The sequence below is a fragment of the Propionivibrio sp. genome, assembly GCF_041441355.1.
In the GTDB taxonomy this organism is placed as follows: domain Bacteria; phylum Pseudomonadota; class Gammaproteobacteria; order Burkholderiales; family Rhodocyclaceae; genus Propionivibrio.
Genome location: NZ_JASDTF010000043.1, coordinates 56,508 through 114,178, shown reverse-complemented (window position 1 = coordinate 114,178; position 57,671 = coordinate 56,508). Strand labels below are relative to the sequence as shown.

General features: G+C 66.5%; 42 protein-coding genes (2 of these 42 cut by a window edge). 25 read left to right on the top strand and 17 right to left on the bottom strand.

Features of this window, described 5'->3' with window-relative positions; translation table 11 throughout:
• From QMB55_RS14800 to QMB55_RS14790, 3 genes are all read left to right on the top strand, one after another.
• A protein-coding gene (locus QMB55_RS14800; RefSeq protein WP_497589506.1) for an ABC transporter permease crosses the window boundary here: on the top strand, positions 1–2,193 show its 3' portion. Its footprint begins 15 nt before the window's first position; 2,193 of the gene's 2,208 nt are visible here — the last part of the coding sequence; its start codon lies off the left edge, out of view; it ends in the stop codon at positions 2,191–2,193.
• 45 nt (positions 2,194–2,238) lie between these two features.
• Positions 2,239–3,285, top strand: a complete 1,047-nt coding sequence (locus tag QMB55_RS14795; protein ID WP_497589505.1) for an ABC transporter ATP-binding protein — start codon at positions 2,239–2,241, stop codon at positions 3,283–3,285.
• A gap of 77 nt (positions 3,286–3,362) precedes the next feature.
• Positions 3,363–4,187 (top strand): histidinol-phosphatase HisJ family protein, encoded by an 825-nt coding sequence (locus QMB55_RS14790; RefSeq protein WP_497589504.1) that lies wholly within the window; start codon positions 3,363–3,365, stop codon positions 4,185–4,187.
• Positions 4,188–4,319: 132 nt separating this feature from the next.
• Here QMB55_RS14790 and QMB55_RS14785 read toward each other — a convergent pair whose 3' ends face one another.
• The gene (locus tag QMB55_RS14785; protein WP_497589503.1) at positions 4,320–4,526 is read right to left on the bottom strand and encodes a cold-shock protein; all 207 of its coding nucleotides are present in this window, start codon (positions 4,524–4,526) and stop codon (positions 4,320–4,322) included.
• A 318-nt stretch (positions 4,527–4,844) separates the two neighbouring features.
• On the opposite strand from QMB55_RS14785, the gene QMB55_RS14780 reads away from it, so the two are divergent.
• The 8 genes from QMB55_RS14780 (at position 4,845) to QMB55_RS14745 (ending at position 14,483) form a co-directional block, all read left to right on the top strand.
• Positions 4,845–5,474, top strand: a complete 630-nt coding sequence (locus QMB55_RS14780) for a helix-turn-helix transcriptional regulator (RefSeq protein ID WP_497589502.1) — start codon at positions 4,845–4,847, stop codon at positions 5,472–5,474.
• Positions 5,464–6,435, top strand: coding sequence for an ornithine cyclodeaminase family protein (locus QMB55_RS14775; RefSeq protein ID WP_497589501.1), 972 nt, complete (start codon positions 5,464–5,466; stop codon positions 6,433–6,435). Before QMB55_RS14780 ends, QMB55_RS14775 begins: the two co-directional genes overlap by 11 nt.
• 30 nt (positions 6,436–6,465) lie before the next feature.
• Positions 6,466–7,449 (top strand): threo-3-hydroxy-L-aspartate ammonia-lyase, encoded by a 984-nt coding sequence (locus QMB55_RS14770; RefSeq protein ID WP_497589500.1) that lies wholly within the window; start codon positions 6,466–6,468, stop codon positions 7,447–7,449.
• A gap of 2 nt (positions 7,450–7,451) precedes the next feature.
• Positions 7,452–8,594 (top strand): DSD1 family PLP-dependent enzyme, encoded by a 1,143-nt coding sequence (locus QMB55_RS14765; RefSeq protein WP_497589499.1) that lies wholly within the window; start codon positions 7,452–7,454, stop codon positions 8,592–8,594.
• Between the two features lie 137 nt (positions 8,595–8,731).
• Positions 8,732–10,312 (top strand): sensor histidine kinase, encoded by a 1,581-nt coding sequence (locus QMB55_RS14760; RefSeq protein ID WP_497589498.1) that lies wholly within the window; start codon positions 8,732–8,734, stop codon positions 10,310–10,312.
• Positions 10,313–10,315: 3 nt separating this feature from the next.
• The gene (locus QMB55_RS14755; RefSeq protein WP_497589497.1) at positions 10,316–11,917 is read left to right on the top strand and encodes a DUF3369 domain-containing protein; all 1,602 of its coding nucleotides are present in this window, start codon (positions 10,316–10,318) and stop codon (positions 11,915–11,917) included.
• A gap of 444 nt (positions 11,918–12,361) precedes the next feature.
• On the top strand, positions 12,362–13,840 hold the full coding sequence (locus QMB55_RS14750; RefSeq protein WP_497589496.1) for a hypothetical protein: 1,479 nt from the start codon (positions 12,362–12,364) through the stop codon (positions 13,838–13,840).
• A gap of 22 nt (positions 13,841–13,862) precedes the next feature.
• The gene (locus tag QMB55_RS14745) at positions 13,863–14,483 is read left to right on the top strand and encodes an SRPBCC family protein (RefSeq protein ID WP_497589495.1); all 621 of its coding nucleotides are present in this window, start codon (positions 13,863–13,865) and stop codon (positions 14,481–14,483) included.
• Positions 14,484–14,570: 87 nt separating this feature from the next.
• On the opposite strand, the gene QMB55_RS14740 is transcribed toward QMB55_RS14745, so the two are convergent.
• From QMB55_RS14740 to QMB55_RS14720, 5 genes are all read right to left on the bottom strand, one after another.
• Positions 14,571–15,581: an L-threonylcarbamoyladenylate synthase gene (locus tag QMB55_RS14740; protein ID WP_497589494.1), complete on the bottom strand. Its 1,011-nt coding sequence runs from the start codon at positions 15,579–15,581 to the stop codon at positions 14,571–14,573.
• Positions 15,582–15,701: 120 nt separating this feature from the next.
• On the bottom strand, positions 15,702–16,202 hold the full coding sequence (gene purE / locus QMB55_RS14735; protein ID WP_497589493.1) for a 5-(carboxyamino)imidazole ribonucleotide mutase: 501 nt from the start codon (positions 16,200–16,202) through the stop codon (positions 15,702–15,704).
• An 11-nt stretch (positions 16,203–16,213) separates the two neighbouring features.
• Positions 16,214–17,080: a bifunctional methylenetetrahydrofolate dehydrogenase/methenyltetrahydrofolate cyclohydrolase FolD gene (gene folD / locus QMB55_RS14730; RefSeq protein WP_497589492.1), complete on the bottom strand. Its 867-nt coding sequence runs from the start codon at positions 17,078–17,080 to the stop codon at positions 16,214–16,216.
• 89 nt (positions 17,081–17,169) lie between these two features.
• A complete protein-coding gene (locus QMB55_RS14725) occupies positions 17,170–17,787 on the bottom strand; it encodes an indolepyruvate oxidoreductase subunit beta (protein ID WP_497589491.1) in 618 nt (205 codons plus the stop codon).
• Positions 17,788–17,825: 38 nt separating this feature from the next.
• Entirely contained in the window at positions 17,826–19,709 is a 1,884-nt protein-coding gene (locus QMB55_RS14720) for a thiamine pyrophosphate-dependent enzyme (protein WP_497589490.1), read from the bottom strand.
• 303 nt (positions 19,710–20,012) lie between these two features.
• Between QMB55_RS14720 and aceE the strand changes: the two genes are divergently transcribed.
• The 5 genes from aceE (at position 20,013) to QMB55_RS14695 (ending at position 30,278) form a co-directional block, all read left to right on the top strand.
• Positions 20,013–22,694 (top strand): pyruvate dehydrogenase (acetyl-transferring), homodimeric type, encoded by a 2,682-nt coding sequence (gene aceE, locus QMB55_RS14715; protein ID WP_497589489.1) that lies wholly within the window; start codon positions 20,013–20,015, stop codon positions 22,692–22,694.
• Positions 22,695–22,707: 13 nt separating this feature from the next.
• Positions 22,708–24,030 (top strand): dihydrolipoyllysine-residue acetyltransferase, encoded by a 1,323-nt coding sequence (gene aceF, locus QMB55_RS14710; RefSeq protein WP_497589488.1) that lies wholly within the window; start codon positions 22,708–22,710, stop codon positions 24,028–24,030.
• Between the two features lie 13 nt (positions 24,031–24,043).
• Positions 24,044–25,885, top strand: a complete 1,842-nt coding sequence (gene lpdA, locus QMB55_RS14705; protein WP_497589487.1) for a dihydrolipoyl dehydrogenase — start codon at positions 24,044–24,046, stop codon at positions 25,883–25,885.
• A 639-nt stretch (positions 25,886–26,524) separates the two neighbouring features.
• The gene (locus QMB55_RS14700; RefSeq protein ID WP_497589486.1) at positions 26,525–28,558 is read left to right on the top strand and encodes a diguanylate cyclase domain-containing protein; all 2,034 of its coding nucleotides are present in this window, start codon (positions 26,525–26,527) and stop codon (positions 28,556–28,558) included.
• A 79-nt stretch (positions 28,559–28,637) separates the two neighbouring features.
• Complete coding sequence (locus QMB55_RS14695) at positions 28,638–30,278, top strand: diguanylate cyclase domain-containing protein (RefSeq protein WP_497589485.1); 1,641 nt, start codon at positions 28,638–28,640, stop codon at positions 30,276–30,278.
• Between the two features lie 31 nt (positions 30,279–30,309).
• Here the strand turns inward: QMB55_RS14695 and QMB55_RS14690 are convergent, their stop codons facing one another.
• The gene (locus tag QMB55_RS14690) at positions 30,310–30,687 is read right to left on the bottom strand and encodes a diacylglycerol kinase (protein ID WP_497589484.1); all 378 of its coding nucleotides are present in this window, start codon (positions 30,685–30,687) and stop codon (positions 30,310–30,312) included.
• Positions 30,688–30,838: 151 nt separating this feature from the next.
• On the opposite strand from QMB55_RS14690, the gene rpiA reads away from it, so the two are divergent.
• Both rpiA and phoU read left to right on the top strand, forming a co-directional pair.
• Positions 30,839–31,501, top strand: a complete 663-nt coding sequence (rpiA, locus tag QMB55_RS14685) for a ribose-5-phosphate isomerase RpiA (protein WP_497589483.1) — start codon at positions 30,839–30,841, stop codon at positions 31,499–31,501.
• A 183-nt stretch (positions 31,502–31,684) separates the two neighbouring features.
• Complete coding sequence (gene phoU, locus QMB55_RS14680) at positions 31,685–32,383, top strand: phosphate signaling complex protein PhoU (RefSeq protein ID WP_497589482.1); 699 nt, start codon at positions 31,685–31,687, stop codon at positions 32,381–32,383.
• 131 nt (positions 32,384–32,514) lie between these two features.
• On the opposite strand, the gene QMB55_RS14675 is transcribed toward phoU, so the two are convergent.
• The 4 genes from QMB55_RS14675 to QMB55_RS14660 are packed head-to-tail and all read right to left on the bottom strand — an operon-like array spanning position 32,515 to position 36,480.
• Entirely contained in the window at positions 32,515–32,787 is a 273-nt protein-coding gene (locus tag QMB55_RS14675) for an oxidative damage protection protein (protein ID WP_497589481.1), read from the bottom strand.
• Between the two features lie 60 nt (positions 32,788–32,847).
• On the bottom strand, positions 32,848–34,167 hold the full coding sequence (gene argA, locus QMB55_RS14670; protein ID WP_497589480.1) for an amino-acid N-acetyltransferase: 1,320 nt from the start codon (positions 34,165–34,167) through the stop codon (positions 32,848–32,850).
• A gap of 3 nt (positions 34,168–34,170) precedes the next feature.
• Positions 34,171–35,730 carry a polyphosphate:AMP phosphotransferase gene (gene pap, locus QMB55_RS14665; RefSeq protein ID WP_497589479.1) on the bottom strand — a complete coding sequence of 520 codons (1,560 nt, stop codon included), beginning with the start codon at positions 35,728–35,730 and terminating at the stop codon, positions 34,171–34,173.
• A 12-nt stretch (positions 35,731–35,742) separates the two neighbouring features.
• On the bottom strand, positions 35,743–36,480 hold the full coding sequence (locus tag QMB55_RS14660) for a 16S rRNA (uracil(1498)-N(3))-methyltransferase (protein ID WP_497589478.1): 738 nt from the start codon (positions 36,478–36,480) through the stop codon (positions 35,743–35,745).
• 58 nt (positions 36,481–36,538) lie between these two features.
• Here QMB55_RS14660 and QMB55_RS14655 point away from each other — a divergent pair, with 58 nt between their 5' ends.
• Positions 36,539–37,090: a thioredoxin family protein gene (locus tag QMB55_RS14655; RefSeq protein WP_497589477.1), complete on the top strand. Its 552-nt coding sequence runs from the start codon at positions 36,539–36,541 to the stop codon at positions 37,088–37,090.
• 39 nt (positions 37,091–37,129) lie between these two features.
• Here QMB55_RS14655 and QMB55_RS14650 read toward each other — a convergent pair whose 3' ends face one another.
• On the bottom strand, positions 37,130–39,340 hold the full coding sequence (locus QMB55_RS14650) for a SulP family inorganic anion transporter (RefSeq protein ID WP_497589476.1): 2,211 nt from the start codon (positions 39,338–39,340) through the stop codon (positions 37,130–37,132).
• Positions 39,341–39,748: 408 nt separating this feature from the next.
• Between QMB55_RS14650 and QMB55_RS14645 the strand changes: the two genes are divergently transcribed.
• The 5 genes from QMB55_RS14645 to QMB55_RS14625 all read left to right on the top strand — a co-directional run bounded on the left by QMB55_RS14645 (position 39,749) and on the right by QMB55_RS14625 (position 48,593).
• On the top strand, positions 39,749–42,205 hold the full coding sequence (locus QMB55_RS14645; RefSeq protein ID WP_497589475.1) for a glycogen/starch/alpha-glucan phosphorylase: 2,457 nt from the start codon (positions 39,749–39,751) through the stop codon (positions 42,203–42,205).
• Position 42,206: 1 nt separating this feature from the next.
• Complete coding sequence (glgB, locus tag QMB55_RS14640; RefSeq protein ID WP_497589474.1) at positions 42,207–44,399, top strand: 1,4-alpha-glucan branching protein GlgB; 2,193 nt, start codon at positions 42,207–42,209, stop codon at positions 44,397–44,399.
• Positions 44,387–46,489 (top strand): glycogen debranching protein GlgX, encoded by a 2,103-nt coding sequence (gene glgX / locus QMB55_RS14635; protein ID WP_497589473.1) that lies wholly within the window; start codon positions 44,387–44,389, stop codon positions 46,487–46,489. The genes glgB and glgX overlap by 13 nt, the downstream gene beginning before the upstream one ends.
• A 13-nt stretch (positions 46,490–46,502) precedes the next feature.
• Positions 46,503–48,047, top strand: a complete 1,545-nt coding sequence (gene malQ, locus QMB55_RS14630) for a 4-alpha-glucanotransferase (protein ID WP_497589472.1) — start codon at positions 46,503–46,505, stop codon at positions 48,045–48,047.
• A 165-nt stretch (positions 48,048–48,212) separates the two neighbouring features.
• Complete coding sequence (locus tag QMB55_RS14625) at positions 48,213–48,593, top strand: DUF2934 domain-containing protein (RefSeq protein WP_497589471.1); 381 nt, start codon at positions 48,213–48,215, stop codon at positions 48,591–48,593.
• A gap of 64 nt (positions 48,594–48,657) precedes the next feature.
• Here QMB55_RS14625 and glgA read toward each other — a convergent pair whose 3' ends face one another.
• The 5 genes from glgA to QMB55_RS14600 all read right to left on the bottom strand — a co-directional run bounded on the left by glgA (position 48,658) and on the right by QMB55_RS14600 (position 56,854).
• Positions 48,658–50,106, bottom strand: a complete 1,449-nt coding sequence (glgA, locus tag QMB55_RS14620; RefSeq protein ID WP_497589470.1) for a glycogen synthase GlgA — start codon at positions 50,104–50,106, stop codon at positions 48,658–48,660.
• 29 nt (positions 50,107–50,135) lie between these two features.
• Positions 50,136–51,407 carry a glucose-1-phosphate adenylyltransferase gene (gene glgC / locus QMB55_RS14615; protein ID WP_497589469.1) on the bottom strand — a complete coding sequence of 424 codons (1,272 nt, stop codon included), beginning with the start codon at positions 51,405–51,407 and terminating at the stop codon, positions 50,136–50,138.
• A 44-nt stretch (positions 51,408–51,451) separates the two neighbouring features.
• The gene (locus QMB55_RS14610; protein ID WP_497589468.1) at positions 51,452–53,089 is read right to left on the bottom strand and encodes an alpha-D-glucose phosphate-specific phosphoglucomutase; all 1,638 of its coding nucleotides are present in this window, start codon (positions 53,087–53,089) and stop codon (positions 51,452–51,454) included.
• 68 nt (positions 53,090–53,157) lie between these two features.
• Positions 53,158–54,792: a glucose-6-phosphate isomerase gene (gene pgi, locus QMB55_RS14605; RefSeq protein ID WP_497589467.1), complete on the bottom strand. Its 1,635-nt coding sequence runs from the start codon at positions 54,790–54,792 to the stop codon at positions 53,158–53,160.
• A gap of 31 nt (positions 54,793–54,823) precedes the next feature.
• On the bottom strand, positions 54,824–56,854 hold the full coding sequence (locus QMB55_RS14600) for a BCCT family transporter (RefSeq protein ID WP_497589466.1): 2,031 nt from the start codon (positions 56,852–56,854) through the stop codon (positions 54,824–54,826).
• 320 nt (positions 56,855–57,174) lie between these two features.
• Here QMB55_RS14600 and gap point away from each other — a divergent pair, with 320 nt between their 5' ends.
• On the top strand, positions 57,175–57,671 hold the 5' end (the start) of the coding sequence (gene gap, locus QMB55_RS14595; RefSeq protein ID WP_497589465.1) for a type I glyceraldehyde-3-phosphate dehydrogenase. It continues 505 nt past the right edge of the window; only the first 497 of its 1,002 coding nucleotides appear in the window; its start codon is at positions 57,175–57,177; the stop codon falls past the right edge of the window.

Below are 57,671 nucleotides of genomic sequence, written 5' to 3'. Positions count from 1 at the left end.
AACACCGCCATCATCGCCTGGTTGAGCGCCGGACTGCTGGGGTTTCTCCTGTTGCCCTGGTACACCATCCACGACACCGCCTGGTATCAGGTACTCGGGCAGATTTTCGCCGGCCCCGAAACCGCCAACGGCCTCGTCCAGGCCCTTGAGCACCAGCGCCCCTGGCTGCTCTTCGGCCTCATCGGACTGGGCATCGCGGGCCTCGGGCTGTGCGTTCGCCCGGGGCGTACGCAAGGTGCCTGGCTGCTCGCAGGCGGCGTACTCGGCCTCGCCGGCCTGCTGTTCAGCGGCTTTGCCATCGGCGCCCGCGGCTGGTCCTACGCGCCCCTCGCGGCTGCATTCGGCGAACTGGCCAGCAACCAGTTCGGCATGGGCGCCGGGGCCTTCGTGGTCCTGCTCGCCCTGCTCGTCCTGACCGCCTTCGGCCTGGCCCGCGTCGGCTATTTCAAGGGCGACCTGTTCATCGCCGCCTCGGTCCTGACCTGCTCGGCCTTGCTGGCGCTGTTCATCGCCTTCCCGGTCGCCAAGGCGCTGTCCAGCGCCTTCATCGACGAAACGGGGCAGTGGTCGCTGCTGGCCATCTTCGCCCGGGTCGGCGACGAGCGCATCTGGAGCCTCTCCTGCCTGGCCGGAGGCCTGCGCTGTGGCGTCGCCTGGAACACGCTGTTCCTGGCCCTGGCCTGCGCCGCTGGCACCACCGTGCTCGGCACCCTGATGGCCCTGCTCGCCGAGCGCGCCGCCGGGCCGCGCGTGCAAACGCCGCTGCGCGTCGTTGCCCTGCTGCCGATCATCACCCCGCCCTTCGTCGTCGGCCTCGGCTTGATCCTGCTCTTCGGGCGCGCGGGCATCGTCAACCAGTTCCTCGAATACGCTTTCGATATTCCACCGACGCGCTGGTTTTACGGGTCTTTCGGCGTCTGGATCGCGCAGATGTTCGCCTTTACCCCGATCGCCTTCATGATCATGCGCGGCGTCGTGCAAGGCATCGCGCCGAGCATGGAAGAAGCCGCACAGACGCTGCGCGCGGACCGCAGCAAGACCTTCTTCACCATCACCCTGCCGCTGCTCAAGCCGGGCCTCGCCAAGGCCTTTCTGGTCGGCTTCGTTGAGAGCATCGCCGACTTCGGCAATCCCATCGTTGTCGGCGGCCAGTTCTCGGTGTTGTCGACCGAAGTCTTCTTCGCCATCGTCGGCGCCCAGTACGACCAAGGCCGCGCCGCCTCGCTGGCCTGGATCCTGACCCTCTTTGCCCTGGGGGTCTTCGCCTTGCAACAGGGGTTGTTGGGCAAACGCCAGTTCACCACGGTCAGCGGCAAGGGCGACTCGGGCATCCCGATGCGCCTGCCCGCCGGCGTCCGGCGCACCCTGGTCGTTTTCGTCTATCCCTGGCTCGCCTTCACGCTGATCGTCTATCTCTTCGCCTTTGCCGGCGGCTTCGTGAAAACCTGGGGCCGCGACTACACGCTCACCCTTGCGCATTTTTCCACCGCCTTCGGCCTGGAATGGGGTCAGTTCGGCTTGGTCTGGTCTGGCACGGCGTGGAACTCGATGTTCACCACGCTCAAGCTCGCCGGCATCTCGGCGCCGATCACCGCGATCATCGGACTGCTCATCGCCTACCTGCTCTCGCGCATCGAGTTCAAGGGGCGCCACGCCTTCGAATTCGTTGCCCTGCTCTCCTTCGCCATCCCCGGCACCGTCCTCGGGGTCAGTTACATCCTGGCCTTCAACGTGCCGCCGATCGAACTCACCGGCACCGGACTGATCATCGTGGTGTGCTTCCTCTTCCGCAACCTGCCGGTCGGCGTGCAGGCCGGCATGGCGGCCTTCAAGCAGCTCGACAAGTCGCTCGACGAAGCCTCGCTCACCCTGCGCGCGACGACCGCGCAGACGCTCTTCGCCGTCGCCCTGCCACTGCTCAAGCCGGCGCTCGTCGCCGCGCTGGTCTACAGCTTTGCCCGCGCCATGACCACGATCAGCGCGGTCATCTTCCTCGTCACCGCCGAGAACGAACTGGCGACCACCTACATCATCGGCCGCGTCGGCAACGGTGACTACGGCATCGCCCTGGCCTATTGCACGGCGCTGATCATCCTCATGTCGGTGATCATCGCGCTCATCCAGTACCTTGTCGGCGAACGTAAACTGGGGCGGCGACGGAGCGCCCCGGCCGTGCCGCTGACGACCGGCTGAGCGATCTTCCCGCCCCCTCCCACCTTCTGCTTCCGGACAACAACCATGAGCATCGGCGTCGAATTCAGGAACATCACCAAGCGCTACGGCACCGACCCGAACGGCCCCTACGCCGTCAAGGGCGTGAGCTTCGCCATCGAGAAAGGCACCCTGACCACCATCCTCGGCCCGTCGGGCTGCGGCAAAACCACGGTGCTACGGATGATCGCCGGCCTCGAGTCGCCGACCGCCGGCCAGATCCTGATGGAAGGCAAGGACGTCACCACGCTCGGCCCGGCCGACCGCAACGTGAGCATGATGTTCCAGAGCTACGCGCTCTTCCCGCACATGAACGTCGTCGAGAACGTCATGTACGGCCTGCGCATGTCCGGACAGGCGAAGGACGCCGCCCGCCAGCGCGCCATCGAAGCGCTGGCCAACGTCGGCCTCGTCGGCTACGACGAACGCATGCCAAGCGAACTCTCCGGCGGGCAGCAGCAACGCGTCGCCCTGGCGCGCGCGCTGGTCCTCGAACCCGGCGTGCTGCTGTTCGACGAGCCGCTCTCCAACCTCGACGCCCGCCTGCGCCGCGACATGCGCGAGGAAATCCGCGCCATCCAGCAACGGCTGGGCCTCACCGTCGCCTACGTCACGCACGACCAGAGCGAGGCGCTCGCGGTCAGCGACCTGATCATCGTCATGAACGACGGCCTCATCGCCCAGAGCGGTTCGCCGCAGGACATGTACGAGCGCCCGCAGACCGAATTCGTCGCCGGATTCATGGGCGAGGCCATGCTCTTCCCCGGCATCGCCGACGCCGCCGGCCGCGTCGCGCTCGGGCCGCTCAGCATCGAACCGAAGCAGGCGCTCGGCCCCGGTGCCGTCAAAGTCGCCGTGCGGCCCGAAGCCTGGCAGATCCAGCGCGACGGCCAAGGGCTCGCGAGCACGCTCATCAAGCGCTCCTACCTCGGCAGCTTCTACGAGTACACCTTCAAGACCGAACTCGGTAACATCTTCGTCGTCTCGCCCGAGCTTACCGACGTCCTGCCGCTGGGCAGCGAGATCGGACTGATGCTCGCCGACCACGGCGTCTCGGTGGTCAAAGCCGACTAGGCGCGCGCCGCGCCACACCACGCTCCGGGCGCTGAATCGCGGTGCCCGGTTTCCTTTTCCTTGCTCAGAAACTCCGCATGCTCGGCCTCATCGATCTGCACAACCACACCACGCGCTGCGGCCACGCCAGCGGCGAAATGACCGCCTACGTCGAGCGCGCGCTGGCCCTCGGCCTGCGCGACTTCGGCTTTTCCGATCACAGCCACTGGATGCTGCACGACAACCGGGGACGCCGCTACGCGATGCAGGCCGACGAGCTCGATGCCTACGTCGCTGATGTTCGCGCGCTGCAGGCCCGCTACGACCGGGGTGGTGCGCAGCCGTTCAACATCCGCCTGGGCATGGAGATGGATTTCATCCCCAGCCGTCTCGACGAAGCCTTCGCCGTCCAGCAGCAGTACCCGTGGGACTACATCATCGGCTCGGTGCACAACATCGGCTTCGAAAAACTGCAGGAGCCGGCGATGTACGACGAGTGGCACATCGAAGACGTCTGCGAACTCTACTTCCATCAGCTCGGCGTCATGCTGCGCGCCGGTTTCTGCGACATCGTCGGCCACCTCGACCTGCCCAAGAAGATGGGCCGCCGGCCGCGCAGCGGGATGCTCGCCTACGTCGAACCGCTGATCCCCGACCTCTTGGCCGCCGGCGTCGCGGTCGAAATCAACACCTCGGGGCGCGATGCCCCGGCCGGAGAGTCAATGCCCGGGCGCGACATCGTCGCCTGCCTCGCCGCAGCGGGCGTGCCGCTCACCCTCGGCTCCGACGCCCACGCGCCGCACAGCGTCGGGCGCCATTTCGCCGAGACGGTGGCCGAACTGCGCGACCTCGGGGTACGCGAGCTCGTCCGCTTCGAAGCGCGCCAGGAAATCGCCGTGCCACTGTCCGCAAGCGCGGCGTAGCCCGTGTCCGGCCGTAATATCGGCCGATACGGCAAAGCGAAGAGGCGAAGCACAAACAAAAAAAGCCCGCACGAAGCGGGCCTTTGTTCTGCCGTCAAGACCGGGGCAAGCCACCGGTCATGAGCACGTCGATCAGTCGATCGGGCAGATGTTCGCAGCTTGCAAGCCCTTCGGGCCGGTGCTCACGTCGAACGTGACGCGCTGGCCTTCCTTGAGCGACTTGAAGCCTTTCGACTGAATGGCCGAGAAATGGGCGAAGAGATCTTCACCGCCGCCATCCGGGCTGATAAAGCCGAAACCTTTGGAATCATTGAACCACTTAACGGTACCAGTTGCCATGTCTAAGAAATCCACAAAAAAAGTAGAAAAAAAACGGGGTGTGCCCCGATGCTATGGGGCGAATTCCAAGACGGCGGGATGATGCAGGAAGCGGTCGCGAACGCGCTCACTTGGCCAAACAGCAACGGCACTGCTTGAGAATCGCTGGCGGAACTATGCGCGTGATTGGCGCCAAAGACAAGCTTTTATTTCACCCCCAGCGGGAATTGGAGGCAAAAAACACACACTCCACGTAGAACAACCAGTTTTATTCCATAGCGCCGGAATCGTCAGCAACCGAAAATTGACACTTTGTCCAACTCTGGATATTTTGTATCAATGCCACGCCCCACCACTGAACAGCACCTGCTCCTCGAACAGGTCCAGCACATCGCCCGCGGCCTGGGCGAAACCCTGGCGCCGTTTTGCGAGGTCGTGGTGCATGACCTGCTCCACCCCGAGCACGCCATCCTGGCCATCCACAACAACCAGTCCGGCCGCGAAGTCGGGGCCCCCGCCACCGAACTCGGCCTGGCCCGGATCGCCGACCCCGAGTTTCCGCAGGTCCTGGCGAACTACGCCAACCGCTACGCCGACGGCCGCCCGGTCAAGAGCACCTCGATCGGCATTCGCGATTCGAGCGGGCGCTACATCGCCGCCCTGTGCCTCAACGCCGACCTGAGCTTCTTCCTCGGCATGCAGCAGACGGTCGCGCAATTCGTGCGCACCGGCGAGACGCCAATGCGACCCGAAACCCTCGCCCCGCTCGGCGCCGACGCGATCCGCCAGCGCATCGACCAGTTCGCCGCGCAGCGGGGGACAACCCCGCGCGCGCTCAAGCCCGATGCACGCCGGACGCTGATCCGCGAACTCAAGACCGAAGGCTGCCTCGAATTCCGCCGCGCGATGGAGACCGTCGCCCGGCATCTGGGGGTCTCTCGGGCGACGGTGTACAGCGATGCGCGCTAAAGCCAGCCTCCTCCTGCTCGACCGGGACGCCATCGACCGCCTGCTCAGCCCCGACGATGCACTGGCCGCCGTGCGTGAAGCCTTCTGCCTGCACAACCGCCAGGAAGGCCGCGTGTTCCCGATGATCCGCGAGGCACTCCCCGGCGGCGGCATCTTCGGCATCAAGGCCGGTGACGTCGCCAGCCAGCACCTGCTCGGGTTCAAGGCCGCCGGCTTCTGGCCCGCCAATCGCGCTCAGGGCGGCGAACCGCATCAGGCCACGATCCTGCTCTTCGATCCGGCGACCGGCCGGCCCGTGTGCGTGATCGACGGCAACCGCATCACCACGCTACGTACCGGCGCCGCCGGCGGCCTCGGGCTGCAGCATCTGGCCCGTCCCGACTGCCGCCGCCTGTGCGTCTTCGGCACGGGGGTGCAGGCACGCATCCAAACGAGTTTCGCCTTGCGCCTCATGCCGAGCCTCGACGAACTGCGCTACGTCAGCGTCGACGGCGCCCCGGACCCGGCGTTCGAAGCACAGTTCGCGCCGCGCTGCCGCCCGCAACTGGCCACCGACCGCGACGCCGCGGTCGCCGCCAGCGACCTCGTCATCACCGCCACCCCGGGGGCGGGGCCGCTGTTTTCCGCCAGCGCCGTGCAGCCGGGCACGCACCTCAACTGCGTCGGCGCCGACACCCAGGGCAAGCGGGAACTGCCGCCCGGCCTGCTGGAACGTGCCCGCCTCTTCGTTGACGACCGCGAGCAGGCGCGCCGCATCGGCGAAAGCCAATGGGCACCCGAAGTCCCGAGCGGCGAGCTGGGCGCCCTGCTGACCGGCGCCGACGTTTTCCAACGCGCGCCCGAAGACATCACCGTCTTCGACATGACCGGGCTCGCACTGCAAGACCTGACCACCGCCCGAATGCTGTTCGAGCGCGCGTGCGAACACGATCTCGGCACGCGCATTCCCTGGCCCTGGTAAATCCCGTTTTCACTCATCCGGAACGCCGCCATGTCCCTCCCGCCTCTCCCGCTGCCCACCTACGCCGACGTCGAAGCCGCCAGCCAGCGCCTCGCCGGCCACGCCCACCGCACGCCGGTAATGACCTCGCGCACGATGAACGCCGAACTCGGCGCCGAGGTGTTCTTCAAGTGCGAGAACCTGCAGCGCATGGGCGCCTTCAAGTTCCGCGGCGCCTTCAACGCCCTCTCGCGCTTTGATGAACGTCAGCGCCGGGCCGGCGTGGTCACGTTTTCCTCGGGCAACCACGCGCAAGCGATCGCCTTATCGGCCGCGTTGCTGGGGATGCCGGCCACCATCGTCATGCCCAACGACGCGCCGGCGATGAAAGTCGCCGCGACCCGCGGCTACGGCGGCAAGGTCGTACTCTACGACCGCTACACCGAAGACCGGGAAGCCATCGGCCGCAAACTGGCGGAGGAACAGGGACTGACGCTGATCCCGCCCTACGACCATCCGGACGTCATCGCCGGCCAGGGCACGGCGGTCAAGGAACTGATCGAGGAGGTCGGTGAGCTCGACGCCCTTTTCGTCTGTCTCGGCGGCGGCGGCCTGCTCTCCGGATCGGCGCTCGCCGCGCGCGCGCTGTCGCCGCGCTGCCGCATCTACGGCGTCGAACCCGAGGCCGGCAACGACGGCCAGCGCTCGTTCCGCAGCGGCGAAATCGTGCACATCGACACCCCGGTGACGATCGCCGACGGCGCCCAGACCCAACACCTCGGCCAATACACTTTCGCCCTCATCCGGCGCGACGTCGACGACATCCTCACTGCTTCCGACCTCCAACTCGTCGAGGCCATGCGTTTCTTCGCCAGCCGCATGAAGCTGATCGTCGAACCGACGGGTTGCCTCGGCCTGGCCGCCGCCCGGACCATGCCGGAGGCGCTGCGCGGCCAGCGCGTCGGCGTCGTGATCAGCGGCGGCAACGTCGACCTGCAGCGCTTCTGCGCCTTAACCGGCAACGGTGGCTGCTGAACATGAACGAGAAACTCCAAGCCCTCGACACGCCCGCGGCCATCATCGACCACGCCCGCATGCAGGCCAACGTCCGTCGCCTGCAGCGGCGCATGGATGCGCTCGGCGTGGGCTTCCGGCCGCACGTCAAGACCAGCAAATGCACCCCCGTGGCGCTCGCCCAACTCGCCGCCGGCGCGCACGGGATCACCGTATCGACGCTCAAGGAAGCGCGCCATTTCTTCGCCGCCGGCGTCACCGACATCCTCTACGCCGTCGGCATCAGCCCGGACAAGCTGCCGCAAGCACTGGCGCTGCGCGAAGCGGGCTGCGAACTCAAGATCATCACCGACAACGCGCTCACGGCGCAGACCATCGTCGACTTCTGCCAGGCGCACGCCTGCAGCCTCGAGGTGTGGATCGAAATCGACTGCGACGGCCACCGCTCGGGCCTCCGCCCCGACGATCCGCAACTGCTCGAAGTCGGCCGCCGACTCGCGGCGGGGCCTGCCCGACTGGGCGGCGTGCTCACCCACGCGGGATCGAGCTACGCCTGCCGCACGCCCACCGCGTTGGCGGCGATCGCCGAACAGGAACGCGCCGCCTGCGTACAGGCCGCAGCACGCCTGCGCGCCGCCGGGCTGCCCTGCGCCAACGTCAGCATCGGCTCGACCCCCACCGCGCTCGGCGCGGAAGCGCTCGACGGCGTCACCGAGGTCCGTGCGGGCGTCTATGTCTTCTTCGACCTGGTCATGCACAACGTCGGCGTCTGCCGCCAGGACGAAATCGCCCTGTCCGTGCTGACCACGGTGATCGGCCACCAGACGGAAAAGGGCTGGGCCATCGTCGATGCCGGCTGGATGGCACTGAGTCGCGACCGCGGGACGCAAAAACAGGGCCGCGACTTCGGCTACGGACAGGTCTGCACCCTCGACGGCACCCCGCTCGAAGGCTACACGGTCTGCGACGCCAACCAGGAACACGGCATCGTTGCCCGCGTCGACGGCCCCCTACCCGACGCCGACATTGCCACCCGCTTCCCGATCGGCAGCCGGCTGCGCATCCTCCCCAACCACGCCTGTGCCACCGGGGCCCAGTTCCCGGAATACCACTGTCGTATGGAAAACGGCGAATGCCAAACCTGGCCGCGCCTGCACGGGTGGTAGGCAGGACCGGGCTTGCCAGCCAGAGCGCAAGGCGCTATCGTCGATAGTATCTCCACGGCGTGCAAACACACGCCGCTGGCCGACCGCCGACCTGAAGCGCAAAGGCCGGCGCCGAGTGCGACTTACGAGGGAAACGCATGCGCTTCAAGCTCAACCTGCTGTTGTTCCTGGTCGTCACCGTAGTGCTCCTTGTGTCGTCGATGTTCTCGTATTTCTCGTTGCGTGCCGACCTCACCGAAGGCTACGAGAGCCGCAAGCTCGAGCTGGCCAAGCGCCTGCAGGTCAACCTCGCCAAGGCCCTGTGGAACTACGACGAAAACCAGGCCGCCAGCGTCATCGAAGCCGAGCTCGACTCGCCCGACGTGATGGCCATCTACGTTTTCCAGAAAGTCGGCGAAGGCGGTGACAGCGCAGCCGGCAGCCTGCTCGCCTTTCGCAGCAAGCTGACGGCCGATCCGAATGCCCGCGGCGGCGGAGGCGGCCAGTTGCAGAACGAGGAGACGGTGCGCGTGCCCTTGCACGAAACCTTCCCCACGACCTTCGCCAACCGCCCCAAAGCGCCCGAAGCCGAGGCCGGGCACGCCCTGATCACCTTCTCCCGCGCCCGCCTCAACGATCTGCTCGGCCGGCAGTTGCTCAACCTGCTGATCGAGATCATCGTCCTCAACCTGGTCATCGGTTTCGCGCTTTTCTCGGTGGTCAGCCGCCTGGTCATCGCACCGCTGGCCCAACTTTCGCTGGCGTTCAAGGACCTGGCCAAGAACCCGCAGGGGGGCGAGCTTGAAATCAAGTGCGAAGACGAATTCGGCGAGATCGTCGAGGCCTTCAACCAGATCGAGCGCCGCCTGACTTCGGACATCGAACGCCGCGATGCGGCGGAAAAAGAGCTGATCGAAACCAACTCCGAACTGACCCGCACCCTCGACACCCTCACCCTGGCGCAGGAAAGCCTCGTCCAGTCGGAAAAATTCGCCTCGCTCGGATCGCTCGTCGCCGGCGTCGCGCACGAAATCAACACTCCGGTCGGTGTCGCCGTGACCGGCGCCTCCTTCCTGCTCGAGGAATCGAAGAAGATCGAGGGCAAGGTCAACGACGGCACGATCAAGAAGTCCGAATTCCTCAATTTCATCGATTCGGTCAACGAAGGCGCCCGGCTGGTACTCAGCAACACCGAACGCGCCGCCCACCTGATCCAGAGTTTCAAACAGGTCGCCGCCGACGAGACTTCGGAAGCCCGGCGCAGCTTCGAACTCGACGCCTACCTGAGCGAAGTGCTCACCAGCCTGCGGCCCAAATTCAAGAAAACGGGGATCGCCGTCGATTGCAACTGCCCGGCGGACATCCAGATGGACACCTACCCCGGGCTGCTCGCCCAGGTGCTCACCAACCTGATCACCAACGCCCTGCGCCACGGCTACAATGAAGGCGACCGCGGGCGAATCGAGATCCGGGCGCGCCGGGAGAACGAATGGGTGATCATCGAATGCGCCAACGACGGCAAGCCCATTCCTCCTGAACACCTGAGCAAGATTTTCGAGCCCTTCTTCACCACCAAGCGCTCGGAAGGCGGCACCGGCCTCGGCCTCAACATCGTCTTCAACATCGTGACCCAACGCTTGGGCGGAACCGTCCGTGTCCGCAGCGACGCCGCCACCGGAACCTGCTTCACCCTGCGGATTCCGCAAACGCTGGCTGAAAAATCGAAAAAGGACCACTGAGCCATGACCACGACCGCGCCGGCCGAAGACAACTGGATGACCGACGACATTGGCGTCGCCAGCACCATCGAAGAATGGTCGCAGCAGCACCCGTGGAAGATCCTGATCGTCGACGACGAACCCGACGTGCACTCGATGACTCGCCTCGCCCTGCGCGACGTCACCTACCGCGGCCGGCCGCTGGCGCTGTATTCGGCCTACACCGCCGCCGAAGGCTACACGTTGCTGCAAAAACACCCGGATACGGCCATCGTCCTGCTCGACGTGGTCATGGAGAGCGACGACGCCGGCTTGAAGCTCGCCCGCCAGATCCGCAAGGACCTCGCCAACCCGCTGGTGCGCATCGTCCTGCGCACCGGACAGCCGGGCCACGCGCCGGAAGAGCAGGTGATCGTCGACTACGACATCAACGACTACAAGTCGAAGACCGAGCTGACCACGCGCAAGCTGTTCGTCGTCGTCCTCGCCTCGCTGCGCACCTACGAGAGCCTGCTGGTCATCGACCAGTCCCGGCTCGGGCTGCGGCGCATCCTCAAAGGCACCGAGAACCTCTACCGCTACAGCTCGCTGCAGGAGTTCTCCTCCGGCGTCCTGGCGCAGATCAACGCCATTCTCGACGTTGGCGCCGACGGCGTCCTCTGCGCCCAGCGCATCCACCGCACCAGCGACGCTCCGGTCGCCGGCTACGAGGTCGTCGCCGCCACCGGACAGTACGCCGACCTGCCCGGGCGCGGCAACCTTGGCGACGATCACGTCTTCGCGCCCCTCGTCCGCCGCGCCTTCGACCTCGGACACAGCTTCTTCGAGCATCCGTACGACGTCCTTCATTTCGCCGCTCGCAACGGCTATCGCTTCGTCATCGTCTTCACCCCACCCTGGCCGCTCGAGGACTTCCAGAAGGACCTGCTCGGCGTGTTCTGCGACCGCATGGCCTCGGCCTTCGACAACCTCTTCCTTTACCAGCAACTGCGCGCCTCGAACGAAGCCACGGTGATCGCCCTCGCCGACCTCGCCGAATTCCGCGACGAGAGCACGGGGGCGCACATCGTCCGCGTCAAGAAGCTGACCAACGCCCTGGTGGCCGAACTCGTCCATCAGGGGAAATTCCCCGGCATCATCACCGAGACCTTCCGCGCCATGATCGGCACTGCAGCCATCCTGCACGATGTGGGCAAGGTCGCCACGCCGGATCACATCCTGCTCAAGCCCGGCAAGCACACCCCGGAAGAGCGCGAGGTCATGAAGGAACACGCCCGCCACGGCGAGCTCATCCTCGAAAAGGCCGCCGCCTTGATCAGCGGCGAGAGCTACCTCGCCTACGGCGCCCAGATCGCCGGCGGCCACCACGAATGCTTCGACGGCAGCGGCTATCCGCGCGGACTTTCCGGGCAGGAAATCCCGCTCGCGGCACGGATCGTGGCGGCCGTCGACGTCTTCGACGCGCTCATCCACCGCCGTCCCTACAAGGATCCCTGGCCGCTCGACCAGGCCCTCGCCTACATGCGCGCCGGCGCCGGCAGCCAGTTCGACCCGGACGTCCTCGGCGCCCTGCTCGCTGTCGTCGAGCCCGACCCGCAGGCCTGGGTCGACCCTAACGAACTGTAGGCCCCGCCGCAAGAACGAATGCGCCCGCCGGCATCCGTGCCCGGCGGGCGGGTTCCGCGGCCCCTGCCGTTGCGCGAGCGACGATGCGCAATACCTACCGCCGCCGGTCCGGCAAGGCCGCCGATGAGGCGCTCGCGACGGAATTACAAACTTTTACATGCTTGCCGCAGGCTGCTTACACAATCGGACTACACTGCGCTGGCGATCTGATCGCAACACTCTCTCGGAACCACCCTCTAGGATGTTGATCATGGCCACCAAGAAAAAAACGAAGGGCAAGAAACCCGCCCCGAAGTAAAGCAGCAAGAAGGCCCCAGCCTTCCCGCAGCACCAAAAAAGCAGGCCTCGGTCTGCTTTTTTGCGCTTGAGCGCCGCAACCGCGCCTTGCGGATCACGCCCCTCTAACGCCACCTGAAACCCGGTTTCTCCGCCCGCCCCTCCCTCATGTCGCGCCGCCCCTTCACGCCCCGGGATTTCCTGCGCTTCCTGCTCGGCCCGGCGATCTTCGCCATGCTGGCGATGATCCTGATCCAAGAAGCCTGCAGCGCCGCAACGACCTGGCTGGTGATCAGCATCGCGCGCGAAATCGGCGAGAACACGCTGGTTCCGCTCAATTTCGCCTGGATCGTCCTCGCCCAAACCCTCGCCTACCTGGCCGGCGCGGTCAGCTGGATCTTCGCCGAGCGCGCCGGTTTCGGCGCCTACGCCCGCTACATGCTGCACTTCGCGCGCAGCAACCGACACCAGACCGAACTGCTCGGCGACGCCGAGGCGCGCGAAGCCACCGAACCCTTTTTGACCAGCGAGACCTTCCACGTCGGCTTCGAGCTGATCTTCACCCTGCAATTTCACCTGCGCCTGTTCTTCCAGCTGCTGTTCAACGCCCTGGTGCTCGGCCTTGAGATCGACGCCGGCCTGCCGGCCGCTTTCGCCGTCGCCTTCGTCGTCCTCGCCGCGCTGCAGTGGTCGCTCCGCAAACCCCTGGCCGCGGCCTACCTCGCCAACCAGAAGATGACCAACCGCATGACGGCGCGCACCTACAACGCCTGGGACAACATCTTCAGCGGCAACCGCTACAACTTCACCCTCTGGCACCGCGACTTCAAGCAGCGCCTGCAGGCCGCCCTGGTCGCCCAGGTCCGCGCCATCCTGATGCGCGAAGGCTGGAGCGCCGTGAGCGGACTGATCGCGCTCGGGCTGGTGCTCGGCACGACCGCCTGGATCGCCTTCGACAGTGCCGGCAACACCGCCCTGCTCATCGCCCTGGCGGCGACGCTGCCGCGCCAGATCGAGATGACGCTCGACATGCACCAGCTCACGGCCGGCGTCACCGACCTCGTCGCCCTCTGGACGCGCATCCAAGGCATCTGCAGCCATCACCGTCCAACACCCGACGCCGGCTTCGTCGCCCGCGTCGATTTCGGCCGGCTCGAACTGCGCGAACCGGCAAGCCACCCGCCTTGCACCGACCTCGATGACGCCGTCGCACGCATCTTGTCTGCCCCGACGGGGCTCGTTTCCGTGCGCGGCTGCAACGGCAGCGGCAAGTCCACCCTGCTGGCCGCGCTCAAGGCCCGACTCCAGGGCCGGGCTTACTACTGGCCGACCCTGGATCGCCTGGCCTTCGCCTTCAACGGGCCGGCCGGCGAGGTCGCCCCGGAGGACACGGAGGACGCCCCGCCCGACGAGCCCGAAGCCCTCTCCGCAGCCGAGGAAGCGGCCCAGAAAACCGGCTATTCTTCGGGCGAACGGCAACTGCAGGTGTTGCGCGAAATCGTGGCCAACACCGACAGTCCGCTCTACCTGCTCGACGAATGGGACGCCAACCTCGACGCGCCGAACCGCGCTGCGGCGCTCGCCCTCGTCGAAACACTGGCGCGCCGCGCGCGCGTCGTTGAAATCTCGCACCGCGACCGTCGCTGACTCGACGCCCGGAGAAGCTGCCATGCTCGACGCCGGTTTCCGCAGCACACGCCAAGGGCTCGCGGCCCTTCTGCTGGCCCTGGGCATGGCATGGCCCGGAGTGCACGCGCAAGAGTTGCCGGACATTCAGGTCCGGGTCGACAAACGGGAAGGGGTGTTCATCGTCGAGGCCTACGGGCGCCTGCCGGTCAGCGTCGCCACCGCCTGGTCGGTTCTCACCGATTTCGAACGCATGCCCGAGATCATGAACAACCTCGCCGAGAGCCGCATCGTCGCGCGCGCCGGCAACACGCTGACGGTCTTGCAACGCGGCACCGCGCACTATGGTCCGTTCAGCTACGACTTCGAATCGGTGCGCGAAATCACGCTCGATGCGCCGCGGCGCATCGACTCGCGCCAAGTGTCCGGACGCGCGCGAAGCTTTTCCAGCGTCGCCCGCCTCAAGCCCGACGGCGACACCACCGAACTGCGCTACCACGCCGAGATCGAGCCCGACGGACGCCTGGCCCAACTGGTCGGGCGCCCCTTCGTGCGCGACGAGATCGACGAACAACTGACGCTGATGGCGCGCGAGATGCTCCGCCGCGAAGGGAAGGCGCGCCCGACGGACGGGCCACCGGCCCGCGCAAAGACCGAGAGATAACGTCAGGAACCGAGGGGCTGGAAGGACGGCGGGACGCGCCCTCCAGCGCCGCTGGAAGGCCGTTTGGGCGCGCTTTCAGCCGGCCGCTCAGGCCACCCCGGCGCCGCAGGTGGCGCGACGCAGGCGATCGGCGACCGCAGCCCAGCGAAGGTCGGATGGGATCGCCTCGACGACGATCAGTTCGTTGCCGGCCTGATCGAGTTCGCGCAAGGCGGCATAAACGCCGTGCGCATAACCGTCGGGGTCGGCCGGCAAGCAGCGCAAGGCGTGCGGCGGCACGGCCTGGCCGGCGTGCTCGCTGTAGGCCAGCAGGCCGAAACTGCGCCCTTCGGCGACCAGGCCGGCGAGCGCGGCATCGAGTTCGGCGGTCGTCACCACGCGCATCGGGGTGAGCGGCGCGTAATGCGCGTCGAGCGCGCCCGACACGCGCGGCGCCTGCCCGGGCGTCTGCGGCGCTTCCGGGCGGACGCCGATCACGGCTTCGATCTGCTCCGGCGTGATGCGCCCGGGACGCAAGAGGCGCGGCGGCGCGTCTGCCCCGCGCGAGAGGTCGACGATGGTCGATTCGATGCCCACCGCGCAGCGTCCGCCGTCGAGCACCAGCGCGACCGCAGCGCCCAACTCCTCGCGCACGTGCGCCGCGTCGGTCGGGCTGATGCGTCCGAAACGGTTGGCCGACGGCGCGGCGACGCCGCACAGTCCGCCCTGCCCCCCGCCCGCCTGGGCGTAGGCCCGCAGCAGGTCGAGCGCCACCGGATGCGCCGGTACGCGCACGCCGACGGTGTCCTGTCCGCCGGTCACCGCCAGCGGCACTCCGGGCGCTTTCTTGAGGATCAGGGTCAGCGGCCCGGGCCAGAAGGCTTCGGCCAATTCCCACGCCGCCGCCGGCACGTCGACGGCCCACTGTTCGAGGAATGCGGCGCCAGGCAGATGCACGATGAGCGGATGGTCGGCCGGGCGGCCCTTGGCGGCAAAAATTTTCGCCACCGCGTCGGGGTTGGCGGCATCGGCGCCAAGACCGTAGACGGTCTCGGTCGGGAAGGCCACGAGTTCGCCGGCCTGTAACAGGCGCACGGCGTCGGCAAAGGAATCGCTCATCGTCGGGTCGATCAAAATAAAACGGCCGGCCCCGTGGCCGGCCTGCAGACCGTACTATCGCCCAAGACTACGACATCGGCAAGCCGACGCCAGCAGGTGCCTCGGGCAGCCTGCGCCCGATTAGGGCAGGTCGGTCAGTTTCTTGGCCAGCACCTTCTCGGTCTGGCTGGCGCGGAAGGCCGACAGCTTCTTGGCCGTTTCGGCGTCATTGAGGGCCAGCATGGCAACCGCAAACAGCGCCGAGTTGACCGCGCCGGCCTCACCGATGGCGAAGGTGGCGACCGGGATGCCGCCGGGCATCTGCACCATGGCCAGCAGCGAGTCGAAACCACCCAAGTGCTTGGACGGCATCGGCACGGCGAGCACCGGCAATTCGGTCTTGGCGGCCATCACCCCGGCCAGGTGAGCGGCCGCGCCGGCGGCGCCGATCAGCACCTTGAGGCCGCGCGCCTGCGCCGTCGCGGCGTAGTCGAGGGCCTGGTCCGGAGTGCGGTGGGCCGAAAGGACGTTGGCCTCGTAGGCGATGCCGAATGATTTAAGCGTTTCAGCGCACTTGCGCATGATCGGCCAGTCGCTGTCCGATCCCATGAGAATCCCGACCAGGGGTTGTTGCGTGGACATTGCGTGTCTCCTTAAGCGTTGAGGGCGCGCTCGGCGCTTTCCAGGGTATTGGCCAACAACATGGTGATCGTCATCGGCCCGACGCCGCCCGGCACGGGAGTGATGAACGCAGCCACGTCCTTGACCGAGGCGAAATCGACGTCCCCGCACAGTTTTCCGGCGTCGGGGCCGTCCTGAAGACGGTTGATGCCGACGTCGATGACCACCGCGCCGGGCTTGACCATGTCGCCGGTGATCATCCGCGGCCGACCGACCGCGGCGACCAGGATGTCGGCACGGCGGCAATGCTCGGCGAGGTCGCGGGTCTGCGAGTGGCAGATGGTCACCGTCGCGCCGGCGTGCAGCAGCAGCATGGCCATCGGCTTGCCGACGATGTTCGAGCGCCCGACGACCACGGCTTCCTTGCCCTTGAGGGTGATCCCGGCGTCCTCGAAAAACTTCATCACCCCGTAGGGCGTGCAGGGAATGAAGCAGGGCTGGCCCTGCATCAGCGCGCCGACGTTCTCGGCGCGGAAACCGTCGACGTCCTTCTCGGCGGCGATCGCGTCGAGCACGGCGTCGGCGTCGAACTGGCGCGGCAAGGGCAGCTGCACGAGGATGCCGTGGATGGCCGGATCAGCGTTGAGTTCGGCGATCTTGGCCAGCACCACCTGCGGTTCGACATCAGGCGCGAAGGTACACTTCACGGAATGGAAGCCGGCCTGCTCGCAGGCATTGACCTTGTTGCGCACGTACACCTGCGAAGCCGGGTCTTCGCCGACCAGGATGACGGCGAGGCCGGGGCGCACGCCCTGAGCCGCAAGTTCTTCCGCACGCTGTTTGAATCCGGCGCGCAGCTTCTGGCCGAGCGCGTTTCCGTCGAGTAGTTGAGCCGTCATGAGCATCCCGCAAAGACTTGAAGAACGCCGGGCGCGCCGAGGGCCGAAGCAAACCTCCGGCAACGTGACGGACCCGACTGAAAGGGCCGTTATTCTACCGCAACTCCGGCAACCGCCTGCGCGGCGGCCTGGCGACCGGCAGCAAAGGCGCGCCGGTTGAGTTCGACAAGCGCCGGCTTGCGCGCCGCGAAGCGCTGCAGCAGGCAGCGCTCGAGCACGTCCGCGGAAAAGGGCAAGTGGTCGGCGATCGCGCCGAGCATCACCGAATTGCCCAGGCGCAGGTCACCGATCTCGCGCGCCAGCGCCGAGGCGTCGAAGGCGACCACCCGCCGCCCCGCGGCCTGAACGGCACCGATCGGATCGTCGGGATACTCGAACAGCCCCAGCTCGACCACCGGCGGCACCAGACGCCCGAGGTTGATGAGGGCCAGTCCGTCGGGGCGCAACATGTGCTGCCAGCGCAGGCCTTCGGCGGCCTCGAAACCGAGCAGCAGGTCGGCGCAGCCGGGCGAGATCTGCGGCGAGAGCACGCGCGGGCCGAAGCGCAGGTGCGAGGAAACCACGCCGCCGCGCTGCGACATCCCGGCAACCTCCGTCTTCTTGACGTCGTGCCCTTCCGCGAGCGCCGCCTCGGCGAGGATTTCGGCCGCCGTCATCACCCCCTGCCCTCCGGTGCCGACGACGAGAATGTTGGTGACTTCCGCCATGATCTTCGTTCCTTTTCGCTGGGCTGCGGTCGTGGCGCTCAAGCGCCACTCGTCTCGGACACCGCGCAGGCCGGTGCGCTCGCGTCGCCCGGCCGCGCCACGGGCACGATGGCATCGGGCGCGCACGGGGTCAGGCACAGGCCGCAGCCGGTGCAGCCCTGGCCGTCGATGCGCACGAAAGCGCGCGCGACCGCCTTGCCGCTGGCCTTCACCACCGTATCGCGCCGCGTCACGTGAATTGCCGGGCAGCCTAAGTCGACGCAGTTGCCGCAGCCGGTGCATTTGTCCTCGTCGACCCGGAAAGGCGTCCGGGCGCGATAGTGCTCGACCAGCACGCAGGGCTGGTTGGTGATGATCACCGACGGCCCGGGCTGCTTGCTTTCCTGGCGCAGCACCTTGAACAGGGTCGGCAAGACATACGGATCGACCACATGCACGCGTTCCTCGTCCACGCCAAGCGCCTTGACCAAGGCCGCAAAATCGACGCGCGGCGCCTCGCGCCCACGGATGTCGCGCCCCGTTCCCGGATTACCCTGGCCGCCCGTCATGCCCACCGCGCGGTTGTCGAGAATCAGCACGGTGACGTTGCCGCGGTTGTACACCATGTCGAGCAGCCCCTGCATGCCCATGTGCAGGAAGGTCGAATCGCCGATCACGGCCACGATCTTGCGGTCCGCCTCGCCTTCGCCGCGCCCTTTGTCCAGCCCCAGCGCAACACCCATCGAGGCGCCCATCGAGATGCAGGTGTCGAGCGCATTCCACGGCGGACCGAAGCCCAGCGTGTAACAACCGATGTCGCCGGCGATCGTGGTGTTGCGCATCTGCGCCAGGGCGTAATACACGCCGAGGTGCGGGCAGGCGGCGCACAAGGTCGGCGGGCGGGGAAAGACGGGCTGTGGCAGCACTTCGGGCGGCGTGTACGGCTCGCCGATCAGACGCGCCACCGCCGGCTTGAGCACCTGCGGCGCCAGTTCGCCGCTGCGCGGCAGGATGTCTTTGCCATGCACCGCCAGTCCCAGGGCGCGCACCTCGGTCTCGACCAAGGGCTCGACCTCTTCGACCACCACGACCTGCGCGCAACGGGCGACGAAGTCGCGGACCTTGCGCCGCGGCAACGGATGCGAGAAACCCAGTTTGAGCACCGGCGCACTCGGGAAAGCTTCGCGCACATGCATGTACGCCGGGCCGGAAACGATGAAACCGACCCGACGGTCGCCGCCGTCCTCGGCCTGATTAAGCGGCGAAGCCTCGGCTGCAGCGCGCAATTTGTCCTCGCGCTCGTACATCTGCGGCAGCCGCCGGCCGGCGTTGCCCGGCACCATCACCCAGCGTGCCGTGTCCTTGACAAACCCTTGGGCCGCATGGCCCTGCCGTTCACCGACATGGACCAGAGACTTGACGTGGCAGATGCGCGTCGTCAGGCGCAGGATGACCGGCACCGCAAAACGTTCGGACAGTGCGAACGCCGCCAGGGTATAGGCATAGGCCTCCTGCGAATCGGCCGGTTCGAGCACCGGCACATGCGCGAAGCGCCCCCAGTGGCGGGAGTCCTGTTCGTTCTGCGAAGAGGAGAGGCCAACGTCGTCGGCGATGGCGATCACCAGGCCACCGACGACGCCGGTCAGCGTCATCGTCATCAACGCGTCGGAGGCGACGTTCATCCCCACGTGCTTCATCGCGCAGAAGGCCCGCGCACCGGCCATCGCCGCCCCGAGCGCGACCTCGAGGGAAACTTTCTCGTTGACCGACCACTCCGTATAGAGGTCCGGGTAGGTGGCCAGGGTTTCCAGCATCTCGGTCGCCGGCGTCCCCGGGTAGGCGGCCGCGACGCGAACGCCAGCCTCCCACACCGCGCGCGCCACCGCATCATTGCCCGACATCAGTTGCCGGCTGCCGGCCGGTGCCGGAAAGACTGCCGCCATCCGCCCCTCCTATCTGATATGAGGAAACCACGTCAACAGCAATGCACATCGCATATGATTCTAACGCAACGAAGCGCCGCTCAGAACCCCATTTTGCACGGTCCAGGACGGCCTGATCGCGCGCTGCACTGAAGCGAACTGAACTTATTTACAATTGCACGATCCAAAACGCTGTTTTACAATGCGAAAAATCGTGCCAATTGAGCATTTTCCGGCACGTCCTAATCCGCGTCGTATTATCCTTGTCGTTTCAAGCCGTTGCACTGCAACGGCAGGCCCACTACACCTCCTTGGAGATGAATCATGGCAGCACAACCGGACCTCCCTTTGAACGCCGCCGGCAACGACGCCGACCCGCAAGAAACCCGTGAGTGGCAGGATGCCCTCGCCGGTGTCATCGACAAGGAGGGCGCCGAACGCGCGCACTTCCTGATCGGACAAATGATCCAACAGGCGCGCGAGGAAGGTGTGGACATTCCGTACAGCGCCACCACCGAATACGTTAACAGCATCCCGGTCGACCGCCAGCCGCCCTACCCCGGCAACGCCGACATCGAGATCCGCATCCGCAACTACCTGCGCTGGAACGCCATGGCCATGGTCGTTCGCGCCAACAAGGACACCAACGTCGGCGGCCACATCGCCTCCTACGCTTCGTCCGCCGCACTCTACGACGTCGGTTTCAACTGGTTCTGGCGCGGCCAGGACCACGAAGGCGGCGGCGACCTGGTCTTCTTCCAGGGCCACTCGATCCCCGGCGTCTACGCGCGCGCCCACCTGATGGGCCGCCTGACCGACGAGCAGATCATCAATTTCCGTCGCGAGGCTGACGGCAAGGGCATCTCGTCCTACCCGCACCCCTGGCTGATGCCCGATTTCTGGCGCTTCCCGACCGTCTCGATGGGCCTTGGCCCGATCCAGGCGATCTACCAGGCGCGCTTCATGAAGTACATGGAAAGCCGCGGCTTCATCCCGGCCAACGACCGCAAGGTCTGGGCCTTCCTCGGCGACGGCGAGACTGATGAAGTCGAAAGCCTGGGCGCCATCGGCATGGCCTCGCGCGAGAAGCTCGACAACCTGATCTTCGTCATCAACTGCAACCTGCAGCGCCTCGACGGCCCGGTGCGCGGCAACGGCAAGATCATCCAGGAACTCGAAAGCACCTTCCGCGGCGCCGGCTGGAACGTCATCAAGCTGCTCTGGGGCCGCCACTGGGATGTGCTCTTCGAGCGCGACACCAAGGGCCTCCTGAAGAAGCGGATGATGGAACTCGTCGACGGCGAGTACCAGCGCTTCAAGCGCCAGAACGGCGCCTACGTGCGTGAGCACTTCTTCAACACGCCCGAACTCAAGGAACTCGTCGCCGACTACACCGACGCCGACCTGTGGCAGCTCAACCGTGGCGGCCACGACATCTTCAAGATCTACAGCGCCTTCAAGGCCGCGACCGAGCACAAGGGCCAGCCGACGCTGATCCTGGCCAAGACGATCAAGGGCTACGGCATGGGCGAAGCCGGCGAGGGCATGAACATCTCGCACCAGCAGAAGAAGCTCGACCGCGACGCGCTGATCCACTTCCGCAACCGCTTCAACATCCCGGTCGCCGACGAGGACATCGAGAAGCTGCCCTTCCTCAAGTTCGCCGAGGATTCGCCCGAGTACAAGTACATGCACGAGCGCCGGCAGGCCCTCGGCGGTTACCTGACGCGCCGTCGCACCGAGGCCGCGGCACTCGAAGTCCCGCCGCTCGCCGCCTTCGAGCCGCTGCTCAAGGCCTCGGGCGCCGGACGCGAAGTGTCGACCACCATGTCCATCGTCCGCCTGCTCAACATCCTGCTCAAGGACAAGAAGCTCGGCCAGCGCGTGGTGCCCATCGTTCCCGACGAGTCGCGCACCTTCGGCATGGAAGGCCTCTTCCGCCAAGTCGGCATCTGGAGCCAGGAAGGCCAGAAGTACGTGCCGGAAGACCACGACCAGCTGATGTTCTACAAGGAGTCGAAGACCGGCCAGGTCCTCCAGGAAGGCATCAACGAAGCCGGCGCGATGAGCGACTGGATCGCCGCCGCCACGGCCTACTCGGTGCATAACGAGCAGATGATCCCGTTCTACATCTGCTACTCGATGTTCGGCCTGCAGCGCACCATGGACCTCTACTGGGCCGCCGCCGACCAGCGCGCACGCGGCTTCATGATCGGCGCCACCGCCGGCCGCACCACGCTCAACGGCGAAGGTCTGCAGCACGAGGACGGCCATTCGCTGATCCTCTCCGGGCTGATCCCGAGCTGCGTCAGCTACGACCCGACCTTCGCCTACGAAATCGCGGTGGTCATGCAGGACGGCATGCGCCGGATGTTCCAGGAGCAGGAAGACGTCTTCTACTACATCACGGTGATGAACGAGAACTACGAGCATCCCGCGATGCCCGAAGGCGCCGAACAGGACATCATCAAGGGCATGTACAGCTTCAGCAAGGCCGCGGCCAGCAAGGCGCCGCGCGTGCAGCTGCTGGGCTCGGGAACGATCTTCCGCGAAGCCATCGCCGCCGCTGAGCTGCTCAAGAAGGACTGGGGCGTCGAGGCCGACCTGTGGGGCTGCCCGAGCTTCAACGAGCTGGCGCGCGACGGCGTCGACGCCGAGCGCTGGAATCTGCTGCACCCGACCGAGGACGCACGTCTCTCGCACGTCGAGAAGTGCCTGGACGGCACCAGCGGCCCGATCATCGCTGCGACCGACTACGTCCGCCTGTACGCCGAGCAGATTCGCCCCTTCATCAAGCGCCGCTACGTCACGCTGGGCACCGACGGCTTCGGCCGCTCCGACACCCGCGAAGCGCTGCGCAACTTCTTCGAGGTCGACCGCCGCTGGATCGCCGTCGCTGCGCTCAAGGCGCTGGCCGACGAAGGCACGATCGAGCGCAGCAAGGTGGCCGAAGCGATCGCCAAGTACGGCATCGACATCAACAAGCCCAACCCGCTGACGGTCTAAGGAGAATTTTGCAATGAGCCAACTGATCGAAGTCAAGGTGCCGGACATCGGCGACTACGCCGACATCCCGGTGATCGAACTGTGCGTCGCCGTCGGCGACACGGTGAAGGTCGACGACGCCCTCGTCACCCTCGAGTCCGACAAGGCGACGATGGACGTGCCTTCCTCGACCGCCGGCGTGGTCAAGGAAATCAAGGTCAAGGTCGGCGACCGTGTCTCGCAAGGCGCGGTGGTCGTGCTGGTCGAAGCCGCAGCCACGGCAGCGGCCGCAGCGCCGGCCCCCGCCCCGGTGGCAGCGGCCCCGCAGGCCGCTCCGGCGCCTGCTGCAACGCCCGCCCCGGCGGCCGCAGCGCCCGCCGCCAAGCCCGCCGCAGCACCGGTCGCACCGGCCGCTGCGGTGGCCCCGACCCTGCCGCTCGGCAGCAGCACGCACGCCAGCCCGTCGGTGCGCGCCTTCGCCCGCGAGCTGGGCGTCGACCTCGCCAAGGTCGCGGCCAGCGGCCCCAAGGGCCGCATCCTCAAGGAGGACATCGCCGCCTACGTGAAGAACGCGCTGCAAGCCGCTCCGGCCGCGGCCGCCGTCGGCGCCAGCCTCGGCGGCGGGCTTGATCTGCTGCCCTGGCCGAAGGTCGATTTCGCCAAGTTCGGCGAAATCGAAACCCAGCCGCTGTCGCGCATCAAGAAGATCTCCGGCCAGAACCTCGCCCGCAACTGGGTGATGATCCCGGCCGTGACCTACCACGAAGACGCCGACATCACCGAGCTGGAAGCCTTCCGCGTGGCGATGAACAAGGAAAACGAGAAGTCGGGCGCCAAGATCACGATGCTCGCCTTCATCATCAAGGCCTGCCAGCTGGCGCTCAAGAAATTCCCCGAGTTCAACAGCTCGCTCGACGGTGAGAACCTGATCCTCAAGAAGTACTTCCACATCGGTTTCGCCGCCGATACGCCCAACGGTCTGGTCGTTCCAGTGATCAAGAACGTCGATCAGAAGTCGGTCAGCCAACTCGCCGTCGAATGCGGCGAACTGGCCAAGAAGGCGCGCGACGGCAAGCTCGGCCCAGCCGACATGAGCGGCGCCTGCTTCACCATCTCCAGCGTCGGCGGTATCGGCGGAACGAGCTTCTCGCCGATCGTGAATGCGCCGGAAGTCGCCATCCTCGGCGTTTCCAAGTCGACGATGAAGCCGGTCTGGAACGGCAAGGAATTCGAGCCGCGCCTGATCCTGCCGCTCTCGCTCTCGGCCGACCACCGCGTCATCGACGGCGCGCTGGCCACCCGCTTCAACGTGTACATCGCCCAGCTGCTCGCCGACATGCGGCGCGCGCTGGTCTGAGCGGGAGAAACGCATGAGCCAGATCATCGAAGTCAAAGTGCCGGACATCGGCAACTTCAAGGACGTCCCGATCATCGACGTGCTGGTCAAGGTCGGCGACACGGTCAAGGCCGAAGACGCCCTGCTCACCCTCGAGTCGGACAAGGCCACGATCGACATCCCGAGCCCGGCCGACGGCGTGATCGCCGAACTGACGGTCAAGGTCGGCGACAAGGTCTCCGAAGGCAGCCTCGTTGCGCGCATTACCAGCGGTGCGGCTGAGAACAACGCTGGAACGCCCGCTGCAAGCGCTGCGCAGCCGGCCCCGGCGCCCGTCCAGACGGCCCCTGCGGCCGCGCCCGCACCGGCCGCCCCGGTCAGCGCGCCGGCTGCGGCCGGCAGCTACAGCGGTGCGGTCGACGTCGAATGCGACCTGCTGGTCCTCGGCGCGGGCCCCGGCGGTTACTCGGCCGCCTTCCGCAGCGCCGACCTCGGGCTCAAGACCGTGATCGTCGAACGTTATTCGACGCTCGGCGGCGTCTGCCTCAACGTCGGCTGCATCCCGTCCAAGGCGCTGCTGCACGTCACCGCAGTGCTCGACGAAGCCTCGCACATGGCCGACTGCGGCGTGTCCTTCGCCGCACCGCAGATCGACGTCGACAAGCTGCGCGCCCATAAGGCCAAGGTTGTTTCCAAACTGACCACCGGCCTCGCCGGCATGGCCAAGATGCGCAAGGTCGACATCGTGCGCGGCTACGGCAGCTTCCTCGACGCCAGCCACGTCGAAGTCGAGACCACCGAAGGCAAGGCGCAGGACAAGACCGGCGGCAAGAAGGTCATCCGCTTCAAGAAGTGCATCGTCGCCGCGGGTTCTGCGGCCGTGCGCCTGCCTTTCCTGCCGAACGATGAGCGCATCGTCGATTCGACCGGCGCGCTTGAACTGCGCTTCGTTCCGAAGAAGATGCTGGTCATCGGCGGCGGCATCATCGGCCTCGAAATGGCGACCGTCTATTCGTCGCTCGGCGCCCGCGTCGACGTCGTCGAAATGCTCGACGCGGTGATGCAGGGCCCGGACCGCGACGCGGTCAAGGTGTGGGAAAAGCAGAACGCCCACCGTTTCGACAAGATCATGCTCAAGACCAAGACGGTCGGCGTCGAAGCCAAGGACGACGGGCTCTACGTCCGCTTCGAAGGCGAAGCCGCCCCGGCCGAAGCCGTGCGCTACGACATGATCCTGCAATCGGCCGGCCGCACACCCAACGGCAAGAAGATCGCCGCCGAGAAGGCCGGCATCGCCGTCAGCGACCGCGGTTTCATCGCCGTCGATGCGCAGATGCGCACCAGCGCGCCGAACATCTTCGCCATCGGCGACGTCGTCGGCAACCCGATGCTGGCGCACAAGGCCGTGCATGAAGCGCACGTCGCCGCCGAAGTCGCTGCCGGCGAACTGCAAGGCAATGCCGAGCTCGCGCGTGCTGCCTTCGATGCACAGGTCATCCCCGGCGTCGCCTACACCCACCCGGAAGTCGCCTGGGTCGGCCTCACCGAAGACCAGGCCAAGAAGGACGGACGCAAGGTCGAAACCGCCAAGTTCCCCTGGGCGGCTTCGGGACGCGCCATCGCCAACGGTGCCGAATACGGCTTCACCAAGCTCGTCTTCGACGCCGAAACGCACCGCGTCATCGGCGGCGCCATCGTCGGCCCCTCGGCCGGCGACATGATCGGCGAAGTCGCGCTGGCCATCGAGATGGGCTGCGACGCGGTGGATATCGGCAAGACCATCCACCCGCACCCGACCCTCGGCGAATCGATCGGCATGACCGCCGAAATCGCCCACGGCAGCTGTACCGACGTCCCGCCGGCGAAAAAGAAGTAAGCCCCGGCCCCCGGGAGGTTCGCACGCGCCGCGTGCCCGAACCTCCCGGCGCCCCTGACCTCCGCCGTTCGCCGCCGAGGAAAAGTTCGGCGCAGCACCGGAAGGTTCTCCGACCTCCGCGCAAGCGGTACGAAACGAGCGTCGCCCGCCCCGGGCGAAACGCTCGCTTCGACGCACCCGAAAACCACCCAAAAGGCATATTTCGACCTTTTGGATTAATTGAAATTACATTTCAAAACAAAACCTACCTCTGTCACAGACCGTCACGAAACTGCTGCACACGCGCACAGACGAAGCCGGTGTAAACCCGTAAGATTCAATCGTTGCTTCAGCGCCCTCCGCTGACAATGCATGACCCTCCCTGGCCCGTCCGCAACGGATGGGATTTGACACCGCGCCCCTCGGCGCGGTTTTTTTTGCGCGCTTCGGCGCCGCGCATTTCGCCCCCGTCCTACCGGTGCGATCGAACGACGCCCAGGCGCGAAATCGCGCGGCAAGGCAAGTCAGTCGTCGTATCGCCGCCACACTTTTAGCGCCGCATGAAGTCAGCACCTGCTTCGCTGGCTCGCCTTGCCCCACCAAGGCGCTACGATGGGATACCGACCCATAGCGCCACGGTCCTTTCGGCTAAAAAGCGACATGAACTCTCCGCCGTCCCGCCATTCGCTCAAGACGCGGATCACGCTCGCCACCTTGGGCGTTTTCCTGGCGAGCCTCTGGACGCTGTCGCTGTTTTCGACCCGCGGCTTGCAGCGCGACATCGAAAAGCTGGTCAGCGCCGACCAGTTGGTGACCGCCGGGCTGATTGCCGAGCAGCTTGACCACGAACTCAAGGAACGCCTGCAAAGCCTGCAAGCGCTGGCCGGAGCGCTTACGCCGCAGCTTGGGGAGCCCGAGCAATTGCAGCGTTTCCTCGACCAAAGACCCGATCTGCTGACCATCTTCGACAGTCGCATTTTCATCACCGACCGCGCCGGCGACACCCTCGCCACCCTGCCCTACAATCCCCAACACATCGGCATCAACTTCGCTGACCGCGACTACATGGCCGGTGTTCTCCAACGCGGCCAGCCGACGATCGGGAAACCGCTGCTCGGGCGCACGGCCAAGGTGCCGGTGGTGGTCATGGCCGTCCCCATCCTCGATGCCGAGGGCAAAACCGCTGGCGTGCTCGCCGGCTCGATGAACCTTGAGGGGCCGACTTTCTTCGAACAGATGGCGCAGCGCCACAACGGCCGCCGCGGCACGCTGACCCTGATCGACCGGCAAAACCGACTGATCGTGCTTGCAACCGAGCCCGGCAAGGCGATGAGCGCCTTGAGTCTCGACGGTCCGCAAGCCGCCCTGAGCCGCTTCCTCGAGGGCGAAGAAGGCACGACCATCCTGCGCGACTCGCAGGAAGGCGACCGCCTGATCGCCGCCCGCCGCGTGCCAACCGCCGACTGGCTGGTGCTGGCCGCGCAACCCACACGCAAGGCCTTCGCCCCGATCCGCGAATTGCAGCGCCGGATGCTCCTGTACACGCTGTTGCTGACCCTGGTGGCCGGCGGCCTCACCTGGTGGCTCCTGCGCCGCCATCTCGCCCCGCTGGCCGTCACCGCCCAGCGTCTCGACGAGCTCAGCCGGCAGGAGAACGCACCGCCGCCGCTGCCGGTGGACCGTGAGGACGAGGTCGGCCAACTCATCGTCGGCTTTAACCGCCTGCTCGAAACCTTGCGTCGACGCGAGATCGCGCTCAAGCGCAGCGAAGCCCATTTCCGCCTGTTGACCGAGAGCGCCTCCGACGTCGTCTGGCGGCTCGATCGCGACTTCCTTTTCACCTACATCAGCCCGGCCGACGAGAAGCTGCGCGGCATCCCGGCCGCAAGCGTCCTCGGCCAACCGTTCTGGGTGCTGGCGCCGGAGGACGAACGCCCGCTCATCCTGCACGCCTTCGCCACCCTGGCCAGCCACGCGCCCGGCAACGACGCCGCAACCACCTTCGCCTGCCGCCAGTCCTGCCGCAACGAGACGCAGCTGTGGACCGAAGTCAAAGCCAGCGTCGAGTTCGCCGCCGACGGAACGATCGCCGGCTACCACGGGATCAGCCGCAACATCACCGAACGTCGGCGGATGGAGGAGCAGATCCGGCAACTCGCCTTCCACGACACGTTGACCGGCTTGCCCAACCGCCGCCTGCTGATGGACCGCCTGCAGCAGACGATCGCCGCCTGCCGCCGCAACGGCAGCCATGCCGCGCTGCTGTTCATCGACCTCGACAACTTCAAGCCGCTCAACGACCGCTACGGCCACAATGCCGGCGACCTGCTGCTGATCGAAGTCGCCTCGCGCCTGCGCAACGGCCTGCGCGAACTCGACAGCGTGGCGCGTTTCGGCGGCGACGAATTCGTGGTCCTGATCGGCGAACTCGGCAGCGAACGCGCCACCTCGCTCTCCCAGGTCGAACTCATCGCCGACAAGATCCGCGCCAGCCTGGCGGAGCCTTACGTGCTCACCATCGTCCACGAGAACGCACCCAGCCAGCGCATCGAACATCAATGCACGGCCAGCATCGGCATCACCCTCTTCGACGAAACCCGCGACAACCCCGACGACCTCCTCAAATGGGCAGACCGGGCGATGTATACCGCCAAGGAGAGCGGTCGCAACCGGCTGGCCTTCGCCAACCAGTAGTCGCCCTTCGGACAGCGCCGAAAAAAGATGGCGCAAGCATTGCCCCCGCCGCCCTGATCCCTGATAATCAGACGGTTCGGTGCTTGCCACCAGCCCCTTTTTCCGCGCCATGATCAACGATCGCCTCTACGTCCTGCGCAGCCGCTGGGAAAATTACGTTCACGAGGGGTCGTTCGAGCACTTCATCGAATTCACGGTCGCGGTCAACAGCCTCGCCGAACACTTCAACCGCGTGCGTCTGCCGGGCCTCGTGCGCATCTGCGAAGGCCTGGAAAACGCAGCCCTCGCCCGCCTCGGAACGCCGGTCACCCACCCCATCGCGGCGCATGAAATCGCCGTTCTCCAGCGTCAGGTCGACGGCCTGCTGGGGGCGGTTGCCAGCTCCCGTCTCGTCGCGCCCGAGAGGCGCGCGGAAGAGCAGTCGACGACCCTCACTGAAAGCGACTGGATCAAGCCCCGTTCGGTCTGGCTGGTGGTGGCGCGCGAAGTGCGCGACCTCGGCTATGCCCTGCGCACCCAACTCGATTTTTTCGGCTTCCAGACGCAAGAACTGATCTGGGGCGGCCAGCTGCCGGCCGGCGACATCCCGCTCGCCGTGCTCTTCCTGCCGCCTCCGGGCACCCCCAATCCCCGCACCCACAGCGCCATCGCTGCGATCCGCGAACGCTGCCCGGCAAGCCAACTCATTTTCCTCGGCGCCCGCCCCGACATCGCCACCATCGTCGCCCTGATGCGCGCCGGGATCGATCTCACGATCCCGCAGGAGGAAGGCTCGTCGATGGTCCTCAACTGCGTCCTCGACCTCGTCCAGAACTACGAGCCCGAGAAGTACAAGGTGCTCGTCGTCGAGGACTCGCGCGTCGCAGTCGCGTTGATCCAGCGCACCCTGGCCGAGAACGGCATCGACAGCCGCGCCATCCGTGACCCCGGCATGTTGCTCGAAGAACTCGAGTCCTACCGCCCCGACCTCGTGCTGATGGACATGTACATGCCGCGCTTCACCGGCGTCGAGGCCACCCGGGTGCTGCGCCAGATGGCGGCTTACCACGCCCTGCCCATCGTCTATCTTTCCGGCGAATCCGACGTCGGCATGCAGGTCGAGGCCCTGCGTCTGGGCGGCGACCAGTTCCTGATCAAACCCTTCAACCCGGTGCTGCTCGCGGCGGTGGTCAAGACCAAGATCGAACGCTTCCGGGAAACCCAGCGCTCGACCAAGCTCGACGGCCTGACCGGGCTCTTCAACCACATGGCGGCGAAATCGCGTCTCAAGGTCATGGCCAGCCGGCTCACGCCCGGTTCGCAGTTGACCGTGGCGATGCTCGACATCGACCACTTCAAGTCAATCAACGACACTTATGGCCACCCGGTCGGCGATCAGGTCATCCGCGGCCTGGCCTGGCTGCTCAAGGGCCGCCTACGTGCCGCCGACCTGATCGGCCGCTACGGCGGCGAAGAATTCCTGCTCGCCCTGCCCGACGTCAGCGCCGCCCAGGCCTACGCGCTCATCGACCGCATCCGGCAAGACTTTGCCAAGCTGCCGCACCCGAACCAGAACGGGGCGCTCTACGCGACCTTCAGCGCCGGCGTGGCGGCCTATCCGCTCTACGACACGCCACAGGAACTGACCGAGGCCGCCGACAATGCGCTGCTCAGCGCCAAGCGCAGCGGCCGCAACCGGGTCGAGATGGCCGACGCCGAAAGCTGCCGCGCGCAGTTTTAAGGCTGCGCCGTCATGACGTCGTAGGGCGGTTTTAGAGGAACAGCACGCAACCCCAGACCGCGACAACGTTGGCCAGAGCGACGAAGACCGCAGCGCTGCCGACGTCCTTGGCGCGCTTGGCAAGCGGGTGACGTTCGAGCGAAACGCGGTCGACCACCGCCTCGATCGCCGAATTGAGCAGCTCGACGATCAGCACCAGCAGAACGCTGCCCACCATCAATGCCCGTCCGACGCCGCTGGCCGGCAGGAAAAAGGCCAGCGGGATGAGCAGCGCCGCCAGGCGCACCTCTTGGCGGAAGGCGTCTTCGCATTTGTACGCGGCGGCGAAGCCATCGAGCGTGTAATGGAAGGCGTTCCACAGCCTCCTGAGGCCGGTTTTGCCCTTGAACGGACTTTCTTCGTGCTGCACGCTCGCCTCCTTGGCGCAGGAATGGGATGGGGGAATCACGGGACGCTGGACGGACGCGCCAGTATAACGGCTTTGGGCTTAGCCCAAGCTTAAGCCCGGCCCGCTTTTGCTAGAATGTTGGCTTTCTCACCGCCGCAAGGATTCAAACGTCATGACCCAGGACGAACTCAAGAAAGCCGTCGCGCATGCCGCGCTCGATTACGTGGTCGAAGGCAAGATCGTCGGCGTCGGCACCGGCTCGACGGCGCGCCTGTTCATCGACGCGCTGGCCGGCATGAAGGACCGCATCGTCGGTGCCGTCGCCAGCTCCGAAGACACCCGCCAGCGCCTCGAAGGCCACGGCATCAAGGTTTTCGATCTCAACGAGGTGGATGACCTGCCGGTCTACATCGATGGCGCCGACGAGATCAGCGGCGAAATGCACATGATCAAGGGCGGCGGCGGCGCGCTCACGCGCGAGAAGATCGTCGCTGCGGTCGCGCAGAAATTCGTCTGCATCGTCGATTCGAGCAAGCTCGTTCCGGTACTCGGCCGCTTCCCGCTGCCGGTCGAGGTCATCCCCATGGCTCGCGCCTACGTCGCGCGCGAACTGACCCGTCTGGGCGGCTCGCCGCGCCTGCGCGAAGGTTTCGTCACCGACAACGGCAACCTCATCCTCGACGTGCATGGTCTGGAACTCGTCGACCCGGTGGCCTTTGAACAGGGTCTCAACCAGATCGTCGGCGTGGTCACCAACGGCCTCTTCGCCGCCCGCCCGGCCGACGTCTGCCTGATCGGCACGCCGGAAGGCGTACGCACGCTGAACGCCGACTGATTCCATGGCCGCAAGTGCCTGCGCGACGCCAAGACGAACCGAAGCCCGAGCCTCTGGCCCGGCAAGACGAGTTCGGCAACGTCGCAAAGGACGGGGTCAGGGAATGACACAAATCCGTAACCGGGACGCGCTATGCTGAGTTCCACCACGTTTAACCGCCCCGGACTGACGGAGTCACGCCGCATGAACGACCACACCTCGAAGAACTTCGACCTCGAACTTGAGAGCCTGCGCACCCGCGTGCTTGAAATGGGCGGGCTCGCCGAACAGCAGGTCCGCCAGGCCGTCGCCGGCCTCTACGACGGCAACAAGGACTTGCTTGAAACGGTGATCCGCACCGACGAGCGCATCAACCGCATGGAAGTCGAGATCGACGCGCTGTGCAATCAGATCATCGCCAAGCGTCAGCCGACGGCGATCGACCTGCGCATGATCGTCTCGGTGCTCAAGGCGATCGCCGACATCGAGCGCATCGGCGACAAGGCGCGCAAGATCGCCCGCCTGGCGCTGGAGATGCATGGCCAGGGCCACGGCGCGCCGAACGTCGAGCTGCGGCACATGGCCGACACCGCCTTGAACATGCTGCGCCTTGCGCTCGACGCTTTTGCCCGGCTTGACGTCAGGCTCGTCGGCGACGCCCTGCGCCTCGACGCCTCGGTCAACGGTGACTACCGCGGCGTGGCCCGGCAACTCGTCACCTACATGATGGAAGACCCGCGCACGATCACCCGTTCGCTCGACATCATGTCCATCGCCAAGGCGATCGAGCGCATCGGCGATCACGCCAGCAACATCGCCCACCACGTGGTGTACATGGTCAAGGGCGACAACGTGCGGCACGCCACGGCCGACGAGATCGCCGAACGCATCGCCAAGCCCTGAACCGGCCCGATGCGCACGAAAAAGGCTCCCGCGGGAGCCTTTTTCTTTATCGCCGATCCGGCGCCTCCGGAGGCGCACTCAAGCGGACCGCCCGGCGGGATGCCGCAATGCCGAGCGAACGCGGCGCCAGATCAGGCGCGCGGCGGAACGTAGCCTTGCACCTGGTCGGCGCCCTCGCCGAAGAAGTGCTTTTCGATCTGCTCGGCCAGGTACTTGCGGTGCGAGGCATCGGCCAGGTTGAGCCGGTTCTCGTTGATGATCATCGTCTGCAGGCGCACCCACTGCTGCCAGGCTTCCTTCGAAACCTGCTCGAAGATGCGCTTGCCGAGCTCGCCCGGGTAGGGCGGAAAATCGAGCGCTTCGGCTTCGCGACCGAGTTTGATGCAATTGACCATTCTTGCCATGTTAACTCCAGACAAATCGCCGTCTTAGCGAGGCGTGACGGTTGATAAAAATCCGCCGCTTCAGAGCGGCTTGGCGTAGACCTTGGACCGGCGCTGCAGGTTGTAGACGAGGCGCTTTTCCTCCGGCAGATTGTCGACGGTCTGCTCGGAGAACCCGCGCTCCTTGAACCAGTGCGAGGTCACCGTGGTGAGGACGAACAGGCGCCGGATGCCGATCGCCCGGGCGCGGGCCTCGATGCGCTTCATCAGCTTCTCGCCGTAGCCCCAGCGCCGGTAGTTTGGATGCACAGCCAGGCAGGCGAGTTCCGCCTGATCCTCGCCGTAGGGATAAAGCGCCGCGCAGCCGACGATGAGGCCGTCGTGCACGACCACCGAGAAGCGGGTGATCTCGCGTTCGAGCAGTTCGCGCGAACGACGCACCAGCGTGCCGTCTTCCTCGAGCGGCTCGATCAGCGCGACCAGGCCGCTGATGTCGTCCGGGCGCGCGTCGCGCAGCGTTTCCAGCGACTCGCGGGTGATGATGGTGCCCACCCCATCACGGGTGAACAGTTCGCGCAGCAGCGTGCCGTCTTCGTTGTAACCGATCAGGTGCACCCGCCCGACGCCCGAACGGCTGGCGCGCACCGCGCAGGGCAGGTAGCGCTTCAAGTCGGGCGAAAGCCAATCGCCGATGGTGTTGATACGCTCGGCGGCATCGGTCGTCATCTCGTCGAGCAGGGTGCCGTCGATGTCGGTCACCCCGACGCTGTCGGTGAGAAAAACGAGTTTCTCGGCACCGATGGCAATCGCCGCCGCTTCGGCGACCTCTTCCATCGCCAGATTGAAGATCTCGCCCGTCGGGCTGGCGCCCAGGCTCGAAAGAATGACGATGTTGCCCATTCCGAGCTGCGCCCGGATGCCCTCCGCGTCGATCTTGCGCACCGCGCCGGCATACTGCATGTCGACCCCGTCGATCACACCAAGCGGCTTGGCGGTGATGAAATTCCCGGCGACGACGCGGATCGTGCTGTTGGCCATCGGCGTGTCGGGCAGACCTTGCGAGAGCAGCGCGTCGATCTCGAGATAGACGCTGCCGACGGCGTCGATCACGCAATCGAGGGTCGCCGCGTCGGTCACCCGGTAGCGCCCGTGGCTGATCGATTCGAGCCCTTTTTCGCGCAGCTCCTCCTCGATCTGCGGCCGCGCCCCATGCACCAGCACCAGGCGCACGCCGAGCGCGACGAGCAGGTTGGCGTCGTAGGCCAACGTTCGGGCCAGGGGCCCGGAAATGGCCTTTCCGCCAAAGGCGACGACGAAGGTCTTGCCGCGAAACAGATTGACGTACGGTGCGACTTCACGGAACAACGAGACGAACTGGGCGGGGCTCAACTCATCGGACATGTCTTACTTTTCCTTGGCCTTGGCTTTCGATTTGAGAGTGTTTTTTTCGGCCGCTTTTTCGGCTGCTTTATCAGCCGATGGCTCGACGCACAGCGCCTTTTCGAGACGTTCGCAAATGGTACGCAGAATCTTCACCCGCGCATAGTTTTTGTCGTTGGCCTCGACCAGCGTCCATGGGGCCGTCGAGGTGCTCGTCCGGTCGACCATGTCGCACACCGCGGCATGGTAGAGCGGCGCTTTCTCTCGGTTGCGCCAGTCCTCCTCGGTGATCTTGAAGCGCTTGAACTCGATCTTCTCCCGCTCCTTGAAACGCTTGAGCTGCTCTTCATCGCTGATCTGCAGCCAGAACTTGACGATGATCGCGCCGTCCTTGTGCAACTCGTGCTCGAAATCGTTGATCTCGGTGTAGGCGCGCAGCCAGTCGGCCTCGCTGCAGTAGCCCTCGACGCGCTCGACCAGCACCCGCCCGTACCAGGTGCGGTCGAAAATCGTCACCCGCCCGACGCGTGGAATGTGCCGCCAGAAGCGCCACAGGTAGGGCTGGGCGCGTTCTTCCTCGGTCGGCGCGGCAACCGGCACGATCTGATAGCGGCGCGCGTCCATCGCCGCGGTGACGCGGCGGATGCTGCCGCCCTTGCCGGCGGCGTCCGAGCCTTCGAACGCCAGGATCAGCGAATGCTTCTTGAACTCCGGGTGTCGCACGAGCTCGGACAAGCGTCCCTGCCAGCGCGCCAGCTCGGCCTCGTAGGCACTCTTCTCGAGCCGGTGGGTGAGGTCGAGCGCGGTCAGCACGTCCAGCCCGTCGGTCTTGGGCGCCATCGGCGGCGCCACCGGAAAGCCCTGGTCGCGGCTGTCTGCCAGGCGTTTCTGCAGGGCATCGAGGACGATCCGCCCGACGGTCAGCGAGCGGTAGCGGTCGTCGGTGCCTTCGACGACGATCCATGGCGCCCAGGAGGTATTGGTCATGCGCAGCACGTGCCCCGCGGCCTCCTGCAATTTGTCGTAGGTTTTCAGCCGCGCCCAGCTCTCCTGGGTCACCCGCCAGGCCGTGCGCGGATCCTTCTCCAACGCTTTGAGGCGCTGCTTCTGCGCGTCCTTCGAGAGGTGGAACCAGAACTTGAGCACCAAGGCGCCTTCGTTGACCAGCATGGCCTCGAAGCGGTTGATCTGGTCCATGCGCTGATCGAGGTCGCCGCGCGACAGCTCGCCGCGGATACGTTCGGCAATCGGATGCGAATACCATGACCCGGCGAAAATGCCGATCCTTCCCTTGGCCGGCAGGGCGCGCCAGAAACGCCACATGTAGGGCCGCTCACGCTCTTCGTCGGACGGGGCTGAAAAGGCCAGCGTCGACAGGTAGCGCGGGTCCAGCCACTCGTAGAGGACATTGATCGTCTCGCTCTTGCCCGAGCCGTCGACGCCACTGATCAGGATCACCACCGGGAAGCGTGCCTGCTCCCGCACCTCGAACTGCGCATCGAGCAAGGCCGCCCGCAACGCCGGAACCTCGGCACGGAAGGTGGTTTTGTCGATGGCATGGCCCAACTCAGCCGATTCGAACATGCTCCGATCTCCTTAGAAATCACCCCACAGGCTTTGCAGGGCGGCCAGCACGGCCAGCCCCGCGGTTTCGGTGCGCAACACCCGCGGGCCGAGGCGGACGCCGCCAAAGCCCGCCTGCGCCGCCCACTCCATTTCCTCCGGTGCGAGACCGCCTTCGGCGCCGATCAGCAGTTCGACCCGCCCGTCCGGCGGTCGCGGCAGATCGCTCAGGGACAACGCGGCCCGCGGATCGAGCATCAGCCGGCAGACGCCCGGGGCGGGCGGCTGCGCCAGCCAGCGCTCGAGCGGAACGATCGCCGCCACCTCGGGCAGGCGATTGCGCCCGGACTGCTCGCAGGCCGCGCCGACGATCCCACGCCAGTGCTCGACGCGCCGTTCGGCGCGCTCGCCCGAAAGGCGCAGCACGCTACGCCGGGAAAGCACCGGCACAATGCCGGCGACGCCCAGCTCGACGGCTTTCTGCACGGTGAAATCCATCTTGTCGCCGGATTGCAGCGCCTGCACCAGCGTCAGCTGAAGCGGCGACTCGCACTCGCGCGCCGAGTGTTCACCAACCTCGACCGTCACGCCACGCCGCGTCACCTCGACAATGCGGCAGGCATACTCGCCGCCACCACCGTCGAACAAGACAACGGCATCACCTGGGCCAAGCCGCAAGGCTCGCGCCGCATGGCGTGCAGCCGATTCGGGCAGGTCGACGCACGCGCCGGAAACGAGCGGCAGCGGGCAGAAGAAGCGGGGGGAAGTCATGCTCATGCTGCTATTATAGGGACATCGCAACGCTGCCACTGTCTTCGCAGGAGTTCCCATGGCCATCGAATCCGCTCCCGGCCGGCCCGGCTGGGTCGCCGCCGACTTTACCCTGCCCGACACGCAGGGCGTGCAGCACGATCTCGCCGGCTTGCGCGGCCCGAACGGCCTGCTCCTGATGTTCATCTGCAACCACTGCCCTTACGTGCAGGGCATCCTCGACCGCATCTGCCGCGAGGCGCGCGAACTGCAGGCGCTCGGCTACGGCGTCGCGGCGGTGATGAGCAACGACGTCGTCGCCTATCCCGACGACGCGCCGGACAAGATGGCCGCGCTGGCCGTCGAACGCGGCTTCACCTTCCCCTACCTCTACGACGCCAGCCAGGACGTGGCCCGCACCTACGACGCCGTGTGCACGCCGGACTTCTTCGGCTTCGACCGCGAACTGCGCCTCGTCTATCGCGGTCGCCTCGACTCCTGCGGCAAGAACCCGGCGACGCCGGACCTGCGCCGCGAGCTTTTCGAGGCGCTGCGCCAAGTTGCCGAAGGCGGCCGCGCGCCGACCGAGCAAAGGCCCAGCATCGGCTGCTCGATCAAGTGGCGCGACTGACGCGCGCACGGCGAAAGGTGGCGCTTTAGCCAGAGCGCATCAAAACTCCTGCAACAAGGTCAGCTCTTCGTCGGTGTGGCGCAGGCGAATGGCCAGGGTGCGCGCCAGCTTGGAGACGATCATGAAGGCGATGCGCTTGTGCTCTTCCGCCAGGAAGTTGAATTTCTCGAGCGAAAGCACGTAGAGCGCGCAGTCCCGTGCCGCCACGGCGTCGTTGCCGCGCGGCCGGTGATCGAGGAAGGCCAGTCCGCCGAAAAACTCGCCGCGCCCGAAGGTGGCGATGTGGTACTGGCGCGTCGAGTTGCCGACATACCCCATGATCTTCACCTCGCCCCCGCGCAGCAGGTAGAGGTTGGCGTCGCTGTCGCCGCGCCGATAGATCGTCTCACCAGCCAGGTAGATACGCTCCTCGAGGCAGGCGCGCAGGTCGGCCATGGTGTCGTCCCGGCTGCCCTTGAACAGTTCGATCTCGTGCAGTTCAAGCGGCGGCAGCTGCGTGTCGTCGCGGCTGACCTCGCCGAGCAGGCGCTCCTCGACCCATTCGATCGCCGATTCGAGTGAAGGCATGACCAGCACCGTCCCGCTCTCGTCGATGACCCCGGAAAGCTCGAGAAACTCGCGCAGGTTGCGGCCGTTGGGCAGCGTTTCACGCACGCTCGAAAGCAGCAGCGGCGCTTCGCGTTCGGCGAGCACGTCGCGCACCTGCTTGAGCATGTGCGCCGCGGTGACGTCGAGCGACTGCACGCGCTTGAAGTCGAGGATCAGGAAATCGACGCGCAGCAGATCGGGCTCGAGCGTCAGGTAGAGTTGCCGGGCGGTGCCGAAGAACAGGCTGCCTTGCAGCTCGTAGATCACGGCAGCATCGCCGCGCGCTTCGAGGATGCGCAACTCGTCTTCCGGGCGGTACCAGGTCGAGGAGCGACGGCTGACGAGGCTCTTGCGCCGAACGACGTTGCCGCCGACCTGTTCGCGCAGGAACAGCACCACCGAAAGGACGACACCCGCCGCCGATGCGGCGATCAGCCCGACGAACAGGGCGACGCCGATGACCACCAGGACCACCGAGAAATCAAGCACGGTCGAGCGCGATTCGAGGAAGCGCAAGGGGTCGGTGTCGATCATGCGCAGGGCGACGACGATCAGCACCCCGCCCAGGGCGGCCACCGGGATCCAGGCCACGAAGGCGCCGAGCAGCAGCCCGGCAACCAGTGTCAGCGCGCCTTCGACGATGCCCGAGATGCGCGTCTGCGCGCCGCTCGAGAGGTTGACGAGGCTCGCCCCCATGGTGCCCGCCCCGGGCATGCCGCCGACCGTCGCCGCCACGACATTGGCAAAGCCTTGCGCCGCCAGCTCGCGGTCCGGGTCGTGCCGGGTGCGCGTCATCTGGTCGAGGACAACACTGGTCTTGAGCGTATCGATCGAGAGCAGGGCCGCCAGCGTCAGCGCGCTGCCGACCAGGTTGCCGACCTGGACCAGCCGCAACTCGCCGATCTCCCGCCAGCGTTGAGCGATCAGCTCGAGGTAACCCGCCCCCGAAGCCCCCAGTTCGCCGATCACCAGTCCGTTGCCCTCCAGCGTGCGCAGGCTCGGATCGCCGACCGCCAGTCCGCCGTAGGTCAAGGCCCCGGCCAGCAACCCGAGGACGGTGCCGGGGACGGCACGGGTCAATCGCGGCGCCAGCAGCATCACCCCGGCAGTGGCCCCGCCGACCGCCAGCGCACGCCAGTCCCAGAGCGCCGGGGAGAGCAAGGCGGAGAACCAGGCCACGCCGTCGGGAACGCCCATCAGCTTGGGCAACTGGCTGCCAATGATGACCAGCCCGACGCCCGAGAGGTAACCGCTGACCACCGGATACGGGATGTACTTGATCAGGCGCCCGACGCCGAGAAAACCGATCAGCAGCTGGATCGCCCCGGAAAGGATGCCGAGTACGGTCATCAACAGCACGACCACTGGCGGCGCCACGCCCTGATGCACGAACTCGAAGGCGAAGGCGGCCAGAACCGCGGCCGCCGGCGCACACGGCGCGCTGATCAGGCGGTCGGTGCCGCCGAAGGTCGGCGCCAGCAAGCCGAGGGCGATCGCCCCGAACAGACCGGCGAGCGCGCCGAAGGCGGTGTACTGCGGCCCAAGCGCGGCATACGCGGTGACGCCATAGGCCACCGCGGCCGGCAAGGCGACCAGCATCGCCGCGCCACCGCCCCAGAAATCGCCCGAATGACGCATCCAGGTGCCGGAGAATTCGCGCATTCTTGTTTCTCCCGTACGAACGTCGGCGCCGCCTGTTGTCGATGCCGACGTGCTTCGTTTCAGCATATGCCAACATCCGTCGTTTCGCGCCCCCCATGAAACCCGCGCAACACCTAGCCCTCACGCCCGCCGCGGCAAGCACACGCGGGTTTGCAGCGCCGTTCGCCGTTGGTCTAGACTGCGGATTGGCGCGCTTTAGCGACGTCCGAACGCTAGTGACAGTGTTTTCGAAGACTTCCGAGGCTGCTGCCGTGATGCCCTGTTCCGCCGTCCCCGCTCCCCTTGTTTCCGCCCGGCGCTCTGGCCCCGACGGCGCAGGCGCGATCGGGCACGGTCCAGTCCAGTCTTTTTTGCCGTGCGCTCGTCGCGCGGCCCACGCAACCGACTTCCCCTGCCTGGAGCCCACTCATGCCTGAAACCCCCTCCCGCAGCAACGGCGCAACCCTGCGTGCCGAAGTCGACGACAAACTCCTGACCCGCGTCGCGGCGGAACCGGCCACCGCCAACACCAAGGAGATCTACAAAGCGCTCGCCCAGGTGGCGCGCGACCGCCTCGCCCGGCGCTGGGTCGAGACCCAGAGCGCCGACCGGCGCAACAAATCGCGCCGCATCTATTACATGTCGATGGAATTCCTCATCGGGCGCTCGCTGGACAACGCCTTGTCGGCGCTCGACTTGCACGACGCGGCAAGCGAAGCCTTCGCCGGCACCGGCGCACCGCCGGTAAGCGACATCTTCGAATGCGAGCCCGACGCCGCGCTCGGCAACGGCGGCCTCGGCCGTCTCGCCGCCTGCTTCCTCGACTCGATGGCCACACTCGAGCTGCCCTCCTGGGGTTACGGCATGCGCTACGAATACGGCATGTTCGCCCAGTCGATCATCAACGGCGCCCAGGTCGAACACCCGGACTCCTGGCTGGTCGACGGCACTCCCTGGGAATTCCCGCGACCCGGAACGCACTTCACCGTGCGTTTCGGTGGCACGGCCGAACACCACGGCGAATGGGCCGAGTGGAACGCCGCCGAGGCTGTCGAGGCGCGTGCCTACGACTACGTCATCCCCGGCCACGCCACCGAACGGGTCAGCACCTTGCGCCTGTGGAAGGCCGGCGCGCCGGCGCAGATCGACCTCAACGCCTTCAATTCCGGCGACTACGCGCGCGCCGCCGAATTCAAGAACCGGTTCGAGAACATCTCCTGGGTGCTCTACCCCAACGACAGCACGCCCGCCGGGCGCGAGCTGCGCCTGCGCCAGGAATATTTCTTCGTCTCCGCCTCGCTGCAGGACATCCTCTTCCATCACCTCGAGGAACACCCGAGCCTCGCCAACCTCGCCGACCAGGTCGCCATCCACCTCAACGACACACACCCGGCGATCGCCGTCGCCGAACTCATGCGCCTCCTGTGCGACGAACACGGCATGCTCTGGAGCGACGCCTGGGCGCAGTGCCGGCGCATCTTCTCCTACACCAACCACACGTTGATGCCGGAGGCACTGGAAACCTGGCCGGTCGGTCTGATGCAGTACCTGCTGCCGCGCCACATGCGCATCATCTTCCGCATCAACCAGGAGTTCCTGAATGAAGTGGCGCAGCGCTTCCCCGGCGACATCGACCTCATCCGCCGCGTGTCGCTGATCGACGACGCCGACGGCAACCCGGACAACAAGCGCGTGCGCATGGCGCACCTGTGCATCGTCGGCAGCCACCGCATCAACGGCGTCTCGCAGCTGCACTCCGACCTCATGGTGCAGACCATCTTCGCCGATTTCGCTCGCCTCTATCCCGAGCGCTTCCACAACAAGACCAACGGCGTCACCCCGCGCCGCTGGCTCGGCCAAGCCAACCTGGGCCTCGCGCGCCTGATCGACACGCGCCTGGGCAAGGACTGGCGGCATCACCTCGACCGCCTTGCCGAATTGCGCCCGGCTGCGGAAGACGCCGGTTTCCGGCAGGAATTCGCAGCCGCCAAGCGGGCCAACAAGCAGCGCCTGGCCGACTACATCCAGCGCGAAACGGGCATCGTCCTCGACCCCGACAGCCTCTTCGACGTTCAGGTCAAGCGCATCCACGAATACAAGCGCCAGCTGCTCAACGTCCTGCACGTCATCACCCGCTACAACATGATCCTGCACGGCCAGGGCGAACACTTCCCGCCGCGCAGCGTGATCTTCGCCGGCAAGGCCGCCTCGTCGTACCAGATGGCCAAGCAGATCATCCACCTGATCCACGACGTGGCCAACGTGGTCAACAACGACCCGCGCACTCGAGGCAAGCTCAGGGTCGTCTTCATCCCCAACTACGGCGTTTCGGTCGCCGAGCTGATCATGCCCGCGGCCGACCTTTCCGAGCAGATCTCGACCGCCGGTACCGAAGCCTCGGGCACCGGCAACATGAAGCTCGCCCTCAACGGCGCGCTGACCATCGGCACCGAGGACGGCGCCAACATCGAAATCCGCGACAACGTCGGCGCCGACAACATCTTCATCTTCGGCAACAGCACGCCGCAGGTGCAGGCCCTGCGCCGCAACGGTTACGACCCGCGCGCCATCTACCAGAACAACCCGCTGCTCAACGAGACGCTGAACAAGATCGACGGCGGCTTCTTCTGCAACACCGACCGGCGTCGTTACCACGACGTGTTCAACAGTCTGGTCAACTACGGCGACCATTACCTGCTGCTCGCCGACTACGCCGACTACCTCGCCACCCAGATGCGCATCGACGACCTCTTCCGCACGCCCGACGCCTGGGCGCGCAAGGCCATCCTCAACGTCGCCGGGATGGGCAGCTTCTCGTCCGATCGCACCATCCGCGAATACGCCATCGATACCTGGAACATGCAGCACCTTCTCCGGAAAGGATGACATGCTGAGCAAGGCCGAAGCCCTCGCATTGTGTCGTGCCGAGCACGGCGACCCGTTCGCCGTGCTCGGCCTGCACCCCGACAGCAAGGGGCGCCTGTGGCTGCGCACCCTGCAACCCGGCGCCAACGCCGTCACCGTGATCGACGCCGAGAGCGGCGAGGCGGTGATCGAGCTGCAAGAGCGCAAACTGGACGCACTCGGCGAACACTCCGGTCTGTTCGAGGCCTCGCTGCTCGGCCGAAACCGCGACTTCCCCTATCGCCTGCGCATCGCCTGGCCCGGCGGCACGCAGGAGATCGAAGATCCGTACCGTTTCCCGCCCGTGCTCGGCGAGATGGACGTCTGGCTGCTCGCCGAAGGGTCGCACCTGCGTCCCTTCGAGCGCCTGGGCGCCCACCTGCGCGTGGTCGACGGCGTGCCCGGAACGGCCTTCGCCGTCTGGGCGCCCGACGCGCAACGGGTCAGCGTGATCGGCGACTTCAACACCTGGGACGGCAGACGTCATCCGATGCGCCTGCGCCGCGAATGCGGGGTGTGGGAAATCTTCATCCCCGGCGTCGGTGAAGGCGCATGCTACAAGTTCGAAATCCGCTCGCGCGAAGGCCAGCTGCTGCCGCACAAGGCCGACCCCTACGGCTTCGCGGCCGAGTTGCGCCCGTCCACCGCCTCGGTCGTCCACGCCCTCACCCCGCGCAACGTCCCACCGCGCATCGCGCCCGGCAGCCGCCTCGACCGGCCGGTATCGATCTACGAGGTACACCTCGGTTCCTGGCGCCGACGCAGCGACGGCGGTTTTCTCGACTGGCAGGAACTCGCCGAACAGCTCATCCCCTACGCCAGCGAGCTCGGTTTCACCCACCTCGAGCTGCTTCCCATCTCCGAACACCCCTTCGACGGGTCCTGGGGTTACCAACCGCTCGGCCTGTACGCGCCGACCGCGCGCTTTGGCCCGCCGCAGGGCTTTGCCGACTTCGTCGCCGCCTGCCATGCCGCCGGGCTCGAAGTGATCGTCGACTGGGTGCCGGCGCACTTCCCGAGCGACGAGCACGGCCTCGGTCGCTTCGACGGCCGGCCGCAGTACGAACACGCCGACCCGCGCGAAGGCATGCACCAGGACTGGGGCACGCTGATCTACAACTTCGGCCGGCGCGAGGTGTTCAACTACCTCGTCGGCAACGCGCTGTTCTGGATCGAACGCTACGGCGTCGACGGCCTGCGCGTCGACGCCGTGGCCTCGATGCTCTACCGCGACTACAGCCGCGAGGCCGGCGAGTGGGTGCCCAACATCTACGGCGGGCGCGAGAACCTCGAAGCCGTGCACTTCCTGCGCCGGATGAACGAAGTGCTCGGCCAGGAATGCCCCGGCGCCGCCACCTACGCCGAAGAGTCGACCGCCTGGCCCTCGGTCAGCCGGCCGCCGTCGATGGGCGGCCTCGGCTTCCACTACAAGTGGAACATGGGCTGGATGCACGACGTCCTCAACTACATGGCGCGCGACCCGGTGCATCGCCGCTACCACCACAACCAGCTCACCTTCGGGCTGCTCTACGCGTTCACCGAGAACTTTGTCCTCCCGCTGTCGCACGACGAGGTGGTGCACGGCAAAGGCTCGCTGCTCGCCAAGATGGCCGGCGACTACTGGCAGAAATTCGCCAACCTGCGCACGCTCTACGCCTTCATGTGGGCGCACCCGGGCAAAAAGCTGCTGTTCATGGGCGGTGAGTTCGGCCAGTGGAACGAGTGGAACCACGATGCCGCGCTCGACTGGGGCCTGCTCGCCTTCCCGCAGCACGACGGTGTACGCGCCCTGATCCGCGACCTCAACCACTTCTACCGCGACACGCCGGCGCTGCACGAAATCGACTTCGAACCCGCCGGCTTCGAGTGGATTTCAGCCAACGATTCGGACAATTCGGTGATCGCCTTCGTCCGCCGTGGCCGCGATCGCCAGCGGGCGGTGCTCTGCGTCTGCAACTTCACCCCGGTGGTGCGCCGCGACTATCGCCTGGGCGTTCCCGGCCCGGGCGCCTGGGTCGAACGCATCAACACCGACTCGCATTTCTACGGCGGCAGCAACGTCGGCAACCCCTGCGGCCAGGCCGACGCCGAGCCGGTACCCGCGCACGGCCAGGCTTGGTCGGTGCAGCTCACGCTGCCACCGCTGGCCACCGTGCTCTTCGAATGGCAACACTAGCCGCCGCACCGGCGCTGCGCCGCGGCCGTCCCTGGCCGCTCGGCGCGCACGTCGAAGCGGGCGGCGTCAACTTCGCGCTCTTTTCGGCGCACGCCACGCGCGTCGAGCTGTGCCTGCTCGACGATGACGGCGAGCAGCGCCTCGACCTTCCGGCCTGCACCGACCAGGTGTGGCACGGTTTCCTGCCCGGTGCCGGCGCAGGATTGCGCTACGCCTACCGGGTGCACGGCCCCGTGGGTGATGGTCATCGTTTCGATCCGCGCCGCCGCCTGCTCGACCCCTACGCACGCGAAATCGACGGCGTCTTCGCCTACGCTGACGACACCACCGTACCCGGCCTGCATGCGCGCGTGGTCGATGACGACGCCTTCGACTGGGGCGACGACCGCCCGCCGCGGACCCCGTGGGCCGACACCCTGCTCTACGAAGTCCATGTAAAGGGCGCCACGCGCCTCCACCCGGGCGTTCCCAAGGCGCTGCGCGGCACCTACGCCGGGCTCGCCAGCCCGGCCATGCTCGAGCATTACCGCGCGCTCGGGGTCACCGCGCTCAAACTGCTGCCGGTCCACGCCTTTCTCGACGAGGAACGCCTAGTGCGCAGCGGCCTCAGCAATTACTGGGGCTACAACACGCTCGCCTTCTTCGCCCTCGAGCCACGCTACGCGGCCGGCCAGGCCAAAAATTCGCCGCGCGACGAATTCCGCCGCATGGTCCGCAGCCTGCACGCCGCCGGCCTCGAGGTCATCCTCGACGTGGTCTTCAACCACACCGCCGAAACCGACGAGTTCGGGCCGACCCTCAGCTTCCGCGGCATCGACAACGCCAGCTACTACCGCCTGCACCCCGACGACCCGCAACGCTACGAAAACTTCAGCGGCTGCGGCAACACCTTCAAACTCGCCCATCCACGCGCCCTGCAGCTGACCCTGGACGCGCTCCGTTATTGGGCTGGCGAGATGCACGTCGACGGCTTCCGCTTCGACCTCGCCGCCGCGCTCACCCGCGACAGCGCTTTTCTCGCCGCCGTGGCGCAGGACCCGCTGCTCAGCCGCGTCAAGCTGATTGCCGAGCCGTGGGACCTGGGCCCCGACGGCTACCGTCTGGGCCACTTCCCGCCCGGGTGGAGCGAATGGAACGACCGCTTCCGCGACGACGTTCGCGCCTTCTGGCTGACCGGCGGCACCGGTGCCGGCGCGCTGGCGCAACGCCTCGCCGGCTCGAGCGAAATCTTCAATCACGCCGGGCGCGCCCCGCAGGCCGGAATCAACTTCATCACCGCGCACGACGGCTTCACCCTGCGCGACCTCGTCAGCTACGCGCACAAGCACAACGCGCTCAACGGCGAAGGCAACCGCGACGGCAACGACCACAACCATTCGACCAACTGCGGCGCGGAAGGCGACAGCTCCGACCCGACGGTGCTGGCCTGCCGCCACCGCCTCGTCCGCGCCCTGCTGGCGACACTGGCCACCGCGCAAGGCGTGCCGATGCTGCAAGGCGGCGACGAACTCGGGCGCACCCAGGCCGGCAACAACAACGCCTACTGCCAGGACAACGCGCTGACCTGGTTCGCCTGGGAAAATGCTGAAAGCAAAGCCGCGGGCACCACCAATGCTGGCACTGCGCCCCCCGCCACCAACGCCGCCTCCGAACTGCAGGCCTTCGTCGCCGGGCTCTTCGCCCTGCGTCGCCGCCTGCCGCAACTGCGCCGCGAAACCTGGCTCAGCGGCCAGCCCGACGCGCACGGTCGCCCCGACGTGTGCTGGTGGCACCCGGAAGGCCGCGCGCTGAACGAGGCCGACTGGCAAACCGCCCCGCCCAGTCTTGGCATGCTGCTTGAGCCGCAGGAGCCATCGAAATCGCCCGCGCCACACGCGTCGGACACCACCACACCGCGCCTGCTGATTCTCTACAACCGTGCCGCGCAGCCCGTCCGCTACGTCCTGCCCGCCGGGCCCTGGACCCGCGTCTGCGCCACCGCTACGGCGTCACCGTTCGCCGAGAAAGACTGCGCCGGCGCGGTCGAAGCCGACGCCCAAGCGGTCCAGATCTACCTGCAAGCGAGCCCCCCCGCCGCGCCTGCGCCCTGACCCGGAGCCCGCCATGCCCCTACCCCGCCAGAGCGGCATCCTGCTGCATCCGAGCAGCCTCCCCGGCCCGCACGGAGCGGGCGACCTCGGCGCGGCCGCCTACCACTTCGTCGACTGGCTCGCCGCCGGCGAGCAAAGCCTCTGGCAAGTGCTACCGCTCGGCGGCGTCGGCCCGGGCAACTCGCCGTACATGAGCCCGTCGGCGTTCGCCGGCAACGAACTGTTCATCGACCTCGAACGCCTGCTTGCCGCCGGCTGGTTGCGCCCGTCCGAGCTCGAACCACGGCCGGACTTCAGCGCCCACCAGATCGACTACGCGGCCTTGCGCGCCTACCGCCTGCCGCGCCTGCACCGCGCCGCGGAACGCTTTTTCGCCGACGTGCGCCGTGATGCGCAAGCCGACTTCGCCGATTTCTGCGCCGAGCACAGCGACTGGCTCGACGATTACGCCTTGTTCATGGCCCTCGACGGAAAATTCGGCGCGCACGGCAAGGTCTGGCAGGACTGGCCCGCGCCTCTTGCCAAGCGCAGCCCCGGCGCCCTCGCCAAAGCTGCGGAGGAATTGGCCGAGGCCTGCCGCTTCTGGCGCTTCTGCCAATGGTGCTTCCACCGCCAATGGGACGCCCTGCACCAGCACGCCCACGCGCGCGGTGTCGAGCTGGTCGGCGACATGCCGATCTTCGTCTCGCCGCACAGCGCCGACGTCTGGGCCCACCAGCACCTCTTCGACCTCGACGCCGGCGGGCGGCCACGCGTCGTCGCCGGCGTCCCGCCCGATTATTTCAGCGCCACCGGGCAGCACTGGGGCAACCCGCTTTACCGCTGGCCGGCGCACGCCGCCGAAGGTTATGCCTGGTGGATCGCCCGCCTCAGGCACACCTTCCGCCTCTGCGACGTGGTGCGCATCGACCACTTCCGCGGCTTCGAGGCCTACTGGGAGATTCCGGCCGACGCCGAGACGGCGGCCTCCGGGCGCTGGCAACCCGGTCCAGGACTGGCCCTGTTCGCTGCTTTGCGCGACGCGCTGGCGGAGGACGGACGGCCCCTGCCGATCATCGCCGAGGACCTCGGCGAAATCACCCCGGAGGTCGACGCCCTGCGCCATGCCGTCGGCCTGCCCGGAATGCGCATTCTCCAGTTCGCCTTTGACGGGCGCAGCGACAACCCCTATCTGCCCCACAATCACGAGCGCGACAGCGTGGTTTACACCGGCACGCACGACAACGACACGACGCGCGGCTGGTGGCAGGCGCTCGAACCGACGACGCAGGACTACGTGCGCCGTTACCTCGGCGTCGATGCACGCGGCATCGAATGGGACCTGATCCGCGCCGCCTCGGCCTCGGTCGCCAGCCGCGCGATCGTGCCGATGCAGGACGTCCTCGGCCTGGGCAGCGAGGCGCGCATGAACCGCCCCGGCGTCGCCGAAGGCAGCTGGACGTGGCGTTTCGACTGGGCGCAGGTCGCTCCCTGGCACGCCGAACTGCTCGCCGACCTGGCCCGCGTACATGGTCGCGCTGGCCGCCGCCGGAGCGACCGGGACGCGCACCGCGGATGACGGATGAGCGACGTGCCCGCGCAGCAGGCTTGGCGCAGGCGAAAAAAAGCTTATAGTTAAAGGGTCGCGGCGCTTCGCGTGTCCCACTGGTGGCATTCCGGCAGCGCCTAGCCGGACCCCAGTCCGACCTTCCGATCCACGGTTCAGTTCATGAAAGGAAAGCGCATGGCCGAGACGACCCGCAAGACCGCCACGAAGACCGGAGCCAAGACCGTGGCCAAGCCCGCGACCAAGGCTGTGGCCGCCAAACCTGCCGCGGCCGCCGCAAAAGCGACGCCCAAGACCACCAAGCCGAGCACCGCAACGCCCGCGCGCAAGACGACCGCGCCGGCCAAGACGGTGAGCCCGAGCACGGGACGCAAGACGGTCAAGACCGTCGTCAACGCCACGGCCGTCGTCATCAGCGACGAACAGCGCTACAAGATGATCGCCGAGGCAGCGTATTACCGTGCCGAAAGCAGCCAGTTCCAGAGCGACCCGGTGCGCGACTGGATCGAAGCCGAAAAGGACATCGCAGCACTGCTCAACGGCCACAACGCAAACTGAGCGTCGGAACGCCCCGGCTCCTTTGCCGGGGCCGGCCAGTCCGGCCGCCCGCTGGCGGTCGACGCTATGCGCCCAGCAGGGCGCGGTAGAGGCGGATGTAATGCGCCGCCGAATCGTCCCAGGAGAAGTCCTGCGCCATGCCGCGCAGCTGTACCGCACGCCAGCGTTCGGGGCTGCGATACAGCTGGCACGCGCTCCGGATCGACTCGGCCAGCGCGTGGCGCGAGGCGTCGCCGAAGACGAAGCCCGTCGCACGGTCGGCACGTAGATTGTCTTCGTTCGCGTCGACCACCGTGTCGGCCAGACCACCGACCCGACGCACCAGCGGCAGGGTGCCAAAGCGCAAGGCGTAGAGCTGGGTCAGACCGCAAGGCTCGAAGCGCGACGGCACCAGCAGCACGTCGGCGCCCGACATGAAGCGGTGCGAAAGCGCTTCGTCGTAGCCAATGCGCACCGCGACGTTGCCCGGGTTGACCGAGGCCGCGTAACGGAAACCGGCTTCAAGGTCGCCGTCGCCGCTACCCAGCACGGCCAGCTGCCCGCCTTCGCGCAAAAGCTCGGGCAGGGCGGCAAGCAGGAGGTCCATGCCTTTCTGCGAGGTCAGCCGGCTGACCACGGCAAAGAGCGGCCCGGGCGCATCGGGCGCCAACCCGAGTTCCTCGCGCAGCGCGCGCCGGCACTCGGCCTTGCCCGCGAGGTCCTGAGCCGAATACGGTGCCACCACCTGCCCGCTCGCCGGGTTCCAGATCGAATAATCAACGCCATTGAGAATGCCCGACAGCACGTTGCTGCGTTCGCGCAGCACGCCCTCGAGCCCCCAGCCGAATTCGGGCGTGCAGATCTCGTGCGCATAGGTCGGGCTGACCGTGGTCACCCGATCGGCATAGACAAGGCCGGCCTTCATGAACGAGATTTTGCCGTGGAACTCGACCCCGGTCGGGGTCAGCTTGCGCAGCGGCAAGTGCATCTCGGGGTGCAGTTCGAGCGGGAAGATGCCGCGGAAGGCCAGGTTATGCACGGTGAACACCGACTTGACCGTGCGCGCGGGGTTCTGCGCCAGATACACCGGCGCCAGGCCGGCATGCCAGTCGTGCGCATGCACCACGTCGGGCGTCCAGTCCGGGTCGAGTTCGCCCGCGCCCAGATGGGCGGCGACCCAGCCGAGCAGTGCGAAGCGGCGATGGTTGTCGCTCCAGTCGTTGCCGTCGGGGCCGACGTAAGGGTTGCCGTTGCGGCGGTAGAGGAAGGGCGCGTCGATGACGTAGGCCGGCAGGCCGCTGTCGGGCAGGCGACCGAGCTTGAGCACGATCACCGCGGCGCTGAAGGCCGGGCCGAGCCGCGCGACGGGGCGCAGGTCGCGCACGCCTTCGAGGATCGCCGGCAACCCCGGCAACAGCAGGCGCGCCTCGAGCCCCTGCTTGACGAGCGCGGGCGGCAGGGCGGCCACGACATCGGCCAGCCCTCCGGTTTTGACGAGAGGGAAGATTTCGGAAGCGACGTGAAGAATGCGCATGGGTTAAACGGAAAAAAACGATGAGCTTATCAGGCCAGTCGGTCGATCATGTTCTGCGTCACCAGAGTGATGCCATTCTCGGTCCGCCGGAAACGGCGCGCGTCTTCCTGCGCATCCTCGCCGATCACCATTCCGGGCGGAATGCGCACGCCGTGGTCGACGATGCAGCGGCTCAAACGCGCATGCCGGCCGATCTCGACGTCGGGCAGCAGGACCGACCAGTTGATGCGGGTGTAGGAATGCACACGGCAACCCGAGAACAGCACCGAGCGGTTGAGTTCGCCGGAGATGATGCAGCCGCCGGCGATCGTCGATTCGATGGCGATGCCGTGCCGGTCGATCTGGTTATGCACGAACTTGGCCGGCGGCAGCTGCGGCTGATAGGTCCACACCGGCCAGCGGGCGTCGTAGAGGTTGAGCAGGGGTTCGGTCGCGGTCAGGTCGACGTTGGCTTCCCAGTAAGCGTCGACGGTCCCGACATCGCGCCAATAGTGTTCGCGTTCCGGCCCCTCTTCCGGGGCATGCACGCAGCTCAGCTCGAACGGGTGGGCCTGGGCGACGCCGTTGCGCACCGCGGCCGGAATGATGTCCTTGCCGAAGTCGTGACTCGACTCGGGATCGACGATGTCGCGCTGCAGCTCGCGGTACAGGTAGGCGGCATTGAAAATATAGATGCCCATGCTGCACAGTGCACTGTCCGGCTTGCCGGGCATCGCCGGCGGATCGGCAGGTTTTTCGATGAAGGCGGTGATGCGCCGGTTTTCGTCGACCGCCATCACGCCAAAACCGGAGGCCTCCTTGCGCGGCACCTCGATGCAGGCGATCGAGCATTCGGCGCCGCTCTCGACGTGATCGACGAGCATCGAGACGTAGTTCATCTTGTAGATGTGATCGCCGGCGAGGATGACCACGAATTCGGGCGCAGGGCGGTAGTTTTCGATGATGTCGATGTTCTGGTAGACGGCATCGGCGGTGCCGCGGTACCAGGACTCCTCGTCGACGCGCTGCTGTGCCGGCATCAGGTCGACAAACTCGTTCACTTCTCCGCGCAGGAAACTCCAGCCGCGTTGCAGGTGGCGCAGGAGGCTGTGCGATTTGTATTGGGTGATCACCCCGACGCGCCGGATGCCCGAGTTCACACAGTTGGACATCGCGAAGTCGATGATGCGGTATTTGCCGCCGAAATACACAGCCGGCTTCGCGCGCCGGTCGGTCAGCTCATGCAGGCGGCTGCCACGCCCGCCCGCCAGGACCAGGGCAACGGCCCGCCCGAGCAACTGGAAAGTGCGCCTTTCGATCATCTCCCCTTACTCCTCGCAAGAAATTGCCTGCTGGCCGCACCCTTTCAGCTGATCACGTCCGGGGCATTACGACCGGTGAATTCACGTATGCTCGCCACGCGTTCGGCCAAGGCGACAAGCGACGCCAACGCCTGCTGCACGGGCAGGTCATGGTGCGCCGGGTCTGCCTCGTAACGCTCGAGGTAGACGCGCAGCGTGGCGCCTTCGGTGCCGGTCCCGGACAAGCGAAAAACGACGCGCGAACCGTCCTCGAGCAGGATGCGTACGCCCTGTTTCTCGCTGCGCGAACCGTCAACCGGGTCGGTGTAGCAGAAATCGTCGGCGGCACGGATCGCCCCGGCCGGCGTCGTCTGCCCGGGAAGTCCGGCCAGTGCGGCCCGCAGGGCGGCGAACAGGGCGTCGGCGCGTTCGCTGGCGATGCCTTCGTAATCGTGGCGCGCATAAACGTTGCGCCCGAAACGGCGCCAGTGTGCGCGCACCACGGCCTCCACCGTCTCGTCGCGGGCGGCGAGGATGTTGAGCCAGTAGAGCACGGCCCACAGTCCGTCTTTCTCGCGCACGTGGTTCGAACCTGTACCGGCGCTCTCCTCGCCGCAGAAGGTGGCCATGCCCGCGTCGAGCAGGGTGCCGAAATACTTCCAGCCCGTCGGCGTCTCGAAACATGGCACCTGCAACGCGGCGGCAACGCGATCGACGGCACAACTGGTCGGCATCGAACGGGCGACCCCGGCGATGCCCTTGGCGTAGGCCGGGATATGCACATGATTTGCGGCGATCACCGCCAGGCTGTCGCTCGGGCTGACGATGAACCCGCGGCCGACGATCATGTTGCGATCGCCATCGCCGTCGGAGGCGGCGCCGAAGGAGAGGCCGTTGGCCGGATCCGCGACGGCGGCGACCAGATCGGCGGCATAGACCGGATTGGGGTCGGGATGGCCGCCGCCGAAGTCGGGCAGCGGCACGCCATTGACCACCGTTCCGGCCGGCGCACCGAGCCGGTCTTCGAGGATGGCTTTGGCGTAAGGACCATTGACCGCATGCATGGCGTCGAAGCGCATGCGGAACTCGGGACGCTGGAGCAGCGCGGCGATGCGGTCGAAGTCGAACAACGACTCGAGCAGCTCGGCGTAGTCGGCCACCGGATCGATGACCTCGACCCGCAGTTCGCCGAGCAGGGTTTCGCCGCAACGCGAGAGATCGACCGGTGCCGCCTCGACGATGCGGTATTCGTTCAGCGCCTGAGTGCGCGCATAAACCGCGTCAGTGAAACTCTCGCTGGCCGGACCGCCATTGCTCTGGTTGTACTTGACGCCGAAGTCGCCGTCCGGGCCGCCGGGGTTGTGGCTGGCCGAGAGGATGATGCCGCCGAAGGCCCGGCGCTTGCGGATCACCGCGCTCGCCGCCGGCGTCGATAAAATGCCGCCCTGACCGACAAGCACGCGCCCGAAGCCGTTGGCCGCCGCCATGCGCAAAATGGTCTGGATGGCGACATCGTTGAAGTAGCGCCCGTCGCCGCCCAGCACCAGAGCCTGCCCGGCCCGTTCGGGCAGGCAATCGAAGAGCGACTGAACGTAGGTTTCAAGGTAGCCCGGCTGGCTGAACACGCTGACCTTCTTGCGCAGGCCGGAGGTGCCGGGCTTCTGCCCGGCGCAAGGGGTGCAAGGGACGCAGACGATCTTCATGGCGGAACCGAACTCGGAAACGAAATCCTGGGTGGACGATGGAGGAGGGGCTGATCCGCGACGTTCGCTCAGACGGCATGCCGTTTACAGAACGATAACAGCGCCTGCGTGGACGCGTCGAGGGATTTCGCCTGCGCCGGGTCGTGGAAGGCCGGCAGGATGCGGTGCGCCACCGCCTTGCCGAGTTCGACGCCCCATTGATCGAAGGGATTGATCCCCAGGATCGCGCCATGCGCGAAAACCTTGTGTTCGTAGAGCGCGACGAAGGCGCCGAGCGTCGCCGGATCGAGAGCGGCCAGCAGCAGGGTCGACGACGGCTGGTTGCCGGCAAAGACCCGATGCGGCAACAAGGCTTCGAGCGCGGCGGGCGCCAACCCTTCTTGGGCCAAGGCCGCGCGCACCTCGTCGGGGGTACGCCCGAAGGCTAGCGCCGAACTCTGGGCGAAACAATTGGCGAGCAGCGCTTCCTGATGGCCGGGGACGGCGAAATCCGAGCGTACGCTGGCGATGAAGTCGCAAGGCACCAGACGGCCGCCCTGATGCAACAGCTGGAAGAAGGCGTGCTGGCCGTTGTTCCCGAGTTCGCCCCAGACGATGGGCGAAGTGGCGCAACCGACCGGAGCCCCATCGGCCGTCACCGACTTGCCGTTGCTTTCCATCTCGAGTTGCTGCAGGAAGGACGGAAAATAGCGTAAGGACTCGTTGTACGGCAGGACGGCGTTGGTTTCGGCCCCGAGGATGTTGGTGTTCCAGATCCCGAGCAGTGCCATCAGCACCGGCAGATTGCGTGCCAGCGGGGCGGTGCGGAAGTGTTCGTCCATGCGCTCGGCACCGCGCAGCATTTCGTCGAAGGCGTGCGGCCCGATGGCGATCATCAGCGCCAGTCCGACCGCCGACCACAGCGAATAGCGGCCGCCGACCCAGTCCCAGATGGGGAAAACGCGTTCGGCATCGAGTCCGAAGGCGATCGCCCGCTCGGGTTTGCTCGACACCGCGGCGAAATGCGCGGAGAGATCGACCTCGTCGCCCAGGTTGGCGCGCAGCCAGGCGCGGGCCGTCTGCGCATTGAGCATCGTTTCCTGGGTGGTGAAAGTCTTGCTCACGACGATGAACAAGGTGGTGCGGGGATCGAGCGTCTGCAACAGCGGCGCGATCTGCGCCCCGTCGAGGTTGGAGACGTAATGCACGTCCAGCGCCGGATGGCTCAAGGCGCGCAGGGCGTGATTCATCATCTTCGGCCCGAGGTCGGAGCCGCCGATGCCGATGTTGACCACGTCGCGGATCGGCATTCCCGTGTGCCCGAGACATTTTCCGGCGCGCAGCCGCTCGGCGAAATCCGCCATCCGCTGGCGCGTGGCCTGCACTTCGGGCATCACGTCAGCACCGGCCGGGAACGGGGCGGACGAACGCCGCAGGGCAACGTGCAGGACCGCACGCCCCTCGCTCACATTGATCGGATCGCCCGCAAACATGCGCTCGATCTTGGCCGGCAGCGCGGCGGCCTCGGCCAGCGCCACGAGCCCATCCATCGCTTCGACGTTCACGCGCTGCTTGGAATAATCGAGGTGCAGACCGTCGAAATCGGCGCTCAGCCGTTCAACGCGCTGCGGATCGGCGGCAAAAAGATCGCGCAGGTGGCTCGCGGCCAGCCGTGCTCCTTGTGCCTGAAGCCGTTGCCAGGCTTCGCTCGTACTTACGGTCATGTTCATCTCCATGGGTTTTCGGTCGCCCGCTTCAGGATTGCCCCGGACCATGCTCCGGCGCACTGGTCAGCAGCTCGGTGCCAGCCTGGCGAGAAAGCTCGAGGTAACGCTCGAACTGACGCAGAACGTCGGCGATCACCTCGTCGCGGGTCATGTAGCGGATGTCATAGCCGGCACGGCCGTCGGCGAAATAGGTCACCGGCAGACAATGATCGCCCTCTCCCTGCCCGCGGTAAGCGGCGGCCACGGGGTTGAAGACCGCATCCGGACGGCATTGCAGCTCGACGCCATAGACGAAATCGCGCCGCCCTTCCTGCGGCACGACCAGCGCCAGGTGGTCTTCGTCGGCGGTTTCGATGCGGCAGGACATCCCGCGCGTCTCAAGTGCGCGCGCCACTTCGCTCATGCCCGAACGCGCTACGTCCTGCATGAAACGGCGCACATCGTCGCGGTGACGTCCGTGCAACAACACGTCGAGCCGGTATTTCCAGTTGTGGCCGGACCAGAAATTGGTCGCCGGCGAAAGCTTACGATCGATGTGCAGCAAATCCGCGCGCAGCCCTTGCATCAGGATGACGCAGAGCAGGAGCATGATCGCGGCGAAGGGCAAGGCAGCGATCAGGGTCATCGACTGCAGCGCAGACAAGCCGCCGGCATACAGCAACAGTCCGGCGGTCAGCCCCAGCACGACGGCCCAGAAGAGCCGCTGCCAGACCGGCGACGACGGATTTCCGCGGCTGGCGATGGTGTCGATGACGAAGGCGCCGGAGTCGGCCGAGGTGACGAAGAAGACGGCGATCAGGATCACCGCCAGCGACGAGGTCAACCCGGAGACCGGCAGGTAATCGAAGAAGATGAAGAGCAGCGCGTCGACCTGGCTGGCGGCAGCCGACAGGGCGCCGTTGGCGGTATTCTGGTCGAGCCAGATCGCGGTGTTGCCAAACAGCGTCATCCACAACAGGTTAAAGCCGGTGGGCACGAACAAGGCCCCGAGGATGAACTCGCGGATCGTCCGCCCGCGCGAGATGCGCGCGATGAACAGGCCGACGAAGGGCGACCAGGAGATCCACCAGGCCCAGTAAAGGATGGTCCAGCCCGAAAACCAATCGGCACTGTTGGCCGGTTCGTAAGCGAAGCTGCGGAAGGTCAGGGCCACGACCGAGGAAAGGTAGTTGCCGACGTTTTCCAGCAACAACCCAAGCACCGCGATCGTCGGCCCGGCCAGGAGCACGAACAGGCCGAGCGCCATCGCCAGCAGCAGATTGAATTCCGACAGCCGCTTGACGCCCTTGTCCAGGCCCGAGGCGGCAGAGACTCCGGCCAGCGCGACGACGCAGGCGATCAGCCCGAACTGGAAGGTCTGCGTCCCGGTGTCCCAGCCGGTCAGCCGGTGCAGCCCGGCGGAGAGCTGGAGCACCCCGAAACCGAGGGTGGTCGCGATGCCGAAGATGCTGCCGACCAGGGCAAAAACGTCGACGGCATGCCCCAGCGGCCCGTTGATGCGCTCGCGCAACAGCGGGTAAAGCCCCGAGCGCAGGCTCAGCGGCAGGTTGTAACGGAAACCGAAATAGGCGAGCACCAGGCCGACCAGCGCATACACCGACCAAGCGTGGAAGCCCCAGTGAAAGAAGGTCGTGGTCATCGCCTCGCGCGCGGCGGCCGGCGTTCCCGGCGGAGCCAGCGGCGGCGCGGTGTAGTGCATCATCGGCTCGGCAACCCCGAAATAGAGGAGACCGATGCCCATGCCAGCGGCAAACAGCATCGCCAGCCATGAGGTGAAGGAGAATTCCGGGCGCGTGTCGTCGGCACCGAGGCGGATGCTGCCGTAACGGCTGGCGGCGATGACCAGCAGCAAGATCGAGAAAATCGCCACCGCCAGCAAGTAGAACCAGGAGAAATGCGCGGCGACCCAACGCTGGCCGGCGAGGAAGAAGCGCTCCGCGCCGTCCGGATTGACGCTACAGACCGCCAGCAGGGTGACGAGAATCAGAATCCCGGGCACGAAAACCGGCAGGCTCCAGGTCGATCGCAGGCGGCTCGCCTCGTGGGGTGGTGACGTCACGTTCGCCCTCCATGGCATTTCGATATCTTGTCACTCTAAACCGCGCCCCGCCGGCTGTCCAACCGCCAAACGCCACAGTGCGTGCTTTACAGCCGATTTTTACTAGAAAAAACGATGGTCTTGGCGGATAATCCAGACGGACTATCGCTCTCGGTATCGCCGCCCCGAGTCTGGAATCGCTGCCCGAACCGGGCGCTCCGGCAGAACGCGCGGCACGAACCCCGCACGACGTGAAGGCGAGCGCCCGTGGTCAGGCAAGTGTCTGGCTGTGCCAGCGGGCTGATGTTGGTTTTTGTTTTTTTATCTATGAGGATGGAATCATGACTATCAAGGTAGGCATCAACGGCTTCGGACGCATCGGTCGCATGGTTTTCCGCGCTGCCGTGCAAAATTTCAGTAAGGACATCGAGGTCGTCGGCATCAACGACCTGCTCGAACCCGACTACCTCGCCTACATGCTCAAGTACGACTCAGTGCACGGCCGATTCAAGGGTGAAGTCTCGGTCGAGGGCAACCACCTGATCGTCAACGGCAAGAAGATCCGCCTGACCGCCGTCAAGGATCCGGCCGAACTCAAGTGGAACGAAGTCGGCGCCGACATCGTCATCGAATCGACCGGTCTCTTCCTGACCAAGGAAACCTGCGAGAAACACCTTGCCGCGGGCGCCAAGAAGGTCATCCAGAGCGCACCGTCGAAGGACGACACGCCGATGTTCGTCTTCGGCGTGAACCACGAAACCTATGCCGGCGAAGCGATCATCTCGAACGCCTCGTGCACCACCAACTGCCTGGCCCCGGTGGCCAAGGTGCTGAACGA

Excerpts from the sequence above, each read along its gene's own strand:
- QMB55_RS14795 (WP_497589505.1), top strand. The coding sequence starts at position 2,239 with ATGAGCATCGGCGTCGAATTCAGGAACATCACCAAGCGCTACGGCACC.
- QMB55_RS14790 (WP_497589504.1), top strand. The coding sequence starts at position 3,363 with ATGCTCGGCCTCATCGATCTGCACAACCACACCACGCGCTGCGGCCAC.
- QMB55_RS14785 (WP_497589503.1), bottom strand. The coding sequence starts at position 4,526 with ATGGCAACTGGTACCGTTAAGTGGTTCAATGATTCCAAAGGTTTCGGC.
- QMB55_RS14780 (WP_497589502.1), top strand. The coding sequence starts at position 4,845 with ATGCCACGCCCCACCACTGAACAGCACCTGCTCCTCGAACAGGTCCAG.
- QMB55_RS14775 (WP_497589501.1), top strand. The coding sequence starts at position 5,464 with ATGCGCGCTAAAGCCAGCCTCCTCCTGCTCGACCGGGACGCCATCGAC.
- QMB55_RS14770 (WP_497589500.1), top strand. The coding sequence starts at position 6,466 with ATGTCCCTCCCGCCTCTCCCGCTGCCCACCTACGCCGACGTCGAAGCC.
- QMB55_RS14765 (WP_497589499.1), top strand. The coding sequence starts at position 7,452 with ATGAACGAGAAACTCCAAGCCCTCGACACGCCCGCGGCCATCATCGAC.
- QMB55_RS14760 (WP_497589498.1), top strand. The coding sequence starts at position 8,732 with ATGCGCTTCAAGCTCAACCTGCTGTTGTTCCTGGTCGTCACCGTAGTG.
- QMB55_RS14755 (WP_497589497.1), top strand. The coding sequence starts at position 10,316 with ATGACCACGACCGCGCCGGCCGAAGACAACTGGATGACCGACGACATT.
- QMB55_RS14750 (WP_497589496.1), top strand. The coding sequence starts at position 12,362 with ATGTCGCGCCGCCCCTTCACGCCCCGGGATTTCCTGCGCTTCCTGCTC.
- QMB55_RS14745 (WP_497589495.1), top strand. The coding sequence starts at position 13,863 with ATGCTCGACGCCGGTTTCCGCAGCACACGCCAAGGGCTCGCGGCCCTT.
- QMB55_RS14740 (WP_497589494.1), bottom strand. The coding sequence starts at position 15,581 with ATGAGCGATTCCTTTGCCGACGCCGTGCGCCTGTTACAGGCCGGCGAA.
- purE (WP_497589493.1), bottom strand. The coding sequence starts at position 16,202 with ATGTCCACGCAACAACCCCTGGTCGGGATTCTCATGGGATCGGACAGC.
- folD (WP_497589492.1), bottom strand. The coding sequence starts at position 17,080 with ATGACGGCTCAACTACTCGACGGAAACGCGCTCGGCCAGAAGCTGCGC.
- QMB55_RS14725 (WP_497589491.1), bottom strand. The coding sequence starts at position 17,787 with ATGGCGGAAGTCACCAACATTCTCGTCGTCGGCACCGGAGGGCAGGGG.
- QMB55_RS14720 (WP_497589490.1), bottom strand. The coding sequence starts at position 19,709 with ATGGCGGCAGTCTTTCCGGCACCGGCCGGCAGCCGGCAACTGATGTCG.
- aceE (WP_497589489.1), top strand. The coding sequence starts at position 20,013 with ATGGCAGCACAACCGGACCTCCCTTTGAACGCCGCCGGCAACGACGCC.
- aceF (WP_497589488.1), top strand. The coding sequence starts at position 22,708 with ATGAGCCAACTGATCGAAGTCAAGGTGCCGGACATCGGCGACTACGCC.
- lpdA (WP_497589487.1), top strand. The coding sequence starts at position 24,044 with ATGAGCCAGATCATCGAAGTCAAAGTGCCGGACATCGGCAACTTCAAG.
- QMB55_RS14700 (WP_497589486.1), top strand. The coding sequence starts at position 26,525 with ATGAACTCTCCGCCGTCCCGCCATTCGCTCAAGACGCGGATCACGCTC.
- rpiA (WP_497589483.1), top strand. The coding sequence starts at position 30,839 with ATGACCCAGGACGAACTCAAGAAAGCCGTCGCGCATGCCGCGCTCGAT.
- phoU (WP_497589482.1), top strand. The coding sequence starts at position 31,685 with ATGAACGACCACACCTCGAAGAACTTCGACCTCGAACTTGAGAGCCTG.
- QMB55_RS14675 (WP_497589481.1), bottom strand. The coding sequence starts at position 32,787 with ATGGCAAGAATGGTCAATTGCATCAAACTCGGTCGCGAAGCCGAAGCG.
- argA (WP_497589480.1), bottom strand. The coding sequence starts at position 34,167 with ATGTCCGATGAGTTGAGCCCCGCCCAGTTCGTCTCGTTGTTCCGTGAA.
- pap (WP_497589479.1), bottom strand. The coding sequence starts at position 35,730 with ATGTTCGAATCGGCTGAGTTGGGCCATGCCATCGACAAAACCACCTTC.
- QMB55_RS14660 (WP_497589478.1), bottom strand. The coding sequence starts at position 36,480 with ATGACTTCCCCCCGCTTCTTCTGCCCGCTGCCGCTCGTTTCCGGCGCG.
- QMB55_RS14655 (WP_497589477.1), top strand. The coding sequence starts at position 36,539 with ATGGCCATCGAATCCGCTCCCGGCCGGCCCGGCTGGGTCGCCGCCGAC.
- QMB55_RS14650 (WP_497589476.1), bottom strand. The coding sequence starts at position 39,340 with ATGCGCGAATTCTCCGGCACCTGGATGCGTCATTCGGGCGATTTCTGG.
- QMB55_RS14645 (WP_497589475.1), top strand. The coding sequence starts at position 39,749 with ATGCCTGAAACCCCCTCCCGCAGCAACGGCGCAACCCTGCGTGCCGAA.
- glgB (WP_497589474.1), top strand. The coding sequence starts at position 42,207 with ATGCTGAGCAAGGCCGAAGCCCTCGCATTGTGTCGTGCCGAGCACGGC.
- glgX (WP_497589473.1), top strand. The coding sequence starts at position 44,387 with ATGGCAACACTAGCCGCCGCACCGGCGCTGCGCCGCGGCCGTCCCTGG.
- malQ (WP_497589472.1), top strand. The coding sequence starts at position 46,503 with ATGCCCCTACCCCGCCAGAGCGGCATCCTGCTGCATCCGAGCAGCCTC.
- QMB55_RS14625 (WP_497589471.1), top strand. The coding sequence starts at position 48,213 with ATGGCCGAGACGACCCGCAAGACCGCCACGAAGACCGGAGCCAAGACC.
- glgA (WP_497589470.1), bottom strand. The coding sequence starts at position 50,106 with ATGCGCATTCTTCACGTCGCTTCCGAAATCTTCCCTCTCGTCAAAACC.
- glgC (WP_497589469.1), bottom strand. The coding sequence starts at position 51,407 with ATGATCGAAAGGCGCACTTTCCAGTTGCTCGGGCGGGCCGTTGCCCTG.
- QMB55_RS14610 (WP_497589468.1), bottom strand. The coding sequence starts at position 53,089 with ATGAAGATCGTCTGCGTCCCTTGCACCCCTTGCGCCGGGCAGAAGCCC.
- pgi (WP_497589467.1), bottom strand. The coding sequence starts at position 54,792 with ATGACCGTAAGTACGAGCGAAGCCTGGCAACGGCTTCAGGCACAAGGA.